53 protein-coding genes and 2 pseudogenes (1 of these 55 cut by a window edge) are annotated in these 47,024 nt (G+C 72.5%); 47 read left to right on the plus strand and 8 right to left on the minus strand.

Annotated features, from left to right (window positions below; translation table 11 throughout):
• The 44 genes and pseudogenes from ACIBEC_RS18225 to ACIBEC_RS18440 all read left to right on the plus strand — a co-directional run.
• A protein-coding gene (locus tag ACIBEC_RS18225) for a hypothetical protein (RefSeq protein WP_360493287.1) crosses the window boundary here: on the plus strand, positions 1–312 show its 3' portion. The gene continues 102 nt to the left of window position 1, outside the view; 312 of the gene's 414 nt are visible here — the last part of the coding sequence; the start codon falls outside the window, past its left edge; its stop codon occupies positions 310–312.
• 282 nt (positions 313–594) lie between these two features.
• Positions 595–978, plus strand: a complete 384-nt coding sequence (locus tag ACIBEC_RS18230) for a hypothetical protein (protein ID WP_360493289.1) — start codon at positions 595–597, stop codon at positions 976–978.
• A gap of 161 nt (positions 979–1,139) precedes the next feature.
• Positions 1,140–1,451: a hypothetical protein gene (locus ACIBEC_RS18235; RefSeq protein WP_360493292.1), complete on the plus strand. Its 312-nt coding sequence runs from the start codon at positions 1,140–1,142 to the stop codon at positions 1,449–1,451.
• A gap of 12 nt (positions 1,452–1,463) precedes the next feature.
• Positions 1,464–2,327 (plus strand): DUF317 domain-containing protein, encoded by an 864-nt coding sequence (locus tag ACIBEC_RS18240; RefSeq protein WP_360493295.1) that lies wholly within the window; start codon positions 1,464–1,466, stop codon positions 2,325–2,327.
• Positions 2,328–2,436: 109 nt separating this feature from the next.
• Complete coding sequence (locus ACIBEC_RS18245; RefSeq protein WP_360493298.1) at positions 2,437–3,072, plus strand: hypothetical protein; 636 nt, start codon at positions 2,437–2,439, stop codon at positions 3,070–3,072.
• 237 nt (positions 3,073–3,309) lie between these two features.
• Entirely contained in the window at positions 3,310–5,073 is a 1,764-nt protein-coding gene (locus ACIBEC_RS18250; protein WP_360493586.1) for a TraM recognition domain-containing protein, read from the plus strand.
• Positions 5,074–5,135: 62 nt separating this feature from the next.
• The gene (locus tag ACIBEC_RS18255; protein ID WP_360493589.1) at positions 5,136–5,975 is read left to right on the plus strand and encodes a hypothetical protein; all 840 of its coding nucleotides are present in this window, start codon (positions 5,136–5,138) and stop codon (positions 5,973–5,975) included.
• A gap of 80 nt (positions 5,976–6,055) precedes the next feature.
• Positions 6,056–6,760 (plus strand): hypothetical protein, encoded by a 705-nt coding sequence (locus tag ACIBEC_RS18260; protein WP_360493301.1) that lies wholly within the window; start codon positions 6,056–6,058, stop codon positions 6,758–6,760.
• A 36-nt stretch (positions 6,761–6,796) separates the two neighbouring features.
• Positions 6,797–6,970 (plus strand): hypothetical protein, encoded by a 174-nt coding sequence (locus ACIBEC_RS18265; RefSeq protein ID WP_360493303.1) that lies wholly within the window; start codon positions 6,797–6,799, stop codon positions 6,968–6,970.
• Positions 6,967–8,133, plus strand: a complete 1,167-nt coding sequence (locus tag ACIBEC_RS18270; protein ID WP_360493306.1) for a DnaB-like helicase N-terminal domain-containing protein — start codon at positions 6,967–6,969, stop codon at positions 8,131–8,133. The genes ACIBEC_RS18265 and ACIBEC_RS18270 overlap by 4 nt, the downstream gene beginning before the upstream one ends.
• A gap of 46 nt (positions 8,134–8,179) precedes the next feature.
• The gene (locus ACIBEC_RS18275) at positions 8,180–8,755 is read left to right on the plus strand and encodes a hypothetical protein (RefSeq protein ID WP_360493309.1); all 576 of its coding nucleotides are present in this window, start codon (positions 8,180–8,182) and stop codon (positions 8,753–8,755) included.
• Positions 8,752–9,345 carry a hypothetical protein gene (locus ACIBEC_RS18280; protein WP_360493312.1) on the plus strand — a complete coding sequence of 198 codons (594 nt, stop codon included), beginning with the start codon at positions 8,752–8,754 and terminating at the stop codon, positions 9,343–9,345. Before ACIBEC_RS18275 ends, ACIBEC_RS18280 begins: the two co-directional genes overlap by 4 nt.
• Positions 9,342–9,986 carry a hypothetical protein gene (locus tag ACIBEC_RS18285; RefSeq protein ID WP_360493315.1) on the plus strand — a complete coding sequence of 215 codons (645 nt, stop codon included), beginning with the start codon at positions 9,342–9,344 and terminating at the stop codon, positions 9,984–9,986. The genes ACIBEC_RS18280 and ACIBEC_RS18285 overlap by 4 nt, the downstream gene beginning before the upstream one ends.
• A 200-nt stretch (positions 9,987–10,186) precedes the next feature.
• Complete coding sequence (locus tag ACIBEC_RS18290; RefSeq protein WP_360493318.1) at positions 10,187–10,630, plus strand: hypothetical protein; 444 nt, start codon at positions 10,187–10,189, stop codon at positions 10,628–10,630.
• A gap of 63 nt (positions 10,631–10,693) precedes the next feature.
• A complete protein-coding gene (locus tag ACIBEC_RS18295) occupies positions 10,694–11,335 on the plus strand; it encodes a hypothetical protein (protein ID WP_360493321.1) in 642 nt (213 codons plus the stop codon).
• A gap of 216 nt (positions 11,336–11,551) precedes the next feature.
• Positions 11,552–11,863 (plus strand): annotated as a pseudogene (locus tag ACIBEC_RS18300) (DNA cytosine methyltransferase); the annotation flags it as partial.
• Between the two features lie 564 nt (positions 11,864–12,427).
• Complete coding sequence (locus tag ACIBEC_RS18305; protein ID WP_223241552.1) at positions 12,428–12,592, plus strand: hypothetical protein; 165 nt, start codon at positions 12,428–12,430, stop codon at positions 12,590–12,592.
• Positions 12,593–12,688: 96 nt separating this feature from the next.
• Positions 12,689–13,267 (plus strand): DUF4913 domain-containing protein, encoded by a 579-nt coding sequence (locus tag ACIBEC_RS18310; RefSeq protein WP_360493323.1) that lies wholly within the window; start codon positions 12,689–12,691, stop codon positions 13,265–13,267.
• Between the two features lie 12 nt (positions 13,268–13,279).
• Positions 13,280–14,023 (plus strand): hypothetical protein, encoded by a 744-nt coding sequence (locus ACIBEC_RS18315; protein ID WP_360493326.1) that lies wholly within the window; start codon positions 13,280–13,282, stop codon positions 14,021–14,023.
• A complete protein-coding gene (locus tag ACIBEC_RS18320) occupies positions 14,020–14,508 on the plus strand; it encodes a hypothetical protein (protein WP_360493329.1) in 489 nt (162 codons plus the stop codon). The genes ACIBEC_RS18315 and ACIBEC_RS18320 overlap by 4 nt, the downstream gene beginning before the upstream one ends.
• Before the next feature lie 45 nt (positions 14,509–14,553).
• Positions 14,554–15,429: a winged helix-turn-helix transcriptional regulator gene (locus ACIBEC_RS18325; RefSeq protein WP_360493332.1), complete on the plus strand. Its 876-nt coding sequence runs from the start codon at positions 14,554–14,556 to the stop codon at positions 15,427–15,429.
• 60 nt (positions 15,430–15,489) lie between these two features.
• Positions 15,490–15,948: a hypothetical protein gene (locus ACIBEC_RS18330; RefSeq protein WP_360493335.1), complete on the plus strand. Its 459-nt coding sequence runs from the start codon at positions 15,490–15,492 to the stop codon at positions 15,946–15,948.
• A gap of 2 nt (positions 15,949–15,950) precedes the next feature.
• Positions 15,951–17,135, plus strand: a complete 1,185-nt coding sequence (locus tag ACIBEC_RS18335; RefSeq protein WP_360493337.1) for an MFS transporter — start codon at positions 15,951–15,953, stop codon at positions 17,133–17,135.
• A 24-nt stretch (positions 17,136–17,159) separates the two neighbouring features.
• The gene (locus tag ACIBEC_RS18340; protein WP_360493340.1) at positions 17,160–17,861 is read left to right on the plus strand and encodes an HAD family hydrolase; all 702 of its coding nucleotides are present in this window, start codon (positions 17,160–17,162) and stop codon (positions 17,859–17,861) included.
• 41 nt (positions 17,862–17,902) lie between these two features.
• Positions 17,903–18,673, plus strand: a complete 771-nt coding sequence (locus tag ACIBEC_RS18345) for a hypothetical protein (RefSeq protein WP_360493343.1) — start codon at positions 17,903–17,905, stop codon at positions 18,671–18,673.
• A gap of 65 nt (positions 18,674–18,738) precedes the next feature.
• Entirely contained in the window at positions 18,739–19,740 is a 1,002-nt protein-coding gene (locus ACIBEC_RS18350; protein ID WP_360493592.1) for a DUF4259 domain-containing protein, read from the plus strand.
• A gap of 600 nt (positions 19,741–20,340) precedes the next feature.
• Entirely contained in the window at positions 20,341–21,327 is a 987-nt protein-coding gene (locus tag ACIBEC_RS18355) for a hypothetical protein (RefSeq protein WP_360493346.1), read from the plus strand.
• Between the two features lie 109 nt (positions 21,328–21,436).
• The gene (locus ACIBEC_RS18360; protein ID WP_360493349.1) at positions 21,437–21,760 is read left to right on the plus strand and encodes a hypothetical protein; all 324 of its coding nucleotides are present in this window, start codon (positions 21,437–21,439) and stop codon (positions 21,758–21,760) included.
• 242 nt (positions 21,761–22,002) lie between these two features.
• A complete protein-coding gene (locus ACIBEC_RS18365) occupies positions 22,003–22,623 on the plus strand; it encodes a hypothetical protein (protein ID WP_360493352.1) in 621 nt (206 codons plus the stop codon).
• A complete protein-coding gene (locus ACIBEC_RS18370; protein WP_360493355.1) occupies positions 22,620–23,504 on the plus strand; it encodes a hypothetical protein in 885 nt (294 codons plus the stop codon). The genes ACIBEC_RS18365 and ACIBEC_RS18370 overlap by 4 nt, the downstream gene beginning before the upstream one ends.
• Positions 23,505–23,525: 21 nt before the next feature.
• Entirely contained in the window at positions 23,526–24,293 is a 768-nt protein-coding gene (locus tag ACIBEC_RS18375; protein ID WP_360493358.1) for a hypothetical protein, read from the plus strand.
• A gap of 30 nt (positions 24,294–24,323) precedes the next feature.
• Positions 24,324–25,226: a DUF317 domain-containing protein gene (locus ACIBEC_RS18380; RefSeq protein ID WP_360493361.1), complete on the plus strand. Its 903-nt coding sequence runs from the start codon at positions 24,324–24,326 to the stop codon at positions 25,224–25,226.
• Positions 25,223–25,798, plus strand: a complete 576-nt coding sequence (locus tag ACIBEC_RS18385; RefSeq protein WP_360493364.1) for a hypothetical protein — start codon at positions 25,223–25,225, stop codon at positions 25,796–25,798. Before ACIBEC_RS18380 ends, ACIBEC_RS18385 begins: the two co-directional genes overlap by 4 nt.
• 13 nt (positions 25,799–25,811) lie before the next feature.
• Positions 25,812–26,597 (plus strand): hypothetical protein, encoded by a 786-nt coding sequence (locus tag ACIBEC_RS18390; RefSeq protein WP_360493367.1) that lies wholly within the window; start codon positions 25,812–25,814, stop codon positions 26,595–26,597.
• Positions 26,598–26,599: 2 nt separating this feature from the next.
• Positions 26,600–27,562 (plus strand): hypothetical protein, encoded by a 963-nt coding sequence (locus ACIBEC_RS18395; protein WP_360493370.1) that lies wholly within the window; start codon positions 26,600–26,602, stop codon positions 27,560–27,562.
• Between the two features lie 64 nt (positions 27,563–27,626).
• On the plus strand, positions 27,627–29,258 hold the full coding sequence (locus ACIBEC_RS18400) for a DUF317 domain-containing protein (RefSeq protein ID WP_360493372.1): 1,632 nt from the start codon (positions 27,627–27,629) through the stop codon (positions 29,256–29,258).
• Between the two features lie 21 nt (positions 29,259–29,279).
• Entirely contained in the window at positions 29,280–30,140 is an 861-nt protein-coding gene (locus ACIBEC_RS18405) for a hypothetical protein (RefSeq protein ID WP_360493375.1), read from the plus strand.
• Positions 30,141–30,301: 161 nt separating this feature from the next.
• On the plus strand, positions 30,302–30,478 hold the full coding sequence (locus ACIBEC_RS18410; RefSeq protein ID WP_360493378.1) for a hypothetical protein: 177 nt from the start codon (positions 30,302–30,304) through the stop codon (positions 30,476–30,478).
• Between the two features lie 156 nt (positions 30,479–30,634).
• Entirely contained in the window at positions 30,635–31,780 is a 1,146-nt protein-coding gene (locus ACIBEC_RS18415) for an AAA family ATPase (protein WP_360493595.1), read from the plus strand.
• Positions 31,777–33,576, plus strand: a complete 1,800-nt coding sequence (locus tag ACIBEC_RS18420; RefSeq protein WP_360493380.1) for a hypothetical protein — start codon at positions 31,777–31,779, stop codon at positions 33,574–33,576. The genes ACIBEC_RS18415 and ACIBEC_RS18420 overlap by 4 nt, the downstream gene beginning before the upstream one ends.
• 344 nt (positions 33,577–33,920) lie before the next feature.
• Positions 33,921–34,526 carry a DUF317 domain-containing protein gene (locus tag ACIBEC_RS18425; protein ID WP_360493383.1) on the plus strand — a complete coding sequence of 202 codons (606 nt, stop codon included), beginning with the start codon at positions 33,921–33,923 and terminating at the stop codon, positions 34,524–34,526.
• Between the two features lie 246 nt (positions 34,527–34,772).
• Complete coding sequence (locus tag ACIBEC_RS18430) at positions 34,773–34,955, plus strand: hypothetical protein (RefSeq protein WP_360493386.1); 183 nt, start codon at positions 34,773–34,775, stop codon at positions 34,953–34,955.
• Between the two features lie 90 nt (positions 34,956–35,045).
• The gene (locus ACIBEC_RS18435; protein WP_360493389.1) at positions 35,046–35,462 is read left to right on the plus strand and encodes a hypothetical protein; all 417 of its coding nucleotides are present in this window, start codon (positions 35,046–35,048) and stop codon (positions 35,460–35,462) included.
• Positions 35,459–35,827 (plus strand): hypothetical protein, encoded by a 369-nt coding sequence (locus tag ACIBEC_RS18440; RefSeq protein ID WP_360493392.1) that lies wholly within the window; start codon positions 35,459–35,461, stop codon positions 35,825–35,827. The genes ACIBEC_RS18435 and ACIBEC_RS18440 overlap by 4 nt, the downstream gene beginning before the upstream one ends.
• Positions 35,828–36,297: 470 nt before the next feature.
• Here the strand turns inward: ACIBEC_RS18440 and ACIBEC_RS18445 are convergent, their stop codons facing one another.
• Positions 36,298–36,696 (minus strand): hypothetical protein, encoded by a 399-nt coding sequence (locus tag ACIBEC_RS18445; protein ID WP_360493395.1) that lies wholly within the window; start codon positions 36,694–36,696, stop codon positions 36,298–36,300.
• Positions 36,697–36,885: 189 nt separating this feature from the next.
• Here ACIBEC_RS18445 and ACIBEC_RS18450 point away from each other — a divergent pair, with 189 nt between their 5' ends.
• Entirely contained in the window at positions 36,886–37,878 is a 993-nt protein-coding gene (locus tag ACIBEC_RS18450; RefSeq protein WP_360493398.1) for a hypothetical protein, read from the plus strand.
• Positions 37,879–37,992: 114 nt separating this feature from the next.
• On the opposite strand, the gene ACIBEC_RS18455 is transcribed toward ACIBEC_RS18450, so the two are convergent.
• From ACIBEC_RS18455 to ACIBEC_RS18465, 3 genes are all read right to left on the minus strand, one after another.
• Positions 37,993–38,973 carry a hypothetical protein gene (locus tag ACIBEC_RS18455; RefSeq protein ID WP_360493401.1) on the minus strand — a complete coding sequence of 327 codons (981 nt, stop codon included), beginning with the start codon at positions 38,971–38,973 and terminating at the stop codon, positions 37,993–37,995.
• Positions 38,974–39,096: 123 nt separating this feature from the next.
• Positions 39,097–40,365, minus strand: coding sequence for an ATP-grasp domain-containing protein (locus ACIBEC_RS18460; RefSeq protein WP_360493404.1), 1,269 nt, complete (start codon positions 40,363–40,365; stop codon positions 39,097–39,099).
• Positions 40,366–40,410: 45 nt separating this feature from the next.
• Complete coding sequence (locus ACIBEC_RS18465; protein WP_360493407.1) at positions 40,411–42,621, minus strand: hypothetical protein; 2,211 nt, start codon at positions 42,619–42,621, stop codon at positions 40,411–40,413.
• Between the two features lie 284 nt (positions 42,622–42,905).
• Here ACIBEC_RS18465 and ACIBEC_RS18470 point away from each other — a divergent pair, with 284 nt between their 5' ends.
• Together ACIBEC_RS18470 and ACIBEC_RS18475 are read left to right on the plus strand one after the other, a co-directional pair.
• Positions 42,906–43,376 (plus strand): hypothetical protein, encoded by a 471-nt coding sequence (locus ACIBEC_RS18470; protein ID WP_360493409.1) that lies wholly within the window; start codon positions 42,906–42,908, stop codon positions 43,374–43,376.
• A gap of 172 nt (positions 43,377–43,548) precedes the next feature.
• Positions 43,549–43,866, plus strand: coding sequence for a hypothetical protein (locus ACIBEC_RS18475; protein ID WP_360493412.1), 318 nt, complete (start codon positions 43,549–43,551; stop codon positions 43,864–43,866).
• A gap of 76 nt (positions 43,867–43,942) precedes the next feature.
• On the opposite strand, the gene ACIBEC_RS18480 is transcribed toward ACIBEC_RS18475, so the two are convergent.
• The 4 genes and pseudogenes from ACIBEC_RS18480 to ACIBEC_RS18495 all read right to left on the minus strand — a co-directional run.
• Positions 43,943–45,676, minus strand: a complete 1,734-nt coding sequence (locus ACIBEC_RS18480) for a relaxase/mobilization nuclease domain-containing protein (protein ID WP_360493415.1) — start codon at positions 45,674–45,676, stop codon at positions 43,943–43,945.
• Positions 45,666–46,322 carry a plasmid mobilization protein gene (locus ACIBEC_RS18485; RefSeq protein ID WP_396287972.1) on the minus strand — a complete coding sequence of 219 codons (657 nt, stop codon included), beginning with the start codon at positions 46,320–46,322 and terminating at the stop codon, positions 45,666–45,668. Before ACIBEC_RS18485 ends, ACIBEC_RS18480 begins: the two co-directional genes overlap by 11 nt.
• A gap of 32 nt (positions 46,323–46,354) precedes the next feature.
• Positions 46,355–46,576, minus strand: coding sequence for a hypothetical protein (locus ACIBEC_RS18490; RefSeq protein ID WP_360493421.1), 222 nt, complete (start codon positions 46,574–46,576; stop codon positions 46,355–46,357).
• A pseudogene (locus ACIBEC_RS18495) lies at positions 46,573–47,024 on the minus strand (hypothetical protein); the annotation flags it as partial. The gene ACIBEC_RS18490 and the pseudogene ACIBEC_RS18495, both read right to left, overlap by 4 nt.

Raw genomic sequence — 47,024 nt, forward strand, 5'->3', positions numbered from 1 at the left:
CACCCTGAACTGGAGCACTATTTGACCAACTCCGATGTCATCCTCGCCGCCGGCCACCTGCAGAATCTGACGGAGCAGCTCCAGTCGACCTACTCCGAGAAGCAAGCCCTGCGCATTCTGCGCGAGCTGAACTCCGTGGACGACACCAGCGTCTTCGGAGCGCTCAAGAGCCTGCTGGGAGCCATCGCTGTAACCCCCTGCCGCTGCAGCCCGGCATACAAGCTGGGCCAGAAGGCGCTCGACCAGCTGTGGGAACTGTCCCGCACGGTCGAGGAGACCGCGCTCGCCTTCGAGGATCCGGACGGCGCGTGACAGCCAGCTGCCGCCCCGGCACCGAATCGCCAGCTGCCCCATCGGCTGCTCCCAGTCGCGGACGCTGACCTGCACCCGACGATCTCGCGGTACGCCTCCACCGCCGACCTGCTCGCCGCCATCGCCGCAGCCGCAGCCCTCCACCGCGCCCGCCCCCGCCTGATCGACGCCTGGCGCCCGGTCGAGGACCTGCCCGCCCCGGAGCTGGAGGCGTTCGGGGCGGAGCTGGCCGCGCACCTGCCGGCTGCCGATCACCCGGCCTCGGCCCTGCGCACCCGGTTGGTGTGGCAGTGCACTCTGCGCACCGATCCCGACACCGCCGCCCCGGCCGAGCACCACTTCCGTCTGACGGCGCGGCGCATCCTGGCCGCCACCGGGATCGCCGCCGAGGACGACCCGGCCGCCTGCCGGTGGGCGCTGCTGCGGGTCGGCGAGCACGAGGTCCGGCTCGTCGCCCCGCTGGCCCGGCCCGACGGCACGGTGGCGGACACCGGCCGCGACCGATCCCTGGCCCTGGCGGTGTGCCACCTCGCGGAGACCCGCAGCGCCGGCCTCCACGGACGCTCCCGCGCGGCGCTGGCCGGCAGCACCGGCCAGCGCCCCGGCATCCTCCCCGCCTTCCCGCCCTCCACCATCGCCACGGCCCGCACCGGCCGGCGCCCGTAGAAAGAGGCTCCCGCTCGCTGCCCGAGACCCGTACCACCAGGACCATCGACGTCGCCAACGACGCCATCGCCCGCGCCGGCCGGGCCCTCGCCGAGATCACCGATCTTGCCCCCTTCCTGACGGCTCACGAGGCGGCCGAGGTCCTCCAGGGACTGACGCTGATGCCCGGAACCGCCCACCAACTCGCGGGCACGATCAGCGAGATCGGCCGGCAGGTCGCCCAGGAGTACGGTGACCGTCCGCCGCTGTGGGAGCCGCTGCTCACCCAGGCCACCGCCATCACCACCGCCGCCTTCCGCACCGCCGCCGCCTCCGACGCCATCGCCGAAGCCGCGGACGAGACCACCCGCAGCCGGGCCGCTACCGCGCAGTCCCCGGCGCTGCGGGCGGCCGGCACCGGCGCCTCGGTGCACCTCGCCCCGGCTTCGGCGCCTCCGCCGCACCCCCGCATCGTCGAACCTCCCCACCGCTGACCCCGGAGATCCATGCCCAGCACCCCGGACGAGTTCCTCGTCCACCCGCGCTACCTGGCGGGCGCCGGGGAGATCGGCCGCGTACTCCAGCCCGTCGTCCACGCGCACGGCTGGCCGTACGAGAACAACCCCTACGGGAACCGGATCGCGGCCACCAGCCCGTGCGGCAGGATCGAAGTCCTCTGCCAGATGGCCGTCTTCCACCTGTGGAAGATCAGCGTCCGCGATAGGCCCGGCGACGAGCGGCCGAGGTGGCAGGCCACCTTCACCAAGGAGACCCCTGCCGAGATCGTCGGGGCGCTCGTCCAGGCCCTGGCCGCCGACCGGTACCTGGCGCCCGAGGAGATCGTCGCTGAGTGGCCCGGTCACCCGAGCACCGCGTGGCGCCCCCTCCTCAAGGCCGGCTGGACTCCGTCCGATCTGACCGAGCTTCGCATCGCGGACCCGGCCACCGGCACCGTCTCCGTGGCGTGGCCCGGCACCGAAGGCGCCGTCGCCACCGTCGTCGACGGCATCCGCCTCACCTCACCGGACGGCAAGGCATCGCTCGTCCACACCCCCAAGCCGGACCACCTCTTCGGCGAAGGCGTCGGCCCCTGGCAGATCGACTGCACGTTCGGCCCAGCTTGGCAGGACCAGTGGACGGCGATCCTGTCCGCTGCCACCCCCGTGCGCTACCTGAACATGCTCATGTCCTCCATCGCCGACCCCGCGCCCGTCGTCCGCGCGCACGCCCAGATCAGCTCCGCCACCCGTACCGCGGCCACCATCCGCACCCTGCCGCCATCGAGGAGCTCCAACCAGTTCCGTGCTTTCGAGGCCGAGATGGCCACGCTCGACCCCCGCCACCCGAACCAAGGCCACCCACGCCGCTGACCAGGAAGGAAGCCTCCTGCCCGAGCCGGCCCACCAGATCGTCTTCACCCGTTTCCCCCTCCGTGAGGGCTCCACCGCCACTGGCAGCGCCTGGGTCGAAGCCCCCGACATGGCCAGCCGAGTCCTCCTGGCCCGCGCGGGCTTCTTCAACGAGGGCTGGGGCCCGATCTTCACCGCGGAGGACGCCGGCTTCGGCGGCGTCGACCAGCGCATCCGCCTCGCCGAGCAGCTACTGGCCGACGCCGGATACACCACCCGAGTCGTCCCTCCGCTCCGGCCCGCCCGGCCCGAAAGTCCCCTCAGCGGGAATGACTTGGCCTACATGCAGTCCCGGCTGCTGGCGGCCACCGCCCAGGTGCACCGGGCGGACACCGCAGATGACGTCACCTCCGTGGTCCTCTCGGTGATGGACCCCGAGACCGGGCTACTGGAGCGGCTCACCGCGCTGTTGGACACCGCCTCGCAGCGCCTCGACGCCCTCGCCGATCCGGACCACCCGTCCGCCCGGCTACCCATCGCTGCCGCGCTGCACGACGCCAGCGCCCAGTTCACCAAGGCGGGCTATCTCATCGCCGAGGCGGACCTGGCCCGTCCCGACGAGTCCGCCGACGAGCCGTCCGCCCCGGTTGCCCCCCGGGCCGTCGCCGCCCGCACCCGCACGGCGCCACCCGGCCAGCCGGACACCACCACGACCAGCACCACGCCGCCGCTGGCCGCCGCCAGCACCCGCGCAGCGGCACGGTGAACCGCCCCGGCCCGGACCCGGCCGATCTGTTCCAGCTCGCCCGCTCGGCCAAGACCCCCAACTCTCGTCGCTGAGCACGCCCTACCCCTGCCGGCTGACCGCTTACCGGCCACCGGGCCGATCACCACGTCTCGGGCCTCCGTCCCGCAGTGATCGCCCGCTCCCCGCCCGCTCCGGGCCCCTGCCGCTGCGCGCCTCCTGCCCGGCAGGCCACCACCCCCTGCAAGGACCGCACTTCTGCCCGCCTCCCCCAAATCCCCCTCTGCAAGCCCTGGTTCGGATGCTCTTCTGTACGCGCTCGTCGGCGCGGGCATCGCGGTTGCCGTCTTCGGCTCCCTCGCTTGGGTCGGCGGCAACGCTGCCACCGCCGCGACCACCGCCGCCCCGTGGGCCCCGTACCGGCCGGTCGACGCCGCTCTGCACCCCGACCGGCTCTTCCCCCAGCTCAGCTCGCTCCTCCTACTGATCAGCACCCGAATCGCCCCGGCGCTGATCTCCCTCGCCCTCACCGCGACCGGCCTGCTGCTGTGGTCCAAGCACCGCAGCCAGCCCACCGGCCTCGCCGGCCGCAGCGACCTCGCCCCGCTGCTGCCGGCGGAGATCACCGCCAAGGCGCGCGATTTGCGCCCCAGCCTGTCCAAGGCCAAGCCGCGCGAGATCAGTCCGGACGACACCGGCATCCTGCTCGGCGACCTCGCCCCCAACGGCCCTGAAGTCCGGTCGGGTTGGGAGGACGTAGCGGTCGCGATCATGGCGCCGCGCTCCGGCAAGACCACCTCCATCGCCGTACCCGCGATTTTGCGTGCCCCCGGCCCCGTCCTGCTCACCTCGAACAAGGCGGCCCGGGATGCCTATACGGCGTGCCTGGAAGCGCGCTCCGAGGTCGGGCGGGTCTGGACCATGGACCCGCAGCAGATCGCCCACACCCCGCAGGCGATGTGGTGGGACATCCTCGCCGACGCGAAGGACCTGCCGGGCGCCCGGCGACTGGCCGGTCATTTCGTCGCCGCCGCTGTCGACGAGTCCTCCCAGGGCGATTTCTGGAGCACCGCCGCGCAGAACACGCTCTGCGCCTTGTTCCTGGCGGCGGGCTGCGACCGCCGGCCGATCACGGACGTCCTCAAGTGGCTTGCGGTGCCCAGCGACCGCACCCCGGTCGACATTCTCCGCGACCACCGGATGATCGCCATCGCGGACCAGCTGCAGGGCACGGTGAGCGGTGCCGTGGAAACCCGTGACGGCATTTACGAGACCGCGCGCCAGTATGCCGCCTGCCTTCTGGATCCGCAGATTTCGAAGTGGGTCACGCCGAATCCCGACCTGCCGGAGTTCAAGCCGGAGGAATTCGTCACCCGCAAGGACTCCCTGTTCCTTCTCTCCAAGGACGGCGGCGGCTCTGCAAGCGCGCTGATCGCAGCTGCGGCCGACTCCGTGATGCGTACGGCGGTCATCGAAGCCGAACGCGCGGGAGGCCGACTCGACCCACCTCTGCTGGCCATTCTCGACGAGGCCGCAAATGTGTGCAAAATCGGGGACCTGCCAGACCTCTATTCCCACCTGGGGTCGCGCGGCGTCATTCCAATCACCATTCTCCAGAGCTATCGCCAGGGCCAGAAAGTCTGGGGCGAGGCAGGCATGGATGCGATGTGGAGCGCCGCCACCATCAAACTCGTGGGCTCGGGCATCGACGACGCCGATTTCGCTGACAAGCTTTCGCGTCTGGTCGGCGACCACGATGTGGAGACGATATCGCATTCCACGTCGGAATCTGGTCGGTCCACCTCGGTCAGCATGCGCCAGGAACGAATTCTACCGCCCGACCAGATCCGTGCCCTGAAAAAGGGAACCGCTCTCCTCTTCGCGACCGGCCTGCGTCCCGCACTGGTGAACTTGCGCCCCTGGTACAAGGAGGCCGGCGCCGCCGAAGTGGGCGCGGCCTCCTCCCGGCAGACCGCCCTGATCACCGAGCGCGCTATGGCCAAGGTCGGTGGCGCCGCATGAACTACGCCACCGAAGCGGCAACTCGAATCCTTTCTCTAGGCGCCGGCGTGCAATCCACGACATTGCTTTTGCTGTCAGCGCTGGGCGAACTCCCGAAGCTCGATTATGCCGTTTTCTCGGACACTGGATGGGAGCCTTCCAAGGTCTATCTGCACCTTGATGAGGTTGAGCGCAGGATTGCCCGGCCGGCGAACATACCGATCGTTCGAGTTTCCTCCGGAAACATCCGCGATGACGCGCTAGACCCGGCGCACCGGTTCGCGTCTATGCCACTGTACATTCTCAACCGGGACGGCAGTCCGGGAATGACGCGGCGCCAATGTACGGGCGAATATAAGATCAAGCCGATAAAGCGGCAGGTTCGCCAGATCCTCGGATATCCACATCCGGCGAGGGTTCCCCGCGGCTTGTACGCCGAACAGTGGATCGGCATCAGCACGGACGAGTTTCATCGGGCCAAGGATTCCGATGTCAAGTACACGCGCCACACTTTCCCGCTGCTGGATCTCGGAATGTCTCGCGACGACTGCCTCAAGCTGCTTGCCGAGCACGGATGGGGGTCGACTCCCAAGAGCAGCTGCCTCGGTTGCCCTTTCCACGGAAATGCCCAGTGGAGGGATATCCGCGACAACTCACCAAAGGAGTGGGCGGACGTCGTGGAGTTCGATGCCGCGATCCGGGCCGGCAATGCCAGGGCGAATGCCGATGGACGGCCGCTGCTGGGGCAAGCATATCTGCATCGCTCCCGGCTTCCGCTCGACCTGGCGCCGATCGACAAGCTCACCCGGGCGGAGGCCCGTGCCCAGCAGCCACAGCTGGAACTGGAACTGGACGAGGAGGAGCTGGAGTACGGCTCGGATGCCGGCTGCTCTCCCTTCTCCTGCCGAGGCGATGCCGCCTGACCTCCCGCCCGCGCGGCTGGCCTTCCGCTGATCGGCTGCACCGCTAGGGCTGTCCTCAACAGAAAAGGAGCTTCTACCCGTTGGACCCATGGCAGATCCCGGTCGACCGGGCGAAGGCTCTCACGCTGATCTCGCCGCTGCCGGACGGCAGGGTGGCCGGCACCAAGCAGGTGGCCCGTCGCGGCGACCTGATCGTCACCGCCGACCTCACCCAGACCATCCGCCATGACACCTGGAACGGTGTGCGGGTCCAGGTCGTCTCGCCGCACAGCGGGCAACTGGACTCCTCCTGGTTCGGCTTCGACGAGTACGACGTGCTCGACCCTCGCTTCCTGCACGGCATGGGCGCGGGCGGCAACCTCCTGCGGTCCAACCAGGCCGATCTCCTGAAACCGGGCCACATCCGCGCGCAAGCGCTGCGGGCGGCGGTGGCCTCGTACACCGCGGTCTTCGCGCCGTTGCCGGAGCCCTCGGTGGCGGCGCGGGACGCCGTCGCCGACCAGCTCGGTGCTCTCGGGCAGCTCCAGGAGGCGCTCGACAACCTGTCGGCCCGCTTCTCCGAGTTCGGCCACCCAGATGCCGGGGCCCGGTTCCACAGCCACGCCGAGGTGCTCCGGGGGATCGGCCAGGAGATCACCGCGGACCTCCAGCAGTTCGCCCCACCAGACACCGCGGGAGCACGTCGCTCGGCTGCGGCCAGCTCCAGGAGCAGTACGGCCGGTCGGCTCCACGAGGTCGCTCCTGGCTACTGCGCGCCGCCGCGCACCGCGGGCCGAACCCTGTGAATCCCATCATCCCGCCTTCTGCGCAACGGAGTTGCCATGAGTGAGAACACCATCGGCTTCCTGCCGGTCACCCGGGCCGGCGGGAGCTGGCACCTGTCGGTGGGCGCCGGCCGCGTCCGGATTCGCGACGAGGCACTCGTCGAGGACCTGGACCAGCTGCGCGCCCTGCTGGCCCCGGACCGCCTGCGCGAGGAGGCGATGCCCGAGTGACCCCGGTCAACCGGGACATGAGCCCGCAGCTGGAGGCCGAGCAGGCGGTACTCGGAGCGTGCCTGCTCGACCCGGCCCAACTCGCCCTGTTGAAGGAGTGGCTGGAGCCCCGGCACTTCTACCGTCCCGCGCACGAGGGCTTCTTCGCGATCCTGCTCGCCCAGCACACCGCCGGCCACCCCGCCCTCGCCCTCGCCCCAGACACCGACGCCGACGCCGAGGCGAAGGCAGACTGGGCCATCACGGCCATCACCACGGCCACCCGGGAGGTCCCCGGGTTCAGCGCGAGCTACGGCCACACGCTGATCGCTGCATGCCCCAGGCCCGCGCACGCCGCCGCCTACGGGCGGATGGTCCTGGAGACGGCTGTGCGGCGGGCGCTGGAGGAACACGCCCACCGCCTGCTGCACGCTGCAGAAACCGAAGCGGTCGAGGCCGCCGTCGAGCTGACCGGCGCGCTGCACACCGTGATCGCGCGGCTGGCCGATGCCTGGGGGACGATCGATCAGCGCCCCCGGCCGCTGCCCACCCCGCCCACGCGGCCTGCCGCCGCCAAGGCGGCCGAGGCCGCCCGGCACAACGAGCAGATGCTGCTGTCCAGCCTGATCAGCTCCACGAAGCAGATCCCGCGGACCGCCTCCTGGCTCAAGGCCGAGGACTTCGTCGACACCGGCCACCGCGCCGTCTTCAACGCCATGGCCGCGCTCGCGCACCGGCGCGAACCGGTAGACGAGTTGACGGTGCTGTGGGAGGTGCAGCGGCGCGGCGCCCTGGCCGCCGGGGTGATCACGGTGGCCGAGGTCCGCGACCTGTGCGCGGAGGGCTTTCCCGGTGATCCCGACTACTGGGCGGAGCATGTCCTCCACGCCGCGCTGCTGCGAGCCGCAGCCACCTCGGCCGGCATCGTGCGGGTGATGGCGCTGGACGCCTCCATCGCCGCCGGGCCACTGCTCGGTTCGGCCGTGCGGGCCCTCGCCCCCGCCGACCGCGTGCAGGAACGGCTCCGCTCCGCGACGGCGACCCCGGCCCGCACCGGGCCGGTGGTCCTCGGTGCCGCCCGGCGCAAGGGAGCAGCTCTGAGCCGAAGCCCCGCTCCGCCGCCCTCACCAGCCGCCCGGCCTGCCGACCGCACGGGCGAGACCACCGTACGATCCCGACGCTGACCACCGGAGACCCACACTGCCCCCCACCACCCCCCGTGCCCAGTCTGTGGGCCGACTCCACTCGGCGGCCGATTCCATCGACCACCTCGAAGCGCAGCTCCCGCGCGCCTACCGCGAGGAGGGACTCCCGGGACTGGAGGAACTGGCCGAGCACACCAGCGCCCTGCGCGACTGCCAGGACGACCTGCTGCACGTCGCCACCGCACTGCACCATCCGCACGCCCCGACTGCCGACCGGATCGCGGTGCGCTCCCTGGCGATGGCCGGCGCGCAGCTGGGCGAGGCGCTCGGCGCGATCGGCCGGGCCACCGCGATGGCCGGCCGACTCTACGAGGTCGACGGCCTCGGCGGCCCGCGCGCCGACGAGGTCCGCGAACGCGGCGCCCAGCAGCTGAACGTGGCGCTGTCCCGGACTCGGCTGGCGCTGAACAGCGCGGCCGAGAACCTGCGCCGCGACGCCCGGGTGCTCAGCGGCCCCGCCGCCGCTCTCGCGCACGGTCCGGCTCCGCGGGCCCTGGCCGCCACCGCCCGAACCGCCGCCGGCCGAACCGCCCGCACGGTCACCTCGCCTCCGACTCCGGTCGGGCAGCAGCTCGCCACCCTCCCGGGACGGCGCCGATGAGGCCGCTCGCCACCGCCGGCCCGGCCACCTTCGGCGGCGCCCTGGCCAACTCGGCCGCCTCCCACCGCAACGACCTGGAGGTGGTCGCGGGAATGCTGCGCGCCCTGGGGCACAACGCCGCCGTCACCCCGTCCGGCCCGGCACCCGGTGTCCCCGACCGCAGCGCCCTGCTGGACCAGGCTCGCCAAGCCCAGGCGTTCATCCGGCACTGCGGCGACAACGCCGAGCACTACGGGCGCCAACCGGCCGACAACCCGTCCGCGGCCCCGCTCGCCGGTGCGTACGAAGTCGCGATGAGCCACGCGGCCACCGTCCACCGGCACCTGGGCGCGGCCCTCGACCTCTCGATCAAGTACGCGCAGTCCCCGTCGGAGCGGCCGGGCAGCCCGGCCGAGGCGCTGCGCCTTCGCCGCGCCGAGCACGCCGCCGCCGCGCTGGACAGCGCCGACCAGTGCGCGGCGCAGGGAGCCGAGGCGGTGCTCGCCTTCGCCGGGCGGCTCCCGTCCGGCCAGGACCGGCCGAGCCCCGCTGCGGCGGCGCCGGCGATCAGTTCGCCCGTCGTCTCCTCGCCGCCCAGGAGGCGCCGTTGACCGGCAACCCCCTGCCTCCCGCCGTAGCCGGGCTCGGCCAAGCCGACCTGGACGCCCTGATCTCGCTCTCCGAGCAGCTGAGCGCCTTCGAACAGGCGATCCCCGTACCGGCGCCGCACGAGCCGCTGCCCGAAGTGCGGGACCTGTCCTGGCCGATGGTGCGCCTGCACGAGCTGGTCGCGGCCCCGCTCGACGAGGTGTTCTTCCGCTCGACAAGCGCGCGCCCCGACGCCGGCCTCGGCGTCTTCACCGCCACCACCTCAGCCCTCGCCCTCGCACAGGCCGGCCTGGCCAGGGCAGCCTCCCTGCTCGCCGAGCCGGCACCGAGCCCCCAGGCGCAGACCAGCGCCCGGCACGCGCTCGCCACGGTCCGGCGCACGGTGCGCGAGACGTCGCAGGCGCTGGCCGACGCCGCCACGGTCGCCGCCGTCCCCTCCCAGGTCACCAGCCTCGCCGCCCGTCGGCCCACGGCAGCACCGCCCGCAGGCCGGCCACCCGCCGCTGGGGAGAGCGAGCGCCGCGTGGACGCCGCCCTTCACCGCTCGCCCGCCCTCGTTCTGGTCTCCCCGCCCGCCGAGCCCTCCGCTCCTGCGGCCCCGAGCTCCCCGCCCGCGACGGTCGTTCCGCTGCGCCGCACCTGACCACCACGCCGGCCCGTCCGGCCCGACGAAGGGTAGCCACCACGCCCACCGCCACCATCCACGACCACCAACAGCGTCTCCAGCTGGCCGCCAAACGGATCGAAGCCGTCGCGGTTTCACTGCCGGGTCCGTACGACCCGTACCTCAACGAGGTACCGGACGTCCTCGACGTCCACCGCCAACTCCTCGCGCTCCAAGAGGTGCAGACCACCACAATCAACGCCGCCACCGAGTACGCGCCGAGCATCTCGACGGACCCGACGGCGACAACCGCAGCCCGCCGCACCGCCATCGCCCTGGCGGGAGCGACCAACCGGATCGCAACGGCCGAACGCCACCTTCTGGCCGTCTTCACGGTCGCCATGAGCGCGAACGTCTGGGCCATCCCCTCCTCCGAAGATGCCCGGCTGGCCGACCACTATCACGAGATTTTCGCCCAACTGGCCAGCTCGGCAAGGGAACTGCGCGCAACGGCCGACCAGCTCCCCACCTCCGGCCAGTCCCAGCGCCCGCAGACGGCCGCCCGCGCGAACGCCGCCCGTTCCTTCACCAACCGGCTCCGCTCGGCGTTCCAGCGCCGCCCCGCCGCGGAACCGCTGCCGGCCGCCGCCCTTCCCCGCACCGCCGCCAAGCCGCGGCGCTGACCCTCCCGCCTCCGCCCCATCAGGAGCCCCGCCCTGTCCCTGTCCGTCGAGCACCAGTCCGGCATGCTGCTGCAGGTCGCCAACGGCTTCCACACCGCCAGCGAGCAGCTCTTCCACATCTACTGCTACCGAGATCCGCAGCGCGAACGCCTCGCCGAGGTGCTGGAGCAGCTCTCCGAGCTGCAGCAGACCCTGCTTACGAACGCCGCGGACGAGATGCCGCCGACGGGCCCCGAGGCCCCGCCCGAGGACGTCGCCTGGCACCGCAGCACGATCGCCTACGGCTACGGCAGCCTGCTCCTCAGCAAGGCCCTGCTGCGCGCCCACCCGGCACTGATCGCCGCGGTCCAGATCGAGCTGGCCCCCGAGCGCCCAGCCAGCAGCGCCGGGCGCATCCAGTACTTCCGTTCGCTGGGCGCGACCCGCGACGTCCTCCAGGAGGGCGCCTGGAAGCTGGCCCAGATCGCGCACGGCCTCACCGACCCCGAGCCCGAGGCGCTGCGGGCGATCACCTCCGCGCCGATGGGCGAGTACGCCCACAAGGCCGTCCGCTCGGCCGCCACCCCCTACCCGCCCGAGGCCGCGCCCGCCACGGCGAAGACCGCCGCCGAGGCCGTCGGCCCGAAGGCCCAGGTCGCCATCTCCGCGGCGGCCGTCTCCTCTCCGGCCACCGCCGCCCGCGCCACCTCCGCGGCACGCCGATGACCCGGCAAGTCCACCGGCCCCCGCGGATCGGCAGCATGTGCTCCGGCTACGGGGGGCTGGACATGGGCGTCCAGGCCGCCCTCGGCGGCCACGTCGTGTGGCACGCCGAGATGAACCCCAACGCCGCCACGATCCTCGCCCACCACTGGCCTAGAGACGCCAAATCACGGCGATATCACCGCAGTTGACTGGAGCGCCGTCGAGCCGATCGACATCCTGACGGCGGGCTTCCCGTGCCAGGACCTGAGCGTGGCCGGCAAGAGGGCCGGGCTCGTCGAGGGCACCCGCTCCGGACTGTGGCACACCATCGCCCGCGCGATCGACGTCCTCAAGCCGAAGATGGTGATCATTGAAAACGTCCGCGGAATCCTCTCCGCGCCCGCCGGGACGCCAGCCGATGGCGACCTGGAATGCCCGTGGTGCGATCTGGGAGATTCAGGAGGAGAACCTGCTCTGCGGGCACTCGGCGCCGTACTCGGAGACCTGGCCGACCTCGGGATGGATGCGCGATGGACGGTGCTACGCGCCGCCGACGTCGGTGCGCCTCACAGGCGGGAGCGACTTTTCCTCGCCGCGTGGCCTTCCGACGCCGAAGGCGCGCGATGCGAAGGGTCCGGACCCGAAGCGGGAGGATCTGGGGCACGCAGTCACACTGCTCAAGACCCCGACCTCCAATTTGGGCGCGATCGGGGGAAGCCAGCACCCGGACCGCAGGCGCGAGGGCGGGCACGGCCCGAATCTGAGCGACGAGGTGGAACACCTCCTTCTCCCGACTCCGAAGGCGAGCGACGGCACCCACGGCGGACCCAACAGCCGGGGATCGAAGGGCGACTTGAGCCTTCCCGCGGCGACCGCGAAGCTGCACCCGACCCCGCAGATGCCGGGCACCGGGACTCCCGGGCACCGGGCCGAGTCGGCCTCCCGTCTGCTGCTGTCCCAGGCGATCCTGCCGATCTGGGAGCAGGACAGCACGGACTGAACCGGTGGGGCCCTTACGGGCCGGCCATCGCCCGCTGGGAGCGCGCCACCCGCCCCGCACCGGAGCCGACCAACGAGCGCGGCCGACTCGACCCGCGGTTCGTCGAGTGGATCATGGGCCTCGACTCCGGCCACGTCACCGGCGTTCCGGGCCTGTCCCGCTCCGCCCAGTTGACCGCCCTGGGCAACGGGGTCGTCCCCCAACAGGCATGCACAGCCTTGGAGTTGCTCGATGCCCCGGCCCTGCTCGCCGCTGCCCGCTGCTGCGGGCGGCGGTGAGCAGGGCGTGCTTATACACCAAGTCCGGCTCGCTGGAGCGAGCCGTCGAGCGCAGATCCTCGTGTCATCACCCGCCGACGAGAGGCACCAGCCCTTTTGACCACCCCCGAGCCCGACCCGGACTCCACACCGGCCGGCTACACCAACGCCCAGATCGACGTCCTGACGGCGCGGCTCGCCGAGCTCGCGGCGGGCTTCGACCTCCAGGCCGAGCAGCTGGCCAGCATGACCACCGCCCTCCCCCCGGAGGACGTCGACGATCTGGACGCCCCCGCCGGCGGCGAGCCGCTGTTCATCCTCGCCTTCGACGACCCGCAGTACCTCAAGGAACTGGAGTTGATGACCCCATGGGTAGACGAGATTTTCACCAAGATCTACGGGCCCGAGACCACGGCCGGCAAGCCCTGGTGCCCCCGCTGGAAGGAGCATCCCGAGGCGGTGGCGAGGCTGCACGCCCTGTGGCTGGCCTGGCAGGCCGCGATCGACCCCGAGTCGGGGGCCGCCGGCCCCAGTTCGTGGCAGCGCGACCATCTCGAGCCCGCGCTGATGAAGCTGCGATCGGCAGACGGCCCGTTCGCGGCGTGCACCTCCAGCGGCGGCCACATCAGCCACCGTCTGCTGCCGCACCCCGCCCTGACCGACCCCACCCCGCCCGCTCTCCCCCTTGCTGCCTGATCGGACCCGACCTTGCCCGACTTCAACCTTCCCGGCCGCCGCCCCGAGGACGCCGCCTCCGCCGAGGCCCAGGTCCACCTCCTGGCCGCCGACGGCTCGTACGAGCTACTCAGCGAGAGCACCGTGCCCGACGGTCTCGGCGGCAGCGACAACTTCTTCCTGTTCGAGGGCTACAACGAGTGGGGGATGCCCGCTGTCGCGGCGCACCTTCACCACAACGAGGACGGCCAGACCTTCGCCCTCGCCGCCGAGCCCGCGCCCACCTTCGCCGCCGGGGCGGCCTGGCTCGTCCAGCGCGGCGCCGACCCGGAGCAGTTCCTCCAGCATGCCCGCGGTGCCGGTGCACCGGCCGATGCCCGCAGCGCGGTAGCCGCCGCCCGGATCATGGAGTCCGGCTCCCGCTACCAGCTCGTCGAACACGGCGTCGAGTACGGCGAGACCTGGGCGCTGCTGCGCGACAGCGCCGCTGTCAGCGCCAAGCGCCCCTTCCTCCTTCAACTGGAGTCCGCCCACCACAAGCGCGGATACACCCTGCGCGAGGGCAGCTTCAGCAGTCCGCAGGAGGTCCAGCAGTGGCTGGAGAGCCGGCGCACCCCGCTTCCACCCGTGGTCGGTGACGAGGTGAGCGTCGTCGTCAGCCCGCAGGCCAGCGCCGCCCGCGCCCGTACCACCGGCGCCGGCCAGCGCGCCACCGCCCAGGAACCTGCGGCGGTCCTCGCCGGGACGTCGGCGGTCTCGCGCAGGGCCGTGCGGTGATCGCACCCGCCCGGCCGCTGCCCGGCTTCAGCGCCCACCCGGAGGCGCTGGCCGATCTGCTGACGGTGCCGGGCCATGTGCGGACACTCGCGCTCAGCTACCTCGACCGGTTGGTGAAGGCTGAGGTGCGCGGCCCCCTCCTGGAAGAGCAGGGCGAGCGCGACCTGCGGGGCGTCAGGAAGATCTACCTGGACGACGCGATGGCCTACCGGCTCGTGTACACCGAGCGCCGGGCACCGCACAACCCCCGCCATCTGCTGGGCATCCACCTGGTCGCCGTGGGCGAGCGACGGGGGGTCGCGGTCTACGAGACCGCGGCCCACCGCCTGCGGCAGGCCGCCGTCCAGGAGGCGGGGCGCGGAATGCCGGCCCGCTTCCAGGCCGCCCTCGCCTCCTCTTCTCGCCCTTCCCCGGCCCAGGCCGCCGCCACCACGAGCACGGCGACGCCCGTCGTCGCCCTCTCGCCCGCCGCACGCCAGCGCTGAACTCGCCCGACCCACCCAGCCGAAAGCCCGATCGGAGATCTCCGCATGTCCTCGACCGTCACCACGACCGCCGCGCCGCAGAACCTCGACACTGACGTGCACCACACCGCCGAGGTCCTCTCGACCCGGTGGGCCACCCGCGTCGTTCACGCGCTGCGGCGGGGACCGATGACCGCCGGAGATCTCCTGGCGGCCGACCCGATCGTGCCGGTGAGCAGCCTCTACTCGGCATCGCGCTCCCTGGCCAGCGCCGGGGTCATCACCCGCGTCCCCGCCGGGTCCGGCCGCTACGACCTCTCGCTCTCTGCGGCCGGCCAGGCCCTGACGCCGCTCTACACCACCGCGCTCGCCTGGGCCCGGCGCTACCCCAAGCCTGGCGCTCCGGTCGCGCAGGCTCCGGAGATGATCGAGGAGACGCTGGGGCTGCTGGCCGGCTCGCACGCCGTCGCGTTGCTCACCACGCTGGGCCAGAACGACGCCTTGGCCTACCCGCAGGTGGTCGCCTCCCTCAGCGCCCGGGACAGGGCCGCCGCCTACCAGCGCCTCCTCACCCTGGAGGAGCGCGGCCTGGTCGTCCGCAGCGGCACGCGCCGCTCCTACCGGTGGGACCTCGGCGAGGCCGGTATCGCGCTCGGCCGGGTGTACGGCGCGCTGTCGGACTGGACCACCGAGCACCAGGTCTCTGCGGCGGCCCCGGTGCGGGCCGGCACCGCGCTGGCCGCCGCCGGCACCAGCGCTGTCGTGGTGGCGAGCCCGGCCCGCACCGCTTCCTTCTCCGCGCCCCAGGTCCCGGAACGGCCGCTGGCTGCCCGCGCGTCGGCCGCCGTGCTGCGCGGCGTCACCCTGCAGCTCACCTTCTCCGACGCCCCCGGCCCGCAGCCCGCGTCCCTCCTCGTCACCGCCGCGGCGCGCTCGCGCTGACCGGTTTCCGACGCCGACGAGTCCTCCCCGCCTACCCCGAGGTTCATCATCTTGCCCTCCGTGCCCATGCCGTCCGGTGCCGTCCCGAAGCCGCGTGAGCAGCTGGTCGACCTTCTCGACGAGGACGTCGCCCTGCTGGCCGACACCGCCGCCACGCTCGAACTGCCGATCCGGGCCGTTGGTCTCGACACCACGCTCTTCGCCCATGAGCTGGCGATCGAGTGCTCCCACGTCACGCTGGCGATGTTCTTGCCGCAGGTGACCGCGGCCGACGATCTGCCGCTCTGCACGGTGCGCCACTCGATCGAGGCCGTCGGCGCCTGCGCCCAGAACCTCACGTCCGCGCTGGGGGCGCTGGCCACCGCGCGGGAGGAGATGGCGAAGCCGGACTGCGACGCGGACACCCGCTTCAACCTCGCGCGGGCCGCCCGCATGCGCGCCGCCGCCCTGGTCAGCGTCGCGGTGCAGCGCGCTGTCGAGCTGCGCTCGCTCCTGGCCGGCGGGCCCTGCCCTTGCTGAGCTTGGCGTCCACCGGGCCACCGGCTGCCGGCCGGTCGATCCTGCGGACCCCGAACGTCGCCCCGCTGCTCGCGGGCACCCTCGTCGGGCGGCTGCCGTCCTCGATGGCCCCTCTCGGCCTTCTCCTCGCTGCCCGTGCCGACCACGCCTCCACCGCGCTCGGCGCCGTCCTGGCCGCTCTGTACGCGCTGGCCGGCGCGGTGGGCCAGCCGCTGCTCGGGCGTGCCGTCGACCGCACCAGTCTGGCTGTCGTCGCGCCCGCCGCAGCCGCGGTCTCCGGAGCCGCGTTCACCGCGCTGACCGTCGTGGACTTCGTCTCCCAGCCGCTCGTCGTCGCCGTGCTGGCGGCCATCGCGGGTCTGGCAACCCCACCGCTGGAGGCCGGACTTCGGGCGATGTGGACGCGCCTGGTCGACCCGCGCGACCACCACCGGGTGTTCGCGCTCGACTCCGCCTCCCAGGAGCTGGTGTTCGTCGCAGGCCCCCTGCTCGCCACCGCGATGTGCCAGCTCGCCTCCGCCCATGGGGCGTTGGCCGCCTGCGCGGTGACCACCGTCGCGGGAACCGCCGCAGTCGCCGTACGACGCCCGGCTCGGGCACGGTCTGCGGCGAGGCCGGTGCACTGGCTCGGGCCGCTGCGCTCGCGGGGTCTGCTCGTCCTGCTGACCGCGGCGCTGTTCTTCGGGGTCACGCTCGGCTCGTTCCCCGTGCTGGCCCTCGGCGTCGCCGACCGGCACCACGAGGGGTGGCTCGCCGGCCTGCTGCCGACCGCGCTGTCGCTCGGCAGCCTGATCGGCGGCACCTTGTGGGCCAGGATCCGGCAACCGTGGCCAACTGGCAAGGCTCTGCTCGCGGTTGGCGTCGGGTACGCCTGCGCGTTCGCCGCTCTCCTCGTACCCGAGCCGCCGTGGCTCGCGGTCACGGCGAGCATCCTGCCCGGACTGTTCCTCGCCCCGTGGCTGGCCTGCGCCTTCCTCACCTGCGACGCCCTGGCGCCGAGCGGAACAGCCACCGAGGCCGCCGCATGGCTGATCTCGGTGATCGGCCTCGGCCAGGCTGCGGGCGCCGCCACGGCCGGACAGCTCTCGGCCTTCGGCCACACCACCACAGCGGCCGTTCCGCTGCTCGGCGCCGCCCTGGCCGCCGCCACGCTCGGCGCCGGCCGACGGCGTCTCTCCCTCACCTGACCTCTTCCTCTGGAGCTGGACTTCTTGCACCACCGCACCGCTTCCTCCACGCCGGCGCCGATCACCGTCGTCTGGGACTGGAACGGCACCCTGCGAGCCGACCTCGACGATCACGTCGCGGCCCTCAACGCGACCCTGCCCGCCCTCGGCGCCGAGCCGATCACCGTCGAGACCTACCAGGCCCTTCACCGGATGCCGATCCGCGACTTCTACATCGACGTCCTCGGCCGCGCGCTCGACGACGAGGAGTGGCACGCAGCGGACACCGCGTTCCTCGCCGAACTCAACCGCCGGCCGGTACGGCTCCAGCCCGGCGCCCGGCAGCTGATGATGGGCCTGCGAGCCCGGGGAGTTCGCCAGAGTCTGCTGTCGCTCGCGCCGCACGAGCGGCTCGTCACCGAGGTCAGCCAGGCCGGCATCAGCGGGCTGCTGGAGCGGGTCGATGGCCGCCCCGGACCGTCCGTGCCGAGCAAGGCCCCGGCGATGGCCGCGCACCTGCAGGCTCTGGGACCGTGGGTCGACCGGGCCCGCACCCTGGTGATCGGCGACAGCGTCGACGACGCGGTCGCCGCCCGGGCGGTCGGAGCCGTCCCCGTCCTGCATACCGGTGGACTGCACGGCGCCGCCCGCCTCGCCACCGCCGGCGTCCCCCTGGTGGAAACGCTCCAGGAAGCCGTCGCCCTGGGCACCGCGCTCATCACCGAGCAGCAGCTGGCTGCCGCGTGAGCACGCTCAGCGGACGTCCCATCGCGAGCTGGAGGCCGCGGGTGCCCGGGAACACCGACCTGGGCACCCGCCTGGTGTGGACCGAGCTGCAGGTCGAGCGCGTCCGTGACGTGCCCGGCCATGGCTCCGACACCCCTCACGGGGCCGTCGCCGACCAGATCGCCACCACCGCGCAGAAGCTCGACCACGTGCAGACCCGCATCGTCGAACTCGCCACCGCCCTAAGCGGCGACCTCCAGCGCGTAGCCGCCGGCCACGACACCGCCCTCCCGGTCACCAACGGCATCCTGCGCACCAGCGGCCTCGACATCGACCTCCTGGTCACCCGCCGCACCGAACTGCACCACTCGCTCGCCGCGCTAATCGGCATCTACAAGGAGCTGCCCGCCATCGTCCCGCCTCCGCCCCCAGCTCCGGCGCCAACGGCGAAGACGGCGGCAGCGGTCACCCGGCTTCAGCCGCGGCAGGAGGCGGCGCTGCGGCAGATCGGCTCGACCACCATCACCATCTACAAGAGCGTGCGCCACGGGTCGCTCAGGGTTCTGCCCGGCGGGGCCGACATCAAGGTCGCCACCGTCGATGCCCTGATCGGCAAGGGCCTGGTGGACCACTACGCCCGCGAGGACCTGCACCGGGGCCATGACCTGACCCTCACCCGCGAGGGACAGGCCCGGTACGAGGCGCTGCTGGCGGCGGGTGGGCGCGCTGCCGCCGCCCGGACCCGGCCGGCCGGCACCGTGGGCGAGGCAACGCCTTCGCTTGCCGGCACCGGTGTCGCGTTGTCCCCGCTCCGCAGCCGCTCTCGCGGCTGACCTACTCCGGGCCGCTGCCCGGGCAGCGGCCGCGATCCCCGATCCGCTACCAGGAAGGTCTTCTCATCGGCAGCTGGGACACCGGCCCGTTCCACAACGACGACGCGATCGGAATCGCCGAGCGGTTCGACAGTCTCTTCCCTGAAGAGCTGCCCCCGTTCCTCCACCACCTCTTCGACACCGCCGCCTGCGCGCCGCAGGGTGAGCTCGAAATCGCCCTTTCACGGGAGGTCATCGCCGCCGCGGCCGTGATCGCCTCCCAGCTCCCTGGCGGCGCCACGATCGACCTGACCAGCGGCCCGCGGGAGTCGGTCCCGGCCCTGCCGTCCGAGCTCAGGCCCAAGGCGGTGGTCGCGCTCGACCGCATCCTCGTACACGCCGATGCGGAGGTCGGCCACTGGTTCGACCGCGCGAAGGGCGAGCGGTGGCTGGCCAACGTGGTGCAGATCCGCCTCGCCATCCAGGACGACCCACCACCCGTCATCAACTACACGTCCGCAGGCCCGATGGCGACCACCCCAAGCGTGGTGGCTCCGATTCCTCAGCAGGCCCCGACGCAACCCGAGGCCGCCCCGGCCGAAGCCTCCCGCCGCCGGCGCCGAGTGTTCGCCGGCCAGCAGTTCGTCCAGGGGCGGCTCGGTGTCGACGAGGTCTGGGACCTGCGCGACCGGCACTCCGAGGCGACCGTGGCGCACGCGCTCGCCGAGCTGGTCGAGCGCCAAGCCGGGGAGGTGGACAACCTCGACCGCGAACTGCGTACGGTGGCCTCCCGCGCCGCCGAGGTCCTCGCTCCGATCGTCCAGGGCAACCACAGCAGTGTCCAGGGCAACGGCGTCCTGCGGTTCACCGGCGTCGAGTTGGAGACCCTGGGCGCCCGCTTCGCCCTCGCCCGCCAGGAGCTCCAGAACCTGGTCGCCCGCTACGAACACGCCGCCACCATGGCTCCCGCCGCGCCCTCTCGCGAGACGGCGGCCCGCGTACGCAGCACGGCCCGGCTCACCGGCGCGCCAACTGCCGTACCGGCCAAGGGCGTCCTGCCGGCCCCTCACCGTCCGCTCCACCTGTAAGGACCCTCGTGCCCCCATCCGCCAGCCGTGACGCACCCGTTACCCACGCCCTCGACCTGCTCGCGCCGCCCGGGGCCGTTCGCACCCTGCTGTCCGTCCGGCTCACCGAGCGCGACGCCGAAGACCAGAAGTACCTGCGGAACACGCTCGGCGATCCGGCCGACGGCATGGACCCCGGCGAAGTCGCCTGGCACCGCGACCGCTTGGAGCAGGGCGGTCTGCTGCACACGGGTGCGGCCGGCCCGGAGGCCACGCCGGCCGCGAAGGAGCTGTGGTCCGTCTTCCTCGCCGCGTACAGCTGGGCGGTGAGGTACCGCCGAGCCCTTGCCACCGAGCAGCACACCGTTGTCGCGGTCGAGGAGGTCCTTCGCTTGGGCGCGCACCCGCTCACGGCCACCGTCCTCGACCGGCTGCGCGACGGGGCAGCTACACGGGAGGACCTCGCTCGCCCGATGACCGCGGCGGCCCGCGCCCAGCTGCCCGACCAGCTGGATGTCCTCGTGCAGCAGCAGCTCGTCGACCGACTGCCGGACGGAACCCTGCGGACCACCCCGGCCGGCAGGGCGCTCGCGGGCGTCCACGACGACCTCGCCTCCTGGTATGGCCAGTACCTGGACACCGCCACGGCGCCCGCAACCGAACGCGCTGCCGCAGCTACCGCCCGCCGCGCCCCGCACGGTTCCAGCAGCCCCTCCACGCCCCCCGAGAACACCGGAGAAACCCATCACCGACGTCACCGAGCCGCTCCTCGCCATTGACGAGGCCCTCCAGCTCGAGGACCTCGACGCCCGAACCGAGGAGGACAAGCAGAGGTGGTGGGAGTTCGCGTACGAGCGGAACATCGGCGTCCTGGCCGTACAGCACACCGCCAACCCGCACACGCCGCTGCTGACCGAGTCCTACCTCGTCGTCCACGACGGCACGATGACCTGGGACATCCCCGGCTCGAAACAGCTCGCCGGAATCCACGTCCAGCGCGACCTCGGCGCCGGAACGTTCCGGCTTGAGTACCAGCGGGCGCCGATCGTTGCACTCGCGCAGAACTGGCTCGTCTCCCGCGGCGCCGACCTCGACGAGGTGACACCGCGCGGCGAATGGCTTCCGACCTGCGACCAGCCCAGCCGCGAGTTGGAGCAGCGGCTCGCCCAGGCCGGGGACCGGTACTGGATCGCGGCCTCGTACACCTCCGACCTCGTCCTGGACCCCGCCCGCTCCTCGGGCGGGTCGCCCAGCGCCGACGATCAGCTGGTCTACGACTTCAACACCTGGATCATCGCCGAGGACCAGCGGCCCGAGCCCGGCCAGCACCCCGTCCGGGTGTTCTACGAGGACGTGGACTATCTCGGCCGCTCCTACACCCTGCGGGAGGGCGGCTTCCCGGACCTCGATGCCGCCTACGAGTGGACCCGGCGCGCCGGCGCGCCGGACAACCCCCTTCCGCCGCTGCTGGTCGCTCCTCCCAGCGCCCGCGCCGCCGGGGCGCTGGCCGCAGGAACGCCCGCGATCTCGCTCTCGCACCCGCGATCCACCTCCGTGCCTGTGCCGAACGCCGCCGACGGCCGTACCCCACGACCGAAGAGCCGTTGACGCCAACCTCCCTGAAAGGATCCGGATCCCCATCCCCCCGAACGACAGCGCTTCGCGTCAACCCGGCCCGGACCAGCAGCACCGTCCGCGTACCGCGGACCGCCGCAGCGTGCAGGCCACGGTGCGGTTCACGCCCGCCGCCATCGCCGTGATCCGCGACCGCGCCATCGCCGAGCGCCTCACCGTGGCCGGGTTCGTCGGCAACGCCGCCCTGGCCGCCGCACAGTCCGGCGATCCGCTGGGCCGGCCCGACAGCGATCCGCGACGCCCCCTCGTCGAAGCTCTCGACCGCGTGGCCGACGAGCTGAACACAGCGGTCGCCGCAACTCGGGCGGCCGACGACGGCCCGGCCCGGCAGGCCGCTCTCGCGGTGCTGCCCGCCGTCGCCGCGCGCACGTACCTCGCCCTCGACGCCGTCCTGGAGGCGTCCTGATCCCCGACGTCTCGACGGGCAACAGCGTCCGCCCGCTGCTCGCCTACCTCTACGGCCCCGGCCGGCGCGAGGAGCACCGCGACCCGCACCTCGTCGCCGCCTGGGACCCTCACGGCGCCCCCGACCCCGGCCGCGACCCCGCTGCCGACCTGAGCCACCTCGCGGCCCGGCTCGACCAGCATGCTCGCCTGCGCGCCGCCGAACTCGGCGCGATGCCGCCCAGCAGGGTGTGGCACTGCTCGGTGCGAACTGCCCCGGAGGACCCCTGGCTGTCCGACCAGCAGTGGGCGACGGTGGCCCTGCGCATCGCCCACGCCACTGGCCTGGCCCCGTTCGACCGACCCGGGTGCCGGTGGGTCGCGGTGCGCCATGCCGAGCACCACATCCACCTCGCCGGCGTCACCGTGCTGCCGGACGGCTTCCGGCCCGGGATGCACCGCGCCGCGGTGCGCGCCCAGGCCGAATGCCGGGCGATCGAAGCCGAGTGGGGACTTCGGCCGGTCGGCCAGGACACGGGCCTCAGCACCAGTTACCCGACCACCGCCGAGATCATCAAGGCCGAGCAGCACGGCTGGGCCGAGCCCTCCCGTGTCTGGCTCCAACGGCAGATGCGCCAGGCCCTGCAGGAGGCCACCACCGTGGACGGCTACGCCAAAGCGCTGACCGAGCGCAGGGTGCTGGTGCGTTGGCGCACCGCTGCCGACGGCGGTGCCGTGGGCTACAGCCTCGCCCGCCCCGGGGACACCGGCACCGGCGGCGCCCCACTCTTCTTCGCCGCCGGACGGCTGGACTCCGCGTTGACCCTGCCCCGCGTCCTGCGCCACCTGTCCACCAAGAAGTCCAACGAAGGAATCCGATCATGACCAGCCCTCAGAGCCCCCTGGCGGACTTCGCGCACGCTCTGGCCGACCGGCTCCCGGACCGGTGGGAAGCCACCGACCTGGACCTGAGCGACGACGCCGACCTTCGCCACCACTTCTACTACCGTGTGTGGGACCGCCGCCGTGCCCAGGACCTGGGGCTGGACCGCGACACCATGGCGGAGATCGCCGTGCTCGACGGCCCGGACGGCCGCCGGCTCCTCGTACTGCCCACCGCCGAAGCGAGCCGGCCCTTCCTGGTCTGCCCCCTCATCGCCTTCGACGTACCCGTGTACAGCAGTACCTCCCCGCTCAGCTCCGTCGCCGTTCCCGCCGACCCGGCCACGGCCGCCGACGAACTCGCCGGCTCGCTGCTGCCCCTCTACGAGAGCGAGCTGCGGGAAATGCTCGACCACGTCGTCGGCATCCTGGACGCCACCGAGGCGACCATCGCCGCGTGCCTGGCCACCGAGGCCGAGCACTCCGACGACCCCGAACTGGCCCAGTCGCTGTACGAGATGAGGGGGGTGCGCTGGCTGTCCCACCCGGAGGACACCGACCTGCTGCGCTGCGCCGCCGAAGACGTCCTCGCCGCTCTGGGCCTTCTGCTGGGCCACCGCGGACCGCTCTCCGAAGCCCTGGTCGGCGTCACCACCCACGTCCGGATCTACAGCGAAGTACACGACAACTGCGAGGCGCTGATCGAGGCCGAGGTGATCGGCCGGATCCTCACCGCCGCCGGTCTGGCCGACACCAGCAGCGGCATCTTCGATCCCGCGATCAAGGAGAAGATCGCCACGATCGACGCCCTCCCGATCGAGCAGCAGCGGGCCCTGGTACGGGCCGCCGCCGCGGCCTACACCCGGCGAACCGACGCCGGCTGACCTGACCAGAAGGACCGCCCGTTGTACATCGCCTCCTTCCACGACGCCCGCGACGACCTCGATCTCGACGAGTTCGACGCGGTCGACCCCGAGTCCGCACGGACCATCAACCGGCTTTTCGACCCCGAGAGTTCGCTGTGGATCATCGCCCAGTGCGCGGCGGCCCCCCCTCGCCGCCCAGGGGCGCGGTTGAACGACTACTTCCTCCTACTGGACTCGTACGCCGCCTACAACGAGCGCCCCGGAGCGCCGCAGATCATCGCCGCCCACTTCGACCGTGCCCCGGACACCCGCATGGTCCGGGCCACCATGACATCGCACGCTCTGATCCCGCTGGCGCAGAACTGGCTCGTGGGCCGCGGGGCGGAGCCCGGCAGGGTCTTGGAGCCGGAAGGCTGGAGCGATCCGCTGGATGCCGAGACCGACCGGCTGGAGGAGTTCCTGCGCGGCAGCGGTGAGCGGTTCGAGGTTCACGACAGCTTCAGCCGCCACGAACCGCCGTACGAGACCTGGGTGATCGCCACCGACACCCAGCAGTCGCCCGGCCCGGCGCAGGTCTTCTTCTGGCAGCTGCCCGACGACAAGAGTCCCGCCTACACCGTCCGCAGCGGGCAGTTCGACAGCCTCGACGCCGCGTACGAATGGACCCGGGACACCTCCGCGCCCCTTCCGGCCGCCGCCCGCGCCCAGGCGGCCCGGCTTCGCGCAGCACCGATCCAGCCCTCACCCGCGCAAACCCCCACACCGCCGCCGACCTTACCCAACACCCTTCGCTCCCAAGGCCGTTGACAGCACCCGCACCCACTGGAGCTCTAGCCCTTGCCCGACACCTACCTGCCGCACCACGACCCCGACGTCGAGACCCTGGTCCGCCCCCGCTACCTCGCCGGCCCCGGCGACCGGGCGTCCGTCGTCACCGCCTTCGAGCCGTTGCGCGGGTGGCGGGTCGAGGCCCTCGGCCCGAGCCGCGCCGCGGTGATGGCCACCAGCCCGTGCCACCGTGTCCGCGTCGGGTACCGTCCCGACCAGCCGCAGGCGTGGCAGGTCGCCGCCTCCCCGGACCCGTTCGCCGGACCCGCCTGGCGCGGCGGATTCAGCCGGGCCACCCCGCCGGAGATCGTCGCGGCGTTCCTCGGCCAGCTGGCCGACTCCCTCCAGTTCGACGCGGTCAGCGACCACACGGGCACCTGCGTGTCGCTGGAGGGAACGCTCGCGGACGCCAACGAGGCTCTCACCGAAGCTGGTTGGTCGACGTCCCGCTCCGACGGCCACTGGCTGACCAGGTCGGGTGACGGCGCGGTCGAGTACGACGTCGCACCGCTCGCCGATCCGGCGGTCGAGCTGGCGGCCGACGTGCAGCGCGGCTTCACCTGGCGCATCGCCCCGGACGATCCGGACATGGGCTGGAGTGCTGCCTTCAGCTCGTGCACGCCGCTGCACCTGATCGCTGCGGTGAACGGCGCCGTCGCCGACGACAGCCCGGTCGTCCGTACCACCGATGAGCTGCCGCAGCGGGTGGTCGCCCGGGCCCGCACCGAGCAGGCCGAGGTCGACCGGCGCGCTGCCGAAGCTCGTACAGCGCTGCCGCCCGCCGTCGAACTCCTCGCCGACCAGCGCTCCAGCGCCGCCCGCTCGGGCACCGCCCCGGCCCTCCGCGCCCCGCTGCGCGATCAGGCCGGACCGCTACGGCCCGCGGAGGCAGACCGGGGACGGCAGCGGTGAGGAACAACCGCGCCCTTGAGGAGTTCACCGGCGCGGTGGCCTGCCGGCTTCCCGGCACCTGGGAGTCGGCGCTGGAGGATGTGAGCACGTCGGCGGCGCTGACCGAGGTGTACGAGCGGCTCTGGGACCTCGGGATCACCCAATGGACCCTGCTGGAGTTCGTCAACGACCATCTCGGGATGCTGCGTGACGCCCAAGGCCGGGAGCTGGTCGTTCTCCCACGCCCGTTCCGTTCGGGCCGCTACCTGATCGCGCCGCTGGTCCCGGCCGGAACGGAGCCCGGCGCGGTGGAGGACCTGACGCCGTTCGGCCTGTCCGTCAGCACGTCGCCGGCGCGGGCGGCCGAGACGGTCCGCCGTCGACTCCTGCCCCGGCTCGACTACGCCCTGCTGCTGGCCGCGGAACGTGGGGCCTGTCCCGGACCGCCTTCCGACGTCGGACGCCGCCGGGTCCACGCGGCCACCGCCCGCACGAGCGTGCCGGCAGGCACCCCACCGGCCGTCGTCTACTCCGCGGGCCCCCTGCGTCCAGCCACCCCGCTTGCGGGCCGAGGCCGAGTCCCGGCCCCCTGACCGAACGAGATTTGTGCCCACTGCTTCCCCCGTCTCCACCGAGCCGCTCCTCTCAGTCCGCCCCACCCACCTCGCCGGGCCCGGCGACGCCGACCTGCCGTCGCTCCTCGCCGAGCGGCACGGCTGGTTCCGCCCCTACAACTCGCCCACCCACGTAGTCCTCGTAAGCGGCACCACCGGCATCGCGCTCTCCACTGGATCGGGTACGGCCCCGCTGTCCCTGACCGGGATCGGCTGGTCGGTCGGCTTCTGCCACCAGGTACCGGCCGAGATCACCCAGTCCCTCCTCGACGAGGCCGCCACCGGCCTCCTTCACCGCCCGGACCTCTTCACCGGCACCGGCCTCCTAGCCGGCCACCACGCCCGCGCGGCCCTGCTCGCGGCCGGCTGGTCCGGCCACCACCGCGACGGCTACGAGCTGGTCTCCGCCCCCGACCGCCGCGCCGCCCTCTCCTTCCCGCTGGAAGCCCCCGGCAGCGAGGTGATGCTGACCGGCGCCGCCGAGAAGGGCACCTGGACGGTGCGGTTCGGCGCGACCGCCCCCGAGTCGCTGCTGACCGCCGCGACCGCCGCCCTTCTGGCCCCGGCCGTCCGCCGGGCCGGGCAGCTCCCGGCCCGGCACCGGAACCTGCTGACCACCCAGACGCTCGCCGAACGCCCGCCGCGCACCGGACGGTTCGGCGCGGCTCGCGCCCGGAACACCGCGGCCCTGCCGGTGCCCACCGCACTTCCGCTCTCCGACAGGCCGCGCACCGGCAGCAGCGCGTCCGTGCCGGCGCCACGGCACCGCCCGTCCTGACCTTGCCCCTCTCGCTCCTGGAGACCTCGCTGCCCGCCGATCCCGACACCGACGACCTGGTCGCCGTCCGCCCACTGGAACTCACCGGCCCGACCGAGACCGGTGCTGAACAGCCCAGTCCGCCACCGGCGTTGGTCGCGGTCACCCCTCGCCACTACGCCGGGCCCAGCGTCGACGCCGTCGACCGGCTTCGCCAACGTCTCCAGGCCGAGGGATGGGTTGATGCGCAGGGCGTCCTCACCAGTGCGTGCGGCCGGCTGGGCGTCGCCTGGCCCACCGAGTCGGACAAGCCGCGCGGCTGGGGACGCGAGCGGACGTACGCGCCGTGGCGGGTCTGGGGCACCCAGCGTGCCGGCGCGGGCGTCGCCTGGCGGGTCACCGGCTGGCGTCTGGTCCCCGAGGAGATCGTCGAAGGTCTGATCGGCGAGGCGACCACGATGCTGGACGAGGCCGACAAGGCCGGCCGGACACCGTTCGAGTCGGGCGTCCTGGCGCTGGGGTTCCTGCCGTTGGCAGCCGCGGGCTGGACCAGCGAGGTCACCCCCAAGGGCGCCGCCACGTTCGAGTCGCCCGACGGACTCCTCAGCGCCCGCTGCGGGCCCCCCGACGCCCTATACGAACTCCGCGGCCGACCGGCCGCTCGCATCTCCTGCCGGCGGGCGCTCGGATTCTGGGAGGTCGAGATCAGCGCGAACACACCCTCCCGGCTGGCCGCCGCCCTGTGCCGCGACGCCGCCGACCCCGGGCCCCTGATCCGCAATCCCGATCACCTGCGCCTGGACGCCACCGACCGGGAGGTCGCCGTCGTCACCCCGGTCACCGCACAATCCCTCACCACCTCGACCAGCCGCCGGGCCGCCGCCATCACCCGCTTCCTGCCCAGCCTGTCCACCGCGAGCACCACCGCGCCCGCCAGCAACCTGGCCACCGCTCACCCTGCGACCGCGAGCGCCTCACGGCGGTGACCGCCGACGGAGCCCCGGCCCGGCGGGGCGCTGTTCCGCCCACCCCCTCTGCTTGGAGCCCGAGTTGCCCACCGACACCGACGAACTGGTCGCCGTCCGCCCCTTGGAGCTGGCCGGCACCGGCACTGCGCCCAGCGACCTGGGCGACCACCTCGTCTCCGCGTACGGGTGGGAGCACGATCCGGACAGCACCGCCGAGGAACCCCTGCTCGTCAGCCCCTGCCGCCGCATGGTCCTGGAGCACGGCGACTTCCCCCTCGGCCGCAGCAACCTCCGGAACCACTGGCGGCTCTCCGCCTACGCCAGCGGAGAGCCGGACGCCAAGGGACTCTGGTGTGCCTGGTTCAGCCCCAGGACGCCCTACGAACTCACCCACGGCCTCGTCCTGGACGCCGCTGGCCGACTCGACAGCGACCCGTCCTCCGTCCTGGCCGACCGCAGGGCCGGTGACGACATCGCGCGGATCCTCTCCGACGCCGGATGGACGATCAAGCAAGGCCCCTGGCGGACGTTCATCCACGCGCCCGGCGCCGCCACCCTCCTGGTGCCCTCCCACCCGGAGCGCACACTTTCCTTCGGCCTGGGCGACACCGACTCCGAGCTGGCGTGGAGCGTCATCGCCTCGCCGTGGGCGCCCGAGGCGTTCCTGCGCACGGCGGCGGTGACGCTGGCCTCGGACGCGGTACTGCGCCGCCGCAGCGAGATCCCCTCCCACCACCTGGCCCGGGTCACGATCGAACCCGCCGCCTGCGCCGCCCTGCCCCGGTGGCGCCCCCTGCTCGAGACCCCGACCCGACCGACCGATCTGGAGAACCCTCTGCCGGCCACCACCGCACCGACCGCTGCCGAGCAACTCCACCCAGCCGACCCGGAAGCGGGCCTGGTCACCGTGACCCCCCGCCACTACGCCGGACCCGGCCGCGGTGGCGCCGAACAGGTCAAGGGCCATCTCGCTGCCCAGGGCTGGACGTTGGGCACCGACTCGATGACCAGCCCGTGCGGCAGGCTCGGCCTCGCCTGGCCCGACGGCACCAACACCCCGACCCGGCAGAGCGCCGCCTGGCGGGTCTGGGGCGCCCAACGCCGGGGAGCGAGTGTCGCCTGGCGCATCACCAGCGGTGACCTCGTCCCGCCCGAACTGATCGCCGGCGTCGTCGACGAGGCGCTCGCCACGCTGGACGAAGCCGGACCGGACTCACAGAATCCCTTCCAGGCCGGCGTCCTCGCCCTCGGTCTCCTGCCCCTGGCCGAGGCAGGGTGGAAGAGCGCCGTCCAGCCCCGCGGCTCCGTCGTCTTCCACTCGCCCGACGGCTACGTCGCCGCCCACTGCGACGTCCCGACGGCTCTCCACGACCTACGCGGCAAACCCGCAGCCCACATCACGTGCCACCGGGCGCTCGGCTACTGGACAGCGGAGATCAGCGCGAACACCCCCTCCCGCCTCGCCGCCGCACTCTGCCGAGACCTCGCCTCCCCGGAGCCCCTGCTGCGCAGCACCACCGGCCTCCACCTTGACGCGACCGACCGGAAGATCGCCGTCGTCACCCCGGTGAGTGCCGAGGCCCTCACTGCTGCGGCCCAGCGCCGCGCTGCGGCCCTGGCCCACGGCACCCAGCTGCCCCGGCCGAGTGCGGAACCCGGCACCGCCACCACCAGCACTCCGGTCAGCGCCCCCGCCCCCAGCCAGCGGCGCTGAACCCATCACGTAGAGACGACCATGACCGACTCCCCACACCCCGCACTCCTGGACAGCCGCCGCCTGCTGAACGCCGCCTACGAGGGCCTGGGCAGCGCCCCGGTCACCGACCTGCTGGTCGCCGCGAGCCGGACGCTGGAGCCTTCCAGGGGCTGCCTGGCCCTCGCCGACGCCGGCTTCCGCCTCGCCCAGCAGGTGTACCCGCGTCCGCAGAACCCGCTCGACCCTGCCGTGCTAACCGCATTGGCCAACGCCGACACCCTCAAGGGCACGGCGCGGCTGGCATGCTTCTGGCGGGCCCTCGCCACGACCGCAGGCCCCGACGAATTGGTCATCGAGCTACCGGAGTTGCCTGCCCCTACCCCCGGCCCGCAGCAGCAGGCAGTCGCCTGGCTGCACAACGGACACCTCTTCTCCCGCCTGGGGGCCGCGTCATACACGGCCCTTGAGGTGGCCCTCATGGCCGCCATCGACGACGAGGCCCCCCTGCCGCGGGCCCTCGCCAACCTGGGACCGACGGTCTGCGGCATCGTGCCCGAAGGCCCGAACCTGCCGACGGCGTGGTCCGCCACGATCGAGGCGACCGCCCACCATGCCGTCGCCTCCGCGTACGGGCTGCCCCGCGAGGCCGGGCTGCTGGACGCACGCATCCCCGAGATCCTGGCCGAAGCCGCTCGGGCACCCCAGCGGATCCAGGCCGAGCTCCTGGAGGACGCCGCCGGCGCGTTCCGCTACGCGAGCGACGAGCTGTTCACCACCCCGGCGGAGAGCCGCCGTGCGGACGCGGCCCGTACACGCACCACGGCCAGGCGCCCGCGGACAGCCCCGCAGCCAGCCTCGGCTGCACCGCAGACGCTGCCGCAGCAGCGCCGCGCCCACTGACGGTCGAGTCCCGCACCCCTGAACACGGCTGGCACCCGCCGCCCAAGCCCCAACCCGAACACCACGGAGAAACCCTGACCTCGCATCCTCTCGACTCCGCCCAGCGGCCCTCGCCCGTCCACGAGGCAGAGGCGCCCGCAGAGCGCACAGCCCAGCAGTTCGTGCCGATCCGGCGCACCGCCACCGGCGAGACCACCACCACGAGTTACAACGCCGCCGCGTTGCGGATCCTGCTCCGGGTCGGCTTCGAGGAGGCTCCTGACCCGGCCGAGGCCCCGGGCGAACTGGTCCGGACAGAGCCCGTGAGCGGGCCGGCCGCGCCCCCACGGTCCCGGTGATCGTCCCGCCCGTGATCCGCTCCGGGAGCGGCCCCGCCATCCCGGCACATTGCCAACCCCGCCTGCCCGCGAACCCGTTGGAGGTTCCTCGCTTTGACCACACCCGCACCGCCCGTCAAGCCAGCACACGCCAAGCCCGGCGAGCTGCGGGCCAAGGTGGCCCAATTGCTGGCCGACCGGCCGACGGACCCGCTCACCATCGGGGAGATTTCCAAGGCGCTGGGTCACTCCCACGGTGCTGTCCAGCAGGCGGTCAACACCCTGGTCCAGCGCGGGGAGGCCGACCAGCTCGGCACCGGAAGGCAGTTCCGCGCGAACGGGAAGACCGCCTTCGCCGCGGCAGTCGTGGTGATCAGTCCACCGGGCACCCACTCTCCCCGGGCCCAGGCGGCCACGGCCCGCACGACCCCGCCCGCACCGAAGACGCCCAGTCAGGTCGGCCCGATCCGCCGCGCGGGCGGCCAGCTCTACCACCCCCGGGAGCTGGCCTCCCTGCCCGACGTCGAGGCGCTGGCGCGGCTGCGTGCCGCCGACGTGCCGGTGCTGCTCTACGGTCCCCCGGGCACCGGCAAGACGTCCCTGGTGGAAGCCGCGTTCCCTGACCTGATCACCGTCGCGGGCGATGGCGACACCACGGTCGGCGACCTGATCGGCGATTACACGCTGGACGACAGCGGGGGCTACGTCTGGCAGTACGGTCCGCTGGTCACCGCGATGACCGAGGGCCGCCCATTGTTGATCGACGACGCGACGCTGATCTCGCCAAAAGTTCTGTCGGCGATGTATCCGGCGATGGACGGGCGCCGCCAGATTCAGGTCAAGGCGCACCAGGGCGAGACCGTCACGGCCCAGCCCGGCTTTTTCGTGGTCGCGGGCCACAATCCCGGCGTCCACGGGGCGGTCCTGACGGAGGCGCTCGCAAGCCGGTTCTCGGTGCAGATCCAGGTCGGGACGGATTATGACCTCGCCCAGGCGCTGCGGGTCGATGCCCGGGTTGTGCGCGTCGCCCGGCACCTCGCCGGTCAGGTCGAGCTGGGTGAGCTGGGCTGGGCCCCGCAGCTGCGGGAGCTGCTCGCCTTCAAGCGGACCGAGGCCGTCCTCGGCGCCACGGCCGCGTGGGCGAACCTGATCGGGATCGCCCCGTTGGAGGACCGCGATGTCGTCGCCGCCGCCGTCAGCAAGATAGCCGGCATCAAGAACGTCCGGCCGCTCACCCTCGGTCGGCAGCTGCCCGCCGCCACCGCGACGGCCGCCCAGCAGCCCGCGGGCGGCACCAACTCCGCTCGCCGGGGCCAGCGATGAGCGCCCATCACCACGTCCTGCCCCCCGTCACCACGCCCGACGACGATGCCGACCTCGCGCGCTGGGACGACGACGGTGCCCCGCCGGCGCAGCCCTCCTCCTCCCCGGCTGCGTGGCTGCGCGTGGGCGCCGAGCTGGGTGACCGGCTGGTCGCGCTGTCCGGCCGCCAGGACCTGCTGGTCACCTGCCGGCCCGGTACCCGCAGCGGCGCCCCGGCCGCCTTCTACCCGCGTGGCGGCGAGATCGAGTTCGACTCCGGACTGTTCGGCGCCCTCCAGCCGCACGAGATCCGTCCGCGGATCGTGGGCGACGAGGAGCGCTATCCCGCCGCCTGGGGGGTCTTCTGCCACGAGGCCGCCCACGCGGCCCACTCCGTGTGGGTGGAGCCGGGCGACGCGGACCCACGCGTCGTGGAGGCCGCGCTCCTGCTGGAGGAGAGCCGGGTCGAGGGCGCCCACCTGATCAGGCGGCCCACCGACCGCGCGTACCTGCGCACCAGCGCCCGGACCCTGGTCATGCCCGACATCGCCAACCCCCGTGTCCAGGGCATCAGGCACGCGGCCGGCGTGGCGGCCCTGATCCTCGGCCGCCGGGACGCCGGCATCCTCGACGCCGGCGAGACCCGGGCCGTCGCCGACCTGTGCGAGCAGGGCCTGGGCGACGAGCTGCTGGCCACCCTCACCGGCATCTGGACCGCGGCCCAACGGACCGCCGACCACGACGGCGCCACCATGCTCGCGCACGGCAAAGCGTGGTGCGACGCCCTGGACACCGCCTCCCCTTCGCTGCCCCTGCCGCAGGGCCTCACCGATCTGCTGTCCGACGCCGTGGGGGTCGTCATGGACGGCATGGACGCCAACGACGCCGCCGACGCCGCAGCCCAGGCCGCCGCGGACAACGCCCTGGCCGCGCGGGCGGAGGCAAAGGTCCAGGGCCGCGCCCAGCAGGCCGGCCAGCGGCGCAAGGCCGCCGCGACCGCGAGGTCTGTTTTCAACTCGAGCGGAACCACCGTCAGTCCCGGCGGCACATCGAGGCCCTCCCGGAGCCCGGTGACCGGTACCCGCAAGCCGACCGCCGCCGAGCAGACCGCCGCCGCGTCCCTGAGCCGCGCGCTTCGCGCCGCGGCCTTTCGTGAGCGGACCGAGGAGCGGACCACCAGTCCCACTCCGCCCGGCCGCCTCAACGTCCGCCAGGCCCTCGCCCGCGACGCCCAGCGCGCGAGCGGGTCGATCCCCACAGCAGAGCCGTTCACCGCCACCCGCCGCCGCAGCAGCGCCACCCCGCCGCTGCGGGTGGGCATCGCGGTGGACGTCTCCGGCTCCATGTCGGCCGCCTGTGGGCCTGTTGCGTCCGCTGCCTGGATCGTGGCCCGTGCCGCTGCCCTGACCGGCCCCGACTCCCGCACCGCCACTGTCGCGTACGACTATGACCTGACGGCGCTGACCCGACCCACCCACCGGGCTCCGGACAAGGTGACGACCTTCGCCGCCCGCGGCGCCAGCCACAACTTGGGCGATGCCCTGGACGCGCTCGACCACGGCCTCGACCTCAGCCGCCCCGGCACAGGCCGCCTCCTCGTCGTCGTGACTGACGCCCACTACGACCCGGACGAGACCGCCGAGGCGGTCACCCGCATCAACCGCCTCACCACCGCCGGCTGCGCCGTACTCCAGCTCACCCTCAGCACGAACTCCCTACACCTGCCGGGAACTACCCTGCTCCACCTGCCCCGGCCCTCCAGCGCCCCCGCCGCCATCGCCCAGGCCGCCACCGCCGCCATCCGCAAGACACGCTGAGACGCCCTGTCCGCCGACTTCGCCAACCTCACCGAGACGAGTGGTCCACCGCCGGCCAGGCTCACCGACTACGTCGGCTTCATCGAGGCAGGACGCCGGTTGTCGGTAGGGTCCAACCTTCAGCAGACGGCCCCCGCCGTGTTCGCCTGCAGCAGACGGCCAACCCCTGTACGGGCTATGCGAAACCGGGCAGTCCAAGTCAACATGGACGACCACCGCAGCCCCTCAGCGAGGAGGACGTTCCCCTGCCCATCGTGATCTCCGCCCCGGTTGTTCGCGGTCCGCGTCCTGGCGAGGACATTCCGCACCGAGACTGGCCTATCGGCGAGGGCAACACCGACATCGTGAACGCGTTCCTCCACGAGCATGGCTGGACCTCGGGCATCGAAGCCGACGGCGGCCTGCACGCCGCGTCGCCGTGCACCCGGGTCCACGTGGGCCACCAGCCCGACAACCCGAACGCCGACACCTGGACCATCGCCGTGGACGGAACCGCCCGCCAGCCCGGCTGGAGAGCCCGCTTCAATCGGCACACCCCCGCCGAACTCGTCCTCGACCTGCTGACCGCACTGGTCAGCCGCTCCACGCCCCGCCCGGATGTCCGCGGTCGGCGGACCGGCGACACCGTTCCCCGCCACAACTGGCTCACCGGCGAGGGCAACGCCAACATCGTGAACGCGTTCCTCTACGAGCATGGCTGGGCCTGGGTGGTTGACGCCGACGGCGGCCTGCATACCGCGTCGCCGTGTACCCGGGTCTACGTGGGCTACCAGCCCGACAACCCGAACGCCGACACCTGGACCATCGCCGTGGACGGAACCGCCCGCCAGCCCGGTTGGAGAGCCCGCTTCGACCGGCACACCCCCGCCGAACTCGTCCTCGACCTGCTGACCGCACTGGTCAGCCGCTCCACGCCCCGCCCGGTTACCGCCACTTCCCTTGCTGCCTAAAAGCGCGCGTCGATGAGGCGAGTCGCCCTGCTGCGCGGTTGACCGACTACCGAGCAGGCGCCCTCCTCGCCCGGCGCGTCGGCCGGGAACCGCCGACTCCTACAGCCGCCGATATGCCATCGCGGCCCGTCGCCGTACTCCGGCTGCCGGTCAACACTCCCGGCCCGGTCACTGCCCCCCGCCGTTCCTCCGAGAGGACTCGTCATCACGCTTCGTCTTGATTCCCTCGCCTTCGCCAGGATCCTGGTGGCCGCCTCGGCTTTCGATCTCGTCTACGGCGCCGCCTGGGCACACCGCACCACCCTCGGCGGCACGGTTCTGACGGTTGCCCAGCTGGCCGTCGCGTGGACGCTGATGTCGCGCGTCCCGGCCCCGGCCGTGCCCTGCCATCTCGACCGCGTGCCTCGTCCGCGCGGCCCGCAGGACTGATCTGCCCGTGTTCGCACTCCGCCGCGCCTCGGCCCGGCGGCCAGTCACCGACGCCGTTCCCGCGTCGGACAGCGCGAACACGGAGGCCCGTTGGACCCTGAAACCCTCGATCTGCACGGCAGCCGGGTCGGCATCGCCCGCGCCTTCGGCACCGCCTACGGCCCAAGGAACAGCACTGGTGAGCGCACCCGCTACCACGTCCTGGCCTACCTCGCCCCCAGCGACCTCTACCTGGTGGCCGTCGGCGGCATCGACGCCGGCCACCGCTCCGCACGCCTCCACCCGCGCGAAGGACGCTGCGGCTGGACCGCCCCAGAACTTCTCACCGAACTCGTCGTCGCGCACCCGGTGCGCGACCCGCGCGCAGGCCGGGCCTTCTGCCACCACCACGTCCTCCCGGCGGCACCTGAACTCCCGTGCCGGGTATGCCTGATTCGCCCGCCGCGCACCGACTGCCTCTTCTTCGACCGCTCACGCTATGCTCCGCTGCCCCAGGAGGCTTTGTGACCATCACCTCGACGATCTCCCGCCGCGGACTGCGCCGCGCGGCGATCTTCTTGTTCTCGCTCACCGTCTTCACAGGCGCCGAGGCCGTGGCGGGCGCCGTGTGGCACAGACCGGCGGTGACCGCGATCACGCTCATCGGGTGCGCGCTGTCCGTATTCGCGCTGTACCTGGTGTCCCGGCTGCTCGACGACAACGCCGACCGTGCGGTGCTGGGCCAGCTGGATGAGGGAGCTGCGACCTGCGAGGAGCTGGCCGCCCACCTCAGCCTGCGGCAGGCCGTCGTACGGCTGAGCCTCACCCGGCTGCTCGGCTCCGGCCAGGCGTGCGAGAGCGCCCCGGGCACTTTCGGTCTACTCGGTCGCTGAACCGCAGTGTCCTCCGGGGAATGCGAACGAGGCGGTGCCGCGAATCCTCGCGGCACCGCCTCGTTCGTGGTGCAGATGTCGGAACTCAACACCGGGTGCGGAACACCCGGTCAGGGCCGAATCGGTGTTGGAGTCGGCTACGCGCCGTCGGTGTCCGGCCACGTGCGGGCTTCCACCCGGCGTGCCCTGCGCCGGCGCAGCCGTGCGGCCTTCGGCCGAACTCGCCGGTGTAGTAGTAGCAGGTGCACCCGGCGCGCCCGGCGTACCGGCACTTGCGCCGGTATCCGGGCGCTTCGCGTCCCAGCATCGACGTCATCGGGGCCCTCCCCTCATTTCACATCCAGCAAGTACAGCACCGCAGTTGTGCACCGCCGGTACGGCCCCGCGAGGCTCAGCGGTTCCAGGTACCCCGCCCGGGCCGGGACTCGCCCGGCCGAGGCCGGCGCGGTTGCCGCGGCTCGAGCGACGGCTCAGTTGAGATAGATCCCCGCGAAGGCGCCGTCGTAGCCGGTCGAGGTCATAGCGGTCTCGAAGTTGTCCCACACCTTCTCCGGGTGGGAGAAGTGCTGGTCGAAGTAGTCGACCGTCAGGTCCCGCTCCAGCCATTCGTGCGAGCAGCGACAGCGGACGAACACCTGCTCCCGAACGTTCAGGAGCATCCAGTCGCGGCGGGCCTTGCAGTGCTCGCAGGTGATCACGATTCCGCGCGGGTTCAGCTCGTCGGCGTGCGGCACCGCCCGGATGACGGGCGTGCCGGGCTCGGGCTCCGGAACAACCATCGGGAAGTCGGGGATGTGGAGGTCAGCATCGGCGAGCGGCGGGAGGAACGTCGGCTCGTGGTCGTCACGACGTCTCGGCAGATCCGACAAGTACAGCCCTTTCATCAGAAGTGGCCGGTATAACAATCAAATGCCCGATTTTATTCCCGAAGCCGCATTCCGTTATCCAGGTGTGACCATCCGGGATGTCGGACGATTCATCATCTGTGACTGAGCACTTCAGTCGGCCAGTAAGTGTTGGACCTGGCCAGTTGCGCACCCGAAGTGGATGCTGTGTCCGTGACGAACATCGATGAGGTGCGCCAAGCCGTCAGGGAGCGCAGACTCGAAACCTTGCTTGGGATGGAAGAGTCGAACTGGCTGGATGTCAAGGGTGGCATCTATGCATTGGACACCCCGAAGGCCGCCGAGGAGCTCGTCAAGGACGTAGCCGGGTTCGCCAACACGCGAACTGGCGGGCTGCTGTTGGTCGGCTTCAAGACCCAAATAGAGCACGGGGTGGAGATCGTCTCGGAACTCGCGCCAGTGCCGCGAGCCCTTGTGGATCTTGATCGACACCGCAAGCTGATCGACCAGCGGGTGATCCCCACAGTGAGGGGCCTGGAGATCGTCTGGGTCGACTGCGGGGACGAGAAGGGCGTGCTGCTCATCGACATCCCTGCCCAGCCCCAAATATCTCTGCCCTTCGTGGTCCCGGGACCGAATGGAAGCGGCACGCCAAGCGAGTCGACCGTCGCTGTACCGATGCGACGAGGCGACCGCACCCCCTGGCTCCCGAAAGCCGAGATCCAGCGACTTCTAGCCGCCGGATGGGCAGTAGCGGGTGGGCCGGCGGCTGAGTCACCAGCCTCGAATGCGGCAGACCGCGCGAAGACCGGCCAGGTCCTCGAAGCGATACCCCGCGATGCCCGATGGATCAAGACGCTGGCTCAAGGTGCGCCGATGCACCGAGTCCCGACCTGGCTCGGAGACGCCATCTACGACGCACACGAGGCACTCACCCGAGACGTCGTGGTCTTCATCGATGCCGAGGTGACTGAGGCTCATCAGGCGCTAACAGAAGCACTGGGTGACCTGTGCAATCAGATCAGCGGCACGTTCCCCCCTGCCGGGGGAGGCGATGGCTACACAGAGGTCCCGCCCGAATGGAAGGGCACAGACCATACCCGCTACTACAAGGCCCTCGCGGACCTATCAGCAGCGCGACAAGGGGTGCTGGACCGGTACCAGGAGTTGATGAACACGATGAACAGGAAGGGGCTACTGATCTGACCGTATGTGCCGCACCTTGTCCGCCCGGGCCTTACCGAGTGGGTCAGCGAGAGAGTCAGCCCGAGGGCGGCCAACTGGCGCGCTCAAACTGGCCAGGTGGAGTGCTCAGTCACATCATCGTCGCTGTTCCGGCGCCTGCTTGACGGACGTCAGGCCGGGACCGGGCTCGGCTTGGCCCGGCGGGCCACCGGCGACCCGCCGAGGAGAACGAGCCTGCGCAGCAGCGCTTCGGATCGCGCCGCCAGGTTCGGCAGCGCTTCGGAGTAGCGCGGTGAGGGCCGGCCCGTGGCTGAGCCAGGTGTACGCGTCGTGCCACGTTTCGGCGTTGCGTTCCTCGATCGCCTCGTTGTAGCCGTCGACCGTGGTGGTCCTCGTCAAGGTGTCGTTCCATTGGTGGAGGATCCCGCGGGCGCTGGTGAAGGCGTTCTCCAGCTCGCCCAGCATCCAGCCGGCCTGGTCGGCGGCCGGCCCGGGTGACAGGTTGGCCTGGGCGGCCCGGCCGTCTCGCAGGAGGGCCTCGGCGTAGGGCAGGACGTCCTGGAGGTGGCGGAGAGCGGCGGCGTCGCGGCGGACGACGCCGTCTCCGTAGAGCTTCTCGTCCAGCGGCCAGCCCTGCTCGTCGCTCAGGCTGTCGGAGATCGAGTCCCAGTGGTCGACGGCCGCTTGAGCCTGTCCGAGCGCTCGCTCCAGGACGGTCAGGCGCTGGCGGGCGCGGATCTGGTCGTGGCGGGGCAGCAGGTCGCGGGCGATGTCGGCTGCTGCGCTGGCTGGCTCACGGTCACCGGGGACGTGGAGTTCGAGCGCCTCGCCTTCGTTGACGTGCTCCATGTAGGAGTTGCCCTCGGTCAGCGCGATCGAGCGGATCGTGTAGCCGGGCCCGGTGGGGTGCTGCTCTTCGGTGACGAGCAGGCCGATCGGCCGGGCGAGGTTGTGGAGGACGGCGGCGTTCTGGAAGTCGGCGAACTGGGGGGTGGGCCGGAGGACGAGCAGCGAGATGAGGTCGGCCATGTCCGGGTCGGGGTTCTGGTGGTGCTCGACCCGCCAGGTCCCCGGCAGCTTCGCGGCGAGGGCAGTGGAGTACGAGTTGAGGTTCACGGGTCCTGGTCCAGGGTTCTCTCTGCGTGGCCCGGTGTGGAGGGTGTTGTCGGGCCGGGGTGGGCGGTTACGGTCTCGACGGGCCCGGTGTGAGCAGCGCACCGGGCCCGCCAGCGGCCGGGGTCAGCCGCTGGTCGGCCCGGGGTCGACGGCGATGTCGAGCAGGCCCTCGGCGTGGGCGAGGTGCTCGTGCACCTGGGCGGCGTCGGTGCCCGTGACCACCAGGTGTCCCAGGCGAGCGGTGCCAGGATCGCCCTGCGGGGGCAGCAGGGTCTGCTGGCCGGGCCGCAGTTCCCACACGAGGCGCTCCAGCCATTCGGGGGTGGCGAGTTCGGGGCGCGCGTGAGCGGTGCGGACGGTTCCGGAGGCGGCCGGGTGGAGCAGGCGGACGCCGGCGGCAGCTACCCGGGTGGGGGTGAGGTCGGGTTCGCGACCCAGGGCGATGTCGACCGCGGCGGCGGCGAGGTCGATGCCGGTGGCGAGGTGGACCAGGTGGCCCACCAGGTCGCCGCCCAGGCGCGCGTTGACCTCGATCAGCTTGGGGCCGGTGGTGGTCAGACGCATCTCGACGTGGGAGATACCGCAGTTGACGCCGAGGGCGTCCAGCGCCGCCTCGGCGATCGGCGCGACTTCGGCGAGGAGCGGGTCGTCGGCGGTGACGACGTGGCCGATCGCCTGGAAGTGCGGCCCTGCGCCGAGTTCCGTGCGGGTGACGGCGACGGCGGCGGTGATGCCGTGGGAGGTCACGCACTCCACCGCGATCTCGGGGCCGTCCAGGAACTCCTCGACGAGGATGCCGCTGCCCTCCTGGCCCTGGTCCTTCGCGCAGGCGCTGGCGTAGGTGAACGCGGACGGCAGCTCGTCGAGGGTGTCGGCCTTGACGACGCCGATGCCGTCGGAGTGGGCGGCCGGCTTGAGGACGACGGGCAGGCCGATGCGGCGGGCCGCTGTGGTGGCGGTCACCAGGGAGGTAACCCGGATCGACTGGGCGGACGGTACGCCCTCGGACGCCCAGACCGCCCGCGAGGCGGCCTTGTTGCGGCAGGCTGTCGCGGTCGCCGAGGACTGGCCGGGCACCGCGAGGTCGGTGGCGATGTGCGAGGCCGCAACGAGGGCGTGCTCGTCCCAGGTCACCACTCCCTTGATCTCGTGACGCTCGGCGAGGCGGGCGACCGCCCACCGCAGCTCCTCGAGGTCGCCGAGGTCGGCGACCTCGTGGTCGCGAAGGTAGGGCTGCTGCCAGGTCGGCTCGGCGTCGCTCACCAGGACCAGCGGGCTGCGCATGGAAGCGGCGGCCAGGTAGTACGAGCTGAACGTCTGGTCGCCCGTGCCGAGGACCAGGAGCACCCCGTCGTCGCGGGCGTCGTCCGGAAGGGCGGCGGTCGTCGTCATGTGGTGCTGTTCTCCATGTGGTGGAAGGGAGTTGGGGTTGGCGGGTCAGGCGGCCTGGGCCAGGAGTTCCTCGTCCGTCTTCGCGGCGGGTTCGGAGCCCGGGTGCTCGTAGGAGTGCCGGTGGCCGTGGAGGCCGACCAGGCAGAGGGCCGTGGCGACGGTGGTCGCCACGGCGGTGGCGAACAGCAGCGCCCTCACGTCGGCCGCCGGAACGGCGAAGACCAGCAGGCCGGCCAGCGGCAGCGGGACCAGGACGAGCAGGACGCAGGTGGCCAGCGTCGCGGAGAAGCGTCGGGCGGGGATCAGCCGGGCGCGGGCGGTGCGCAGGGCGACGGTGGCCGCACCTTCGGCGGCCATCACGGTGGCCACCGCGGCGGTGTAGGTGGTCAGGGTCGGGGCGATCGCGGCGGCGCCGGCGGCGGTGCAGGCGACGACGGTAGAGGTCAGGATCACCGGGAACAGGCCGAAGCGGTCGATGGCGGGCTTCGCGGCCAGGGCGGCCAGCAGGGAGGCGCCGGCCGCGACACTCCACACCAGGCCGGTGGCGGCGGTGCTGCGGTGCAGGTCCTGGGCGACGGTGATCGGGGTGGACACCTGCAGGACACCGAGGACGAAGTTCGCCGCGGCGAGCGCGCCGATCAGCCAGGCGAGCGCGGGGGTGCGCACAAGGGTGTCGACTCCGCCCGCGAGCGCGTCGCGGGCGCGTTCGCGGCGGGCCTCGGCGACCAGGCGCAGGCGGGCACGCTGGGTGTGCATGACCAGGGCCATGGTGATGGTGACGGTCGACAGGACCGCGACGGTGGTCAGCAGGAGGGCCGGCCCGGCGAGCAGGAGCGCGCCGCCGAGCAGCGGACCGAGCAGTGCGGCGCTGCGGTCGATGGCGGTGCACCTGGACTGCACCCGGTGGATCTGGGTGCCGGCGCGTCGGCTCGCCTCGGCGCCGAGGGATTCGACCGCCAGGAAGCTGCCTTCGGCCAGCATGCCGGCGGCGACGCCGAAGGCGAGCACGGCCGCCACACCCAGCCCGAGGCTCATCCCCACCAGGGTGAGCAGGGCGGCGGCCCCCCGCGCCAGGCTGGTCGCCAGGACGGCGGTCTGCGGGCTGTGGCGCTCGACCATCGCCCCGCCGAGGACGACGGCCGACAACCTGGGCATCCACTCCAGCAGGAAGGCCAGCCCGGTCCACATCACCGAGTGGGTGAGGGTGAGGACCAGCAGCGGTACGGCGTAGGTGATCACCGATCCCGCCAGGGCGTCGGCGCCGCGCAGCACGTAGCAGCGCAGCAGCCAGTCCCGGTCGCTCTGCCGGGGACGGCGCGGGACACGGTGGGACGGCTCCGTGACCGCGGGCTGCATGATCGAGAGGGGCAAGAGAGCTCTCCGGCTTGGGCGTTGTACGGGACGGTGCAGCTGCTGCCCGCCCGTGCGGATCGGGCGGTCGCGGTGGAGGCGGTCAGCGGCGGTGGACACCGGGCGGGGCTGCGACGGCCGGTGCCGGTCCGGCCGGGGCTGCGCACTGTTGGCCGGCGGGCGTGGCGGACGGTGTGCTCGCGAGGGCGGCCTCGCGCCGCACCGCGGCGGTCGGGGCGCCGAGGACGACCGGTTGTCCGGCAGCGGGCAGAAGGCCGGGAGCGCGAGTCGGGCAGGTGACGCCGTACCCCTCGGCACGCAGTGCGTCCACGGCACGGGCCACGGCGGCCCTGCGCTGCGCCGACTCGGTGAAGGTGGCGGGCAGCCGGTACGAAGTGTGCTCCACCGAAAGGTTCTTGACGAAGCCGGCTGCCGGAGCAGCGCCTCCGCTCGCAGCAGCGTGGCCTCTGCCCTGCGCCAACCCGGGTCGATGCGGTCCAGGTACCCGTACACCCCGGCCAGCAGTCCCACCACGCTGCCGCCGTTCGCGGCGTGCGGGCCGTACGGTTCGCTGTCGTAGGCGACCTCGAACAGGTCCGGGTTGTCGGGGTGATCGCGGGTGACGAGCCAGCTGGAGAGCGATCCGGGCCGGTAGTCGCCGCAGTCCTCCGGCGGGGAGATCGTCAGGTGGCTGCCGTCAGCCAGCAGGACGTTGACGACGTAGTCGCTCGCCCCGTAGTCGACGACGCACTCCAGGCCGTGGCTCTCCAGCGGGTCGATGATGCCGCGGTAGCGCTGCGAGGGGTCGCCGGTCTCGTACGTCCGGGGTGTGAGCGGCCCCTTGACGTGGGCGTTCACGTCGTCACCGGTCTCGGTGATCAGGACGGTGACCTGGTCGGTGCGCACGGCGGGTCCTCCTGCTGCGGTCGGGCGCTGGCACGCCCGCCGACGAAGCGTCGATCGCGTCCGTCGGCGGGCGGATCACCAGAGTCCCGGCCGGCGGGCTCGCTGTAGCGAGCCGAACTTGTGCTATGCCACGCCGCCACATCCGCTGTGGCCGCTTGCCGCCGCACGGCAAGCCGTGATTCCCACCCCCGCGTGAAGGGGGCCAGCACCGAAGTGCTGGCCCCCTTCACGCATTTCCGGTGCCGGGCGAATCCCGCTCGGCACCATCCCAGAAGGAGAACTCGATGGACACCAGTCAGAACCTCCTGGCAGCGTTCGGCGCGGTCATGGTGGTGCTCGGCGTCGGCCATGTGCTGGCCGACCATGTGTTGGGCCAAACCGACCGGCAGGCGGCACGAAAGGCAGCCCCGAGCGACGAGGAGGTCGCCGCCGGCGTGAGTCCTCGCCGTGGCTGGGGAGCCTGCCTCTCGCACTGCCTGAGCTACCACCTGGTCCTCGTCGGCCTGTACGGTGCGATCAGGATCGCCGTGCCGCTTCCTGCGACCGCGCTCGGTTCGACAACGGCGCTGGCCTGGTCATTCGCCACGCACGCGATCTTGGATCGCCGGTGGCCCGTACGCTGGATCCTCCGCCGGCTCGGTTCACCGCAGTTCGCGGACCTTCGCTCGGCTGGCCTCAATGGCCTGTACTTGGCCGATCAGGCCCTCCACCGGACGGCGCTGATCATCTCGGCCGTGCTGCTTGTACGGCTCTGAGCACTCGACCGCGGTTCCGTCTGGGCGCCGCCGACCTGGAACGGCGCTCGCCGACCGTGCCTCCGGTTGCCTGGAACGGCGAAGGGAGGGTGCCGGCCCCTTCCTTGGCCCCTTTCACCTTCGGCAAGCATTGGTGCCGACCTGCCGGTCGGCGGATCTCAGGAGGCGGACCATGACGATCGACAACGACAGCGCGGGCGAAGCCAGCGGCTACGAACTGCTGGCGGGCGGAGTCTGGGTGGACGGCGAGGTGGTCCCGGCCGTGATCCGGATCCAACGGCCTGCCCCGCTCCCGTCCCAGCCCCCACTCCCCAACTTGGGCCGCTGCGCTGGGACGCGGGACTGCATCGGCGGCGAGTGCTACTGCGCCGAGCCGATGCTCTCCGACTTCATGTTCCCCGACGGAGACAGCCCGGACATCATCGACTTCCCGGACGGGGACAGCCCGGCCATCTACGACGGCTGGAGCGGCTTGGAGGAGGACTGGTAACGAGCCGCCGAGACTCCGGTCTCGACCGGCCAGCGGCGGGGTCCTCTCGTGCGGGTGCACGAGAGGACCCAGAAGGTCAGCTCCGGCCGGGCCGGCCCCGGCGCCGCGGTGCGGGCGCGGGGGCAGCAGGCCCTGCGGACTTGGGACGGGTGCCGGCCTTTCCGGGCTCGGCCGAGGGCGTGGCCGACAGCTTCGCGATCCGGCGAACGCGCCAGACCATGACGGCGGTGACGGACTCCGCGGTATCCAGTTCGCGGCGGTCCCGGGCTTGCTCGAGGAGCGCGGCCGGGTCGTGGCCGGCGGCCTCCGCTTCGGCGAGGGTGGCCGCGAGCGCGTCCCAGTCGGTTCCGCCGTGCTCGGCGGCCTGGGCCTCGGGCAGCTTGGCACGGATGACCGCGTCCTGGCGTTCGCGGACGGGCGACGGCAGGGAGCGGCCTTGTGCGGCCATGGCGGCCATCGGGCGGGCGGCCACCGTGGCGTACGCCGCACGGAGCTGTTCAGCTGCGGCGCTCGCGGCGGCAGCCTGCTGGGCATGCGAGCGAGCGGAGTGCCACCGGGCGGAGGCGATGGCCAGCAGAATCAGGGCCGACAGCAGCATGGCGACCGTACCGCCGTCCTCGCCGCGGTTCCCGGCGTAGCCGTCGCTGAGCAGCTGGCGGGCCGCCGTGCGGACGGCCCGGTTGTCAGCCCGCTCGGCGCGGACGTGGGAGCGGGATGCCCGTTCGAATGACCTTGCTGCCGCTAGGAGTTGGGCCCTGGTGTCGGCCGGAGCGCGCATGGCCAGGACGTCGATGATCTCGATGGCGCCGACCAGCTGCGCCGCCGCGTCTTCGTCGGGCCCGTCCTCGATCGTGCGGGTGGCGTCGTCGACCGCGTCGGCGGCCTCTCGGCGGGCACGGGCGGCCTTGGAGCCGGGCACCCGCGCCTTACCGGCGCCCGGGTCGCCTACCTGGGCCTCGCCCGGCAGGTCGGCCCCGACGGCGCCGCTGAGGCGCTTTCGGATGCGCGGAAGGGAGAGGTCCGGCGCGAGCTTGGAGCCGCTGAAAAAGATCGGCTCGTCTTGGGCGTTGCGGTCGTCCGGGTGGGCAACGGAGTAGCCGAGAACGTCGCCGGACGGGCCGACCTTGCGCCGCACCAACAGGCCAGCCGCTTCGAGGCGGCCGAGGAACTCGGCGACGTCGGCGGCGCCGGCGACGGCCTGGCGCACCCGGTCCATGAGCTGCAGACGCATGGGCTCCGGGCGGCCGAGGCGCTCCGCCTTGTGCCCTTCCGCACTGGTGGGCCGTTTGGCTGCCGTCTTGTCTCCCGGATTGAGCTGGCGCAGGCCGAGTTCCTTCTCGATCTCTCGGCATTCGTCCTGCGCGCGCTGGGCGTCGTTGTGGAGGCGGGCGCCGCGCAGGTCGCCACGCACGATGGTGGCCATGATGTGGATGTGGCGGGGGTCGTGGCGTACCGCGATCCACCGGCAGCCGTCCGGGTCGCCGGGTTCGGCGATGCCGGCGGCTGCGACGACGCGGCGGGCCACTTCGCCCCACTCCTCGTCGGTCAGGAGCCGCTCGTCCGGGTCCAGGCTCACCGGGCAGTGCCAGACGTGGTTCTTCAGACGCCGCCGGCCGCGCTGGTTGACCCGCAAGTCGAGGGCCTGCTCCAACTGCTTGAGGGTGGCGTTCGGGTCGCGGCCCGGGTCCGGCGCGAAGCCATCCCAACTCGCCACCAGGTGGGGGTCGAAGTGCTCGTCGCGCCGACCGGGGCCGTAGAGGTAGGCCAACAACCCGTAGGTCTTGTTGCCGCGGCTGACGTCAGGGACCAAGCGGCCCGCCGTTCACCAGTTGGGCAGCGGTGTCGTCGACTACGGCCACGGCCTTGCGGACGGCACCGAGGGTGAGGGCCAGCTCTGCCGGCTGAACGTAGCCCGCGGCGTGGAGCCCGAAGGTGAGCTGGTTGAGGTTGTTGCCGACGCGGGCGAGCTGTGCTCGGCTGGCGACGAGTTCGTCGACTGCACGATCGAGGCGGTCTTGCGGATCGGTAGCGGTGCTGTAACCACGGGCGGCGCTGATGGCGCTGGTCGCAATGAAACGACCAACGGTCACGGCGCGCACACTGGCAGCGGCAGCGATCTCGGCTTCTTCGTCTTCGTTGAGACGCACAGTCAGCTTGCGAGTGCGGCTCTGGGGATGGCGGTGGCGGCGGCGCGGTCGACGGGCGGGGCGCGCTTCACTGGTCGGTGCGGCGGCGGACGGCTCGGCGGCGGCGCTCGGCGTCTCGATCTTCTTCTCCTCCTTCTCCTGCCGGCACCCCCTGGTGCCGGTGACCGAGGACGAGTCGAGCGCCCCCGCTCGGCTCGTCCTCGGTCCTCCCTCGCCCCCACCGGGGGCGAGGGCAAGTGCCAAAGTCGGGCGTAAGCCCGGCTTTGGCGATAGCTTGCTGCGCCGTAGGGGCCGAGCCGTCAGCCACATAACTGCGGTCACGGTCAAGGCACTTGGCGCGCTCAGGCGGCAGTGGCCTCCAGCTCGAGCTTCGCGTCCAGGAGCACGCCGAGCCCGTAGTCCATGGCCTCGACCGGGCTCTCCAGGACAACCTTCGGACCGCCGACGGTCCGGCGGACCAGCCAGCTGCCGTCGTTGGCGGCCTTGGCGGATCGGACGAGCCGCTGCTCCAGGAGGAGCTGCATCAGGGCGTCCGGGGTGGTGGTCTTCGACTTGGTGCTCATGAGCGCTTCCTTGGAATGGAGTTGGGCGTGGGAGTGGGCCGCTGGGCGGCGAAGGGCGGAGAGTGCGGGGTGCCGGTCGCGGGTTTCGGCGGAGGTTTGGTGTTGGTGTCGTCGATCATCTGCAGCAGCTTCCCCATGCGCTCGTTGCTGATCGAGTAGCCCTGCTCCCGGAGGCCGTCCGCGACGACGTCCCGGTTAACCCGGCCGGCCTTCGCGGCGGCCTCCCTGGCGACCGGCACCAGCTCCTCCAGCTGAACCCGCTTTCGTCCGGTCGAGGAGACCGGACCGGACGGACCCGCCGAGGGCACCGGACCGGACGGACCCGCCGAGGAGACCGGACCGGACGAGCCCGCCGAGGGCACCGGACCGGACGGACCCGCCGAGGAGACCGGACCGGACGAGCCCGCCGAGGGCACCGGACCGGACGGACCCGCCGAGGAGACCGGAC

The organism is Kitasatospora sp. NPDC051164, from assembly GCF_044455625.1.
In the GTDB taxonomy this organism is placed as follows: Bacteria; Actinomycetota; Actinomycetes; order Streptomycetales; family Streptomycetaceae; genus Kitasatospora.

Coding starts and splice junctions, on each gene's coding strand:
- ACIBEC_RS18235 (WP_360493292.1), top strand. CDS start 1,140: ATGCCCGGAACCGCCCACCAACTCGCGGGCACGATCAGCGAGATCGGC.
- ACIBEC_RS18240 (WP_360493295.1), top strand. CDS start 1,464: ATGCCCAGCACCCCGGACGAGTTCCTCGTCCACCCGCGCTACCTGGCG.
- ACIBEC_RS18245 (WP_360493298.1), top strand. CDS start 2,437: ATGGCCAGCCGAGTCCTCCTGGCCCGCGCGGGCTTCTTCAACGAGGGC.
- ACIBEC_RS18265 (WP_360493303.1), top strand. CDS start 6,797: ATGAGTGAGAACACCATCGGCTTCCTGCCGGTCACCCGGGCCGGCGGG.
- ACIBEC_RS18280 (WP_360493312.1), top strand. CDS start 8,752: ATGAGGCCGCTCGCCACCGCCGGCCCGGCCACCTTCGGCGGCGCCCTG.
- ACIBEC_RS18295 (WP_360493321.1), top strand. CDS start 10,694: ATGCTGCTGCAGGTCGCCAACGGCTTCCACACCGCCAGCGAGCAGCTC.
- ACIBEC_RS18305 (WP_223241552.1), top strand. CDS start 12,428: ATGGGCCTCGACTCCGGCCACGTCACCGGCGTTCCGGGCCTGTCCCGC.
- ACIBEC_RS18325 (WP_360493332.1), top strand. CDS start 14,554: ATGTCCTCGACCGTCACCACGACCGCCGCGCCGCAGAACCTCGACACT.
- ACIBEC_RS18355 (WP_360493346.1), top strand. CDS start 20,341: ATGGCCAGTACCTGGACACCGCCACGGCGCCCGCAACCGAACGCGCTG.
- ACIBEC_RS18370 (WP_360493355.1), top strand. CDS start 22,620: ATGACCAGCCCTCAGAGCCCCCTGGCGGACTTCGCGCACGCTCTGGCC.
- ACIBEC_RS18405 (WP_360493375.1), top strand. CDS start 29,280: ATGACCGACTCCCCACACCCCGCACTCCTGGACAGCCGCCGCCTGCTG.
- ACIBEC_RS18420 (WP_360493380.1), top strand. CDS start 31,777: ATGAGCGCCCATCACCACGTCCTGCCCCCCGTCACCACGCCCGACGAC.
- ACIBEC_RS18460 (WP_360493404.1), bottom strand. CDS start 40,365: ATGACGACGACCGCCGCCCTTCCGGACGACGCCCGCGACGACGGGGTG.
- ACIBEC_RS18470 (WP_360493409.1), top strand. CDS start 42,906: ATGGACACCAGTCAGAACCTCCTGGCAGCGTTCGGCGCGGTCATGGTG.
- ACIBEC_RS18475 (WP_360493412.1), top strand. CDS start 43,549: ATGACGATCGACAACGACAGCGCGGGCGAAGCCAGCGGCTACGAACTG.
- ACIBEC_RS18485 (WP_396287972.1), bottom strand. CDS start 46,322: ATGTGGCTGACGGCTCGGCCCCTACGGCGCAGCAAGCTATCGCCAAAG.
- ACIBEC_RS18490 (WP_360493421.1), bottom strand. CDS start 46,576: ATGAGCACCAAGTCGAAGACCACCACCCCGGACGCCCTGATGCAGCTC.